50 protein-coding genes (1 of these 50 cut by a window edge) are annotated in these 57,671 nt (G+C 64.5%); 19 read left to right on the forward strand and 31 right to left on the reverse strand.

Features of this window, described 5'->3' with window-relative positions:
• Positions 1-140: 140 nt before the first annotated feature.
• Complete coding sequence (locus AC0L2J_RS25710) at positions 141-413, reverse strand: phosphopantetheine-binding protein (protein WP_473394927.1); 273 nt, start codon at positions 411-413, stop codon at positions 141-143.
• A gap of 357 nt (positions 414-770) precedes the next feature.
• Between AC0L2J_RS25710 and AC0L2J_RS25715 the strand changes: the two genes are divergently transcribed.
• The 4 genes from AC0L2J_RS25715 (at position 771) to AC0L2J_RS25730 (ending at position 6,971) form a co-directional block, all read left to right on the forward strand.
• The gene (locus AC0L2J_RS25715) at positions 771-1,988 is read left to right on the forward strand and encodes an acyl-CoA dehydrogenase family protein (protein WP_473249879.1); all 1,218 of its coding nucleotides are present in this window, start codon (positions 771-773) and stop codon (positions 1,986-1,988) included.
• 64 nt (positions 1,989-2,052) lie between these two features.
• A complete protein-coding gene (locus AC0L2J_RS25720; RefSeq protein WP_007615940.1) occupies positions 2,053-3,033 on the forward strand; it encodes an amino acid--[acyl-carrier-protein] ligase in 981 nt (326 codons plus the stop codon).
• Positions 3,034-3,070: 37 nt separating this feature from the next.
• On the forward strand, positions 3,071-3,946 hold the full coding sequence (locus tag AC0L2J_RS25725) for a GNAT family N-acetyltransferase (RefSeq protein WP_473394928.1): 876 nt from the start codon (positions 3,071-3,073) through the stop codon (positions 3,944-3,946).
• A gap of 157 nt (positions 3,947-4,103) precedes the next feature.
• Positions 4,104-6,971 (forward strand): PAS-domain containing protein, encoded by a 2,868-nt coding sequence (locus AC0L2J_RS25730; protein ID WP_473394929.1) that lies wholly within the window; start codon positions 4,104-4,106, stop codon positions 6,969-6,971.
• A gap of 21 nt (positions 6,972-6,992) precedes the next feature.
• On the opposite strand, the gene AC0L2J_RS25735 is transcribed toward AC0L2J_RS25730, so the two are convergent.
• The gene (locus tag AC0L2J_RS25735) at positions 6,993-8,690 is read right to left on the reverse strand and encodes a bifunctional diguanylate cyclase/phosphodiesterase (RefSeq protein ID WP_063996462.1); all 1,698 of its coding nucleotides are present in this window, start codon (positions 8,688-8,690) and stop codon (positions 6,993-6,995) included.
• A gap of 221 nt (positions 8,691-8,911) precedes the next feature.
• On the opposite strand from AC0L2J_RS25735, the gene AC0L2J_RS25740 reads away from it, so the two are divergent.
• Complete coding sequence (locus AC0L2J_RS25740; RefSeq protein WP_473394930.1) at positions 8,912-9,172, forward strand: hypothetical protein; 261 nt, start codon at positions 8,912-8,914, stop codon at positions 9,170-9,172.
• A gap of 1 nt (position 9,173) precedes the next feature.
• Here AC0L2J_RS25740 and AC0L2J_RS25745 read toward each other — a convergent pair whose 3' ends face one another.
• The 3 genes from AC0L2J_RS25745 to mtgA all read right to left on the reverse strand — a co-directional run bounded on the left by AC0L2J_RS25745 (position 9,174) and on the right by mtgA (position 10,991).
• Complete coding sequence (locus AC0L2J_RS25745; protein ID WP_473394931.1) at positions 9,174-9,821, reverse strand: hypothetical protein; 648 nt, start codon at positions 9,819-9,821, stop codon at positions 9,174-9,176.
• A gap of 143 nt (positions 9,822-9,964) precedes the next feature.
• Positions 9,965-10,147, reverse strand: a complete 183-nt coding sequence (gene rpmF / locus AC0L2J_RS25750) for a 50S ribosomal protein L32 (RefSeq protein ID WP_007598106.1) — start codon at positions 10,145-10,147, stop codon at positions 9,965-9,967.
• Between the two features lie 169 nt (positions 10,148-10,316).
• Positions 10,317-10,991: a monofunctional biosynthetic peptidoglycan transglycosylase gene (gene mtgA / locus AC0L2J_RS25755; protein WP_063996464.1), complete on the reverse strand. Its 675-nt coding sequence runs from the start codon at positions 10,989-10,991 to the stop codon at positions 10,317-10,319.
• A gap of 160 nt (positions 10,992-11,151) precedes the next feature.
• Between mtgA and AC0L2J_RS25760 the strand changes: the two genes are divergently transcribed.
• Together AC0L2J_RS25760 and AC0L2J_RS25765 are read left to right on the forward strand one after the other, a co-directional pair.
• Complete coding sequence (locus AC0L2J_RS25760; protein WP_007615948.1) at positions 11,152-12,075, forward strand: polyprenyl synthetase family protein; 924 nt, start codon at positions 11,152-11,154, stop codon at positions 12,073-12,075.
• A 7-nt stretch (positions 12,076-12,082) separates the two neighbouring features.
• The gene (locus tag AC0L2J_RS25765) at positions 12,083-12,775 is read left to right on the forward strand and encodes a DUF1345 domain-containing protein (RefSeq protein WP_473249877.1); all 693 of its coding nucleotides are present in this window, start codon (positions 12,083-12,085) and stop codon (positions 12,773-12,775) included.
• Positions 12,776-12,828: 53 nt separating this feature from the next.
• On the opposite strand, the gene AC0L2J_RS25770 is transcribed toward AC0L2J_RS25765, so the two are convergent.
• Positions 12,829-14,619 carry a caspase family protein gene (locus tag AC0L2J_RS25770; RefSeq protein ID WP_473249876.1) on the reverse strand — a complete coding sequence of 597 codons (1,791 nt, stop codon included), beginning with the start codon at positions 14,617-14,619 and terminating at the stop codon, positions 12,829-12,831.
• 180 nt (positions 14,620-14,799) lie between these two features.
• Positions 14,800-15,228: a GFA family protein gene (locus AC0L2J_RS25775; protein WP_473394932.1), complete on the reverse strand. Its 429-nt coding sequence runs from the start codon at positions 15,226-15,228 to the stop codon at positions 14,800-14,802.
• Positions 15,229-15,319: 91 nt separating this feature from the next.
• Between AC0L2J_RS25775 and AC0L2J_RS25780 the strand changes: the two genes are divergently transcribed.
• From AC0L2J_RS25780 to AC0L2J_RS25790, 3 genes are all read left to right on the forward strand, one after another.
• A complete protein-coding gene (locus AC0L2J_RS25780) occupies positions 15,320-15,694 on the forward strand; it encodes a nuclear transport factor 2 family protein (protein WP_473394933.1) in 375 nt (124 codons plus the stop codon).
• A gap of 192 nt (positions 15,695-15,886) precedes the next feature.
• Positions 15,887-16,756, forward strand: coding sequence for a class A beta-lactamase (bla, locus tag AC0L2J_RS25785; protein WP_473394934.1), 870 nt, complete (start codon positions 15,887-15,889; stop codon positions 16,754-16,756).
• Positions 16,757-16,804: 48 nt separating this feature from the next.
• Positions 16,805-18,412 carry a Na+/H+ antiporter gene (locus AC0L2J_RS25790; RefSeq protein WP_063996467.1) on the forward strand — a complete coding sequence of 536 codons (1,608 nt, stop codon included), beginning with the start codon at positions 16,805-16,807 and terminating at the stop codon, positions 18,410-18,412.
• A 26-nt stretch (positions 18,413-18,438) separates the two neighbouring features.
• On the opposite strand, the gene AC0L2J_RS25795 is transcribed toward AC0L2J_RS25790, so the two are convergent.
• From AC0L2J_RS25795 to AC0L2J_RS25820, 6 genes are all read right to left on the reverse strand, one after another.
• Positions 18,439-19,260 (reverse strand): N-acetylmuramoyl-L-alanine amidase, encoded by an 822-nt coding sequence (locus AC0L2J_RS25795; protein WP_473394935.1) that lies wholly within the window; start codon positions 19,258-19,260, stop codon positions 18,439-18,441.
• Between the two features lie 3 nt (positions 19,261-19,263).
• The gene (locus AC0L2J_RS25800) at positions 19,264-20,601 is read right to left on the reverse strand and encodes a Rieske 2Fe-2S domain-containing protein (protein WP_473394936.1); all 1,338 of its coding nucleotides are present in this window, start codon (positions 20,599-20,601) and stop codon (positions 19,264-19,266) included.
• A gap of 87 nt (positions 20,602-20,688) precedes the next feature.
• A complete protein-coding gene (locus AC0L2J_RS25805) occupies positions 20,689-21,585 on the reverse strand; it encodes a TauD/TfdA dioxygenase family protein (protein WP_473394937.1) in 897 nt (298 codons plus the stop codon).
• 142 nt (positions 21,586-21,727) lie between these two features.
• Positions 21,728-23,011, reverse strand: coding sequence for a flavodoxin-dependent (E)-4-hydroxy-3-methylbut-2-enyl-diphosphate synthase (gene ispG / locus AC0L2J_RS25810; RefSeq protein WP_007615960.1), 1,284 nt, complete (start codon positions 23,009-23,011; stop codon positions 21,728-21,730).
• 12 nt (positions 23,012-23,023) lie between these two features.
• Positions 23,024-23,977: a DMT family transporter gene (locus AC0L2J_RS25815; protein ID WP_473394938.1), complete on the reverse strand. Its 954-nt coding sequence runs from the start codon at positions 23,975-23,977 to the stop codon at positions 23,024-23,026.
• A 37-nt stretch (positions 23,978-24,014) separates the two neighbouring features.
• Entirely contained in the window at positions 24,015-24,509 is a 495-nt protein-coding gene (locus AC0L2J_RS25820) for a Fur family transcriptional regulator (RefSeq protein ID WP_007615963.1), read from the reverse strand.
• A gap of 157 nt (positions 24,510-24,666) precedes the next feature.
• Between AC0L2J_RS25820 and AC0L2J_RS25825 the strand changes: the two genes are divergently transcribed.
• From AC0L2J_RS25825 to AC0L2J_RS25835, 3 genes are read left to right on the forward strand one after another with little or no spacing between them, the layout of a single operon-like run.
• On the forward strand, positions 24,667-25,149 hold the full coding sequence (locus AC0L2J_RS25825) for a MarR family winged helix-turn-helix transcriptional regulator (protein ID WP_473394939.1): 483 nt from the start codon (positions 24,667-24,669) through the stop codon (positions 25,147-25,149).
• Complete coding sequence (locus tag AC0L2J_RS25830; RefSeq protein ID WP_063996471.1) at positions 25,142-26,317, forward strand: HlyD family secretion protein; 1,176 nt, start codon at positions 25,142-25,144, stop codon at positions 26,315-26,317. Before AC0L2J_RS25825 ends, AC0L2J_RS25830 begins: the two co-directional genes overlap by 8 nt.
• A gap of 4 nt (positions 26,318-26,321) precedes the next feature.
• Positions 26,322-27,878 (forward strand): MDR family MFS transporter, encoded by a 1,557-nt coding sequence (locus AC0L2J_RS25835; RefSeq protein ID WP_473394940.1) that lies wholly within the window; start codon positions 26,322-26,324, stop codon positions 27,876-27,878.
• A gap of 172 nt (positions 27,879-28,050) precedes the next feature.
• Here the strand turns inward: AC0L2J_RS25835 and AC0L2J_RS25840 are convergent, their stop codons facing one another.
• From AC0L2J_RS25840 to pcaF, 6 genes are all read right to left on the reverse strand, one after another.
• A complete protein-coding gene (locus tag AC0L2J_RS25840; protein WP_473394941.1) occupies positions 28,051-29,115 on the reverse strand; it encodes a phosphotransferase in 1,065 nt (354 codons plus the stop codon).
• 75 nt (positions 29,116-29,190) lie between these two features.
• Positions 29,191-30,882 (reverse strand): methyl-accepting chemotaxis protein, encoded by a 1,692-nt coding sequence (locus tag AC0L2J_RS25845; RefSeq protein WP_473394942.1) that lies wholly within the window; start codon positions 30,880-30,882, stop codon positions 29,191-29,193.
• 209 nt (positions 30,883-31,091) lie between these two features.
• Positions 31,092-31,682, reverse strand: a complete 591-nt coding sequence (gene pcaG / locus AC0L2J_RS25850; RefSeq protein WP_007598143.1) for a protocatechuate 3,4-dioxygenase subunit alpha — start codon at positions 31,680-31,682, stop codon at positions 31,092-31,094.
• A complete protein-coding gene (gene pcaH / locus AC0L2J_RS25855) occupies positions 31,683-32,384 on the reverse strand; it encodes a protocatechuate 3,4-dioxygenase subunit beta (RefSeq protein ID WP_473394943.1) in 702 nt (233 codons plus the stop codon).
• Between the two features lie 91 nt (positions 32,385-32,475).
• Positions 32,476-33,369 (reverse strand): dioxygenase family protein, encoded by an 894-nt coding sequence (locus AC0L2J_RS25860; RefSeq protein ID WP_473394944.1) that lies wholly within the window; start codon positions 33,367-33,369, stop codon positions 32,476-32,478.
• A 138-nt stretch (positions 33,370-33,507) separates the two neighbouring features.
• Entirely contained in the window at positions 33,508-34,716 is a 1,209-nt protein-coding gene (gene pcaF / locus AC0L2J_RS25865) for a 3-oxoadipyl-CoA thiolase (RefSeq protein WP_473249864.1), read from the reverse strand.
• Positions 34,717-34,932: 216 nt separating this feature from the next.
• Here pcaF and mutS point away from each other — a divergent pair, with 216 nt between their 5' ends.
• On the forward strand, positions 34,933-37,671 hold the full coding sequence (gene mutS / locus AC0L2J_RS25870) for a DNA mismatch repair protein MutS (RefSeq protein WP_473394945.1): 2,739 nt from the start codon (positions 34,933-34,935) through the stop codon (positions 37,669-37,671).
• A 52-nt stretch (positions 37,672-37,723) separates the two neighbouring features.
• Here the strand turns inward: mutS and AC0L2J_RS25875 are convergent, their stop codons facing one another.
• The 6 genes from AC0L2J_RS25875 to AC0L2J_RS25900 all read right to left on the reverse strand — a co-directional run bounded on the left by AC0L2J_RS25875 (position 37,724) and on the right by AC0L2J_RS25900 (position 44,170).
• Positions 37,724-39,400, reverse strand: a complete 1,677-nt coding sequence (locus tag AC0L2J_RS25875) for a methyl-accepting chemotaxis protein (protein ID WP_007615981.1) — start codon at positions 39,398-39,400, stop codon at positions 37,724-37,726.
• A gap of 360 nt (positions 39,401-39,760) precedes the next feature.
• Positions 39,761-40,564, reverse strand: a complete 804-nt coding sequence (locus tag AC0L2J_RS25880) for a hypothetical protein (RefSeq protein ID WP_473394946.1) — start codon at positions 40,562-40,564, stop codon at positions 39,761-39,763.
• A 195-nt stretch (positions 40,565-40,759) separates the two neighbouring features.
• The gene (locus tag AC0L2J_RS25885) at positions 40,760-41,269 is read right to left on the reverse strand and encodes an OsmC family protein (RefSeq protein ID WP_007615985.1); all 510 of its coding nucleotides are present in this window, start codon (positions 41,267-41,269) and stop codon (positions 40,760-40,762) included.
• 69 nt (positions 41,270-41,338) lie between these two features.
• Entirely contained in the window at positions 41,339-42,124 is a 786-nt protein-coding gene (locus AC0L2J_RS25890) for an ABC transporter ATP-binding protein (protein WP_007615986.1), read from the reverse strand.
• Positions 42,125-42,128: 4 nt separating this feature from the next.
• The gene (locus tag AC0L2J_RS25895) at positions 42,129-42,974 is read right to left on the reverse strand and encodes an ABC transporter permease (protein ID WP_473394950.1); all 846 of its coding nucleotides are present in this window, start codon (positions 42,972-42,974) and stop codon (positions 42,129-42,131) included.
• Positions 42,975-43,198: 224 nt separating this feature from the next.
• A complete protein-coding gene (locus AC0L2J_RS25900) occupies positions 43,199-44,170 on the reverse strand; it encodes an aliphatic sulfonate ABC transporter substrate-binding protein (RefSeq protein WP_473394947.1) in 972 nt (323 codons plus the stop codon).
• 188 nt (positions 44,171-44,358) lie between these two features.
• On the opposite strand from AC0L2J_RS25900, the gene AC0L2J_RS25905 reads away from it, so the two are divergent.
• Positions 44,359-47,148 (forward strand): [protein-PII] uridylyltransferase, encoded by a 2,790-nt coding sequence (locus tag AC0L2J_RS25905; protein WP_007615990.1) that lies wholly within the window; start codon positions 44,359-44,361, stop codon positions 47,146-47,148.
• A gap of 77 nt (positions 47,149-47,225) precedes the next feature.
• Here the strand turns inward: AC0L2J_RS25905 and AC0L2J_RS25910 are convergent, their stop codons facing one another.
• The gene (locus tag AC0L2J_RS25910) at positions 47,226-47,756 is read right to left on the reverse strand and encodes a methylated-DNA--[protein]-cysteine S-methyltransferase (RefSeq protein ID WP_007615991.1); all 531 of its coding nucleotides are present in this window, start codon (positions 47,754-47,756) and stop codon (positions 47,226-47,228) included.
• A gap of 9 nt (positions 47,757-47,765) precedes the next feature.
• On the opposite strand from AC0L2J_RS25910, the gene AC0L2J_RS25915 reads away from it, so the two are divergent.
• From AC0L2J_RS25915 to AC0L2J_RS25925, 3 genes are all read left to right on the forward strand, one after another.
• Entirely contained in the window at positions 47,766-48,209 is a 444-nt protein-coding gene (locus tag AC0L2J_RS25915) for a DUF1304 domain-containing protein (protein WP_473394948.1), read from the forward strand.
• A gap of 135 nt (positions 48,210-48,344) precedes the next feature.
• Positions 48,345-49,586, forward strand: a complete 1,242-nt coding sequence (locus AC0L2J_RS25920) for an ABC transporter substrate-binding protein (RefSeq protein ID WP_035975290.1) — start codon at positions 48,345-48,347, stop codon at positions 49,584-49,586.
• Positions 49,587-49,819: 233 nt separating this feature from the next.
• Positions 49,820-51,046 carry an ABC transporter substrate-binding protein gene (locus AC0L2J_RS25925; RefSeq protein ID WP_007615994.1) on the forward strand — a complete coding sequence of 409 codons (1,227 nt, stop codon included), beginning with the start codon at positions 49,820-49,822 and terminating at the stop codon, positions 51,044-51,046.
• 118 nt (positions 51,047-51,164) lie between these two features.
• On the opposite strand, the gene AC0L2J_RS25930 is transcribed toward AC0L2J_RS25925, so the two are convergent.
• Positions 51,165-51,590 (reverse strand): DUF1330 domain-containing protein, encoded by a 426-nt coding sequence (locus tag AC0L2J_RS25930; protein WP_007615995.1) that lies wholly within the window; start codon positions 51,588-51,590, stop codon positions 51,165-51,167.
• A gap of 166 nt (positions 51,591-51,756) precedes the next feature.
• Here AC0L2J_RS25930 and AC0L2J_RS25935 point away from each other — a divergent pair, with 166 nt between their 5' ends.
• Positions 51,757-53,970: a transglycosylase domain-containing protein gene (locus AC0L2J_RS25935; protein WP_473394949.1), complete on the forward strand. Its 2,214-nt coding sequence runs from the start codon at positions 51,757-51,759 to the stop codon at positions 53,968-53,970.
• Positions 53,971-54,222: 252 nt separating this feature from the next.
• On the opposite strand, the gene AC0L2J_RS25940 is transcribed toward AC0L2J_RS25935, so the two are convergent.
• The 4 genes from AC0L2J_RS25940 to AC0L2J_RS25955 form a co-directional block, all read right to left on the reverse strand.
• The gene (locus tag AC0L2J_RS25940) at positions 54,223-55,062 is read right to left on the reverse strand and encodes a M48 family metallopeptidase (protein WP_007615997.1); all 840 of its coding nucleotides are present in this window, start codon (positions 55,060-55,062) and stop codon (positions 54,223-54,225) included.
• A gap of 217 nt (positions 55,063-55,279) precedes the next feature.
• Complete coding sequence (locus tag AC0L2J_RS25945) at positions 55,280-56,608, reverse strand: polyhydroxyalkanoate depolymerase (RefSeq protein ID WP_007615999.1); 1,329 nt, start codon at positions 56,606-56,608, stop codon at positions 55,280-55,282.
• 121 nt (positions 56,609-56,729) lie between these two features.
• A complete protein-coding gene (locus tag AC0L2J_RS25950) occupies positions 56,730-57,548 on the reverse strand; it encodes an ABC transporter permease (protein ID WP_007616001.1) in 819 nt (272 codons plus the stop codon).
• 106 nt (positions 57,549-57,654) lie between these two features.
• Positions 57,655-57,671: the end of an ABC transporter ATP-binding protein gene (locus tag AC0L2J_RS25955; protein ID WP_007616003.1), read on the reverse strand. The gene runs 787 nt beyond the window's last position; the window shows 17 of its 804 coding nt (coding positions 788-804); the start codon falls outside the window, past its right edge; the stop codon is at positions 57,655-57,657.

The raw sequence follows: 57,671 nt of genomic DNA on the forward strand, positions 1-57,671 counted from the left end.
CCCCCCCCCCCCCCCCCCCCCCCCCCCCCCCCCCCCCCCCGCCCCCCCCCCCCGCGCCGCCCCCCCCCCCCCCGGCCGCCCCCCCGCCCCCCCCCCCCCCCCCCCCCCCCCCCCCCCCCCCCCCACGCCGGAAATCTCGATTATGCCGCGACCGCCGACTGCAGCTGGGTCGCGACCATGCGCTCCAGGGTCTCGACGGACTGGAAGTTCTCCGGTGTGATCTCGGACTGGGGAATCGTGAAGTCGAACTCGGCTTCGACGCCGAGCATCAGATTGACCATGTCCATCGAGGTCAGGCCGACGTCGACGAGCTTGGCCTGCGGCGTAATCTCGGCGGAGAGCGAGTTCTGGGCAAGGATGCCCTTCACCAGCTTGATGATGCGATTGCGCAATTCGGTATCGAAAGCCTGCATCGGTAAATTCCCATCTGTCGACATAGGTCGGACCGGTTGCCCGCTACGATGGGCACGGCGGGCCGATCCCGCAATGGACGCCACCATTACTTCGCGTTTCTTAGTAAACGATGACTCAGATTGTCTGGATTTCCGGCTTCTTACAGATCCCTAACGCGATCGCGGGAATCCGGACGATGCAAACAACCCGAACTTAACTGTTCGTTCGGAATTGGGCTTTGTTTACCCTCTATTTCATCGACGAATTTGAATTAAATCCGTAGCCTCATCTCATAAGCAAAGATGGTCGAAGGATCGCTCAAGCGGCATCGCGAATGATGCCGGCGATCCTGAACGGCAAACCGGAGGCGGACGAGTATGAACGTGCGTGAAGCAGTCCTCACTGTCGACGAGGCGCAGACGAGCTTTCTCGAGCAGGGTCCGTCCCTCGTCGAGCGCGCCGCCCGGACCGCCACCGTGGCGGCAGCCGACGCAGACGGGGTCGATCGCGATGCCCGCTTCCCGCACAAGGCTTTCGAGGTCGCGCGTGAGCAAAAGCTGCTCGGCGTCATGATCCCGGCCGAGTTCGGCGGCTTCGGTGCCTCGATCCATGACGTCACCGACGTCTGCTACACGCTCGGACGCGCCTGCGCCTCCACCGCGATGATCTACGCCATGCACACGACAAAAGTCGCCTGCATCGTCAGGCACGGCCACGGCATCCCCTGGATGGAAACCATGATGCGCCGGGTCGCGCGCGACCAGTGGCTGCTCGCCTCCTCCACCACCGAAGGCCAGAACGGCGGCAACATCCGCGCCAGCGCCGCCGCCGTCGACGTCGCCGGCGATACCGTCTCGCTGCTGCGCGACGCCACCGTGATCTCCTACGGTGCCGAGGCCGACGGCCTCGTCACCATCGCCCGCCGCGCCACCAACGCGTCTGCGTCCGACCAGGTGCTGCTGGCGCTCGCCAGGGACGATTATTCGCTGAAGCGGACGCTGGGCTGGGAAACGCTCGGCATGCGCGGCACCTGCTCGACCGGTTTCGAGCTGAAGGTCGACTGCCCGACCGACCGCGTCTTCCCGGAATCCTACGACAAGATCCACGCCCAGACCATGACGCCGTTCGCGCATCTGTGCTGGTCCTCGGCCTGGGCTGGTATCGCTGCAGCCGCAGTCACCCGCGCGCAGGCTTTCGTCCGCAAGGCGGCCCGCACCTCAGGCGGTCAGATGCCCCCGGCAGCCGCGCATTTCACCGCCGCCAAGATGTCGCTGGCCAAGCTGCGGGCGCTGATATCGGCCAATATCGACGCCTTTGCTCGCGCCGAGCACGACGAACGCGCGCTCGGCTCGCTCGACTTCCAGTCTTCGATCACGCTTCTGAAGGTGCAGGCCTCGGAGCTCGCGGTCGAGACCGTGATGCATGCGATGCGCACCGCTGGCCTTTCCGGCTACCGCAACGACGGTGAGTTTACCATGGGCCGCCACCTGCGCGACGTGCTGTCGTCGCCGATCATGATCAACAACGACCGCATTCTGGCCAATGCCGCAACATCGACCCTGATGAGCGGCGTGCCGACAAGCCTTCGGGACTGACGAGCTTTCGAGACCGACGTGCCTTCGTTCAATAAGAATAATTTCAGATAGCAGGAAGCCGAACATGAACATTGTTGTTCTCCCCAACTCGCCTGAGACCGCGCCGCAGATCGTGGATCCGCTGGATCATCTCGCCGAGAAGCTGTTCCATCCCATGGGCTCGGACGGCGTCTATGCCCGCACCGCGCTTTACGAGGGCATCGTCGAAAAGCTCGCCGCGCTGATCACGAGCCATCGCGAGGCCGGCACTGAAGTGATGCGCTTCCCGCCGGTGATGAGCCGGTCTCAGCTGGAAAAATCCGGCTACCTCAAGAGCTTTCCGAACCTACTCGGTTGCGTCTGCGGCCTGCACGGCACCGAGCGCGAGATCAACGCCGCGGTCAGCCGCTTCGATGCCGGCGGCGACTGGACCAGCTCGCTCTCGCCGGCAGACCTCGTGCTGTCGCCGGCGGCCTGCTATCCCGTCTATCCGATCGCGGCGAGCCGCGGCCAGTTGCCGAAGGGCGGCCTGCGCTTCGACGTCGCCGCCGACTGCTTCCGCCGTGAACCGTCAAAACATCTCGACCGGCTGCAATCGTTCCGGATGCGGGAATATGTCTGCATCGGCAGCCCCGATGACGTCGCCGATTTCCGCGAGCGCTGGATGGTGCGGGCGCAGGCGATTGCTACCGATCTCGGTCTCACCTTCCGCGTCGATTACGCGAGCGATCCGTTCTTCGGCCGCGTCGGTCAGATGAAGGCGGTCAGCCAGAAGCAGCAGCAGCTCAAGTTCGAACTGCTGATCCCGCTGCGCTCGGAAGAGCAGCCGACCGCCTGCATGAGCTTCAATTATCACCGCGAGCATTTCGGCACGACCTGGGACATCAAGGACGCCAATGGCGAGCCGGCCCACACCGGCTGCGTCGCTTTCGGCATGGACCGCCTGGCCGTCGCCATGTTCCACACCCACGGCACCGACCCTTCCGCCTGGCCCGCCAAGGTGCGGGAGATCATGGGCCTGCAGCCGCAGATCGCGGCCGATGCCCACGGCGAAGGCTGGCGCTAACGGAACGAGGCCGGTCATTTCCACGGGAAAGACGAGCGTGATCCATACCAAGGTCCGATGCCGCGAGATCACCGAGTCCGACGTCGATGCGGTCGCCGACTTGCTGACGCGCGGCTTCGTCGGCCGCTCGCGCAGCTACTGGATCCAGGGCCTGCGCCGGCAAGCCTTCCGGCCTGTACCGGATGGCTACCCGCGCTTCGGCTACATGCTCGACAATGACGGTACGCCGGTCGGTGTGCTGCTGCTGATCTACACGGCGCGGAGGGACGACGATGAGACCGCCATCCAGTGCAATTTGTCGAGCTGGTACGTCGATCCGGCCTACCGCAACTACGCCCCGCTCCTGACCAAGATCGCGCAGCGGCACAAGGACGTCACCTATCTCAACATCAGCCCGGCGCCATGGACCTGGCCGATCATCGAGACGCAGGGCTTTCGCGCCTATTGCAGGGGTATATTCTTCTCGGTGCCTGCGCTGGCGCGCGTCCCTCGCTGGAGCACGATCGAAGTCATCTCGCAGCACGCCAAGACGATCGACGGGCTTTCCGATGCCGAGACCGAGCTCTTGACGCGGCATGCGCGGTACAATTGCCTCAGCCTCGTCTGCCGCACGCCGAAGGGAGCGTTCCCCTTCATCCTGCAACCGGTGCGCATCCGCCGTGGCATCATTGCGCCGCCCGCGATGAAGCTGATCTACTGCCGCAACGCGGCCGAATACACCGAATGCGCGGGCCGCATCGGCCGGCTGCTGCTGCGGCTCGGCAAGATCGCGGTCGCCGTCGATTCCAACGGCCCGGTTCCCGGCCTCGTCGGCATCTACACCGAGCGTCGCGGCCGCAAATATTTCAAGGGCCCGCACCGGCCGCAGCTCGCCGATCTCACGGATACGGAACTCGTGCTGTACGGGCCGTAGGCCGCCTCGCACGCCCTCCACATTGGCAGCATCCCTGCATCGCCGGCCACCCTCCGTAAACTACGGCGCTTAAGGGAATTTTCCCGTCTCTTCGCTAGCCTCGGCGACTGAATTACCTTGCGTTAGGTCGATTGCCCGCCGAGGCCCCGCCGCCCCCATGACGTCGATCCGCGACAACGAGCTTGATGCACGCCGCGAGCAAGGCCCGAAGGCCCTGGTCGGGCTGAGCCAGCTTGCGCTCGACCACATGGAGCAAGGCGTCTGCGTCTACGATGCCGCCAACCGGATCGTGCTGGTCAATCAGCGCTATCTCAGCCTGTTCAACATGTCGGCCGAGAAGGTGCGGGTCGGCACGAGCTACCGTGACGTGCTCGCCCACAGCGTGGCACTCGGCAACATCCCCGCGGGGGAAGTCGACGCACTCTATGCCGCGCGCATGGCGCGGATCGCAGCCGGCCGGCCGTTCCGGACTCAACAGACGCTCGCGAGCGGCCTCGTCATGGCGCTCGAGCTGAAGCCGCTCCCCGGCGGCGGCTGGATGACGATCTGCGACGACATCAGCCGCCTCGCCCGGGTCGAGGCGGAGCTGCGCGTGCAGACCGAGCGCAGCCAGCACGCGCTCGCCAACATGTCGCACGGGTTGATCATGTACGACGCCGACAGCCGCGTCGTCGTCTGCAACGATCGCTTCCTGAAGCTCTACAATCTCGACCCGGACATCGTGAAGCCGGGCGTCTCGCATGGTACGGTCATCGAGCATTGGATGTCGCGCGGCAACCTGCCGGGCATGCCGGGTGAGGAATTCCACGACACCAGGCTGGAGGACGTGCGCACCAGGAAGACGAAAACCTTGCTGGTGATGCGCTATGACGGACGGATGGTGCAGGTGGTTTCCCGTTTTCTGCCCGACGGCGGCTGGGTGACGGTGCACGAAGACGTCACCGAGCGGCTGCAATACGAGGAGACGCTGAGGCAGCAGAATTTCATGCTCGATGCGGCGCTGGAAAACATGGCGCACGGGCTCGCCTTCTACGACAGCGACATGCGCCTGCGCGTCTGCAACACCACCTACCGGAAGATCTATCGGCTCTCGCCGGAGGAAGCCAAGCCAGGCACGCATCTCGGCGAACTGATCGAACGCTCGATGGCAAACGGCGCGTTCTCGTCCGAGTATAGTCCGCAACAACTCCTGGAAGCCGCCAGCGCAAGAATTGCGGACCGCAACTCCTCGCCGATGCGCCGGCGGATGTCGAACGACACTACGATCTCGGTGCGCTATTGCGCCCTGGCCGAGGGTGGCTTTGTGGCCACCTACGAGGACATCACCGAACGCGAGCACGCAGTCGAAGAGCTGAGCGAGCAGTATCGGCGCTTCGACGCGGCCCTGAACAACATGAGCCAGGGCCTGTGCATGCTCGATTCGGACTTGCGTGTCATCGTCTGCAATCGGCGCTATATCGAGATGTACGGACTGTCACCCGAATTGGTGAAGCCGGGTGTGTCGATGCGTGAGATCATGGAGCACAGCTGCGAGCTCGGCATCCATCCAAACACCACCGCCGCGCGGCTCTATGCCGACTATGTCGAGAGGCTGCGCGTGGGCGAGCACACGCTGCACCGCTATTTGAGCGACGGCCGCATCATAAAGCTCAATCACAAGCGGATGGAGCACGGCGGCTGGGTCGTCACCTATGAGGACGTCACCGAACGCCACAAGGCCCAGGCCCGCGTGGCGCACATGGCGCGGCACGATTCGCTCACCGACCTGCCCAATCGCACGCTATTCCGCGAAAAAATGGGCGAGGGGCTGAACCAGGTCGCGGTCGCCGGCGGCGCGATGGCCGTGCTGTGCTTCGACCTCGACAATTTCAAGACCGTCAACGACCGCCTCGGCCACGCGGCCGGCGACCGGCTGTTGCGCTGGGTCGCGGCGCGGCTGCAGGAGAATATCGGCGAGCACGACACCGTCGCGCGGCTCGGTGGCGACGAATTCGCGGTTCTCCAGCGCGGACCGCAGCCGCAATCGGCAGAAAGGCTCGCATGCCGCCTGGTCGGGATCATCGGTCACCCGCCGCCGCTGGAGAACCAGTCGATCCATGTCGGCGTCTCCGTCGGCATCGCAATCGCGCCCGATCACGGGCTCGATGCCGACGAGTTGATGAAATGCGCCGACCTCGCGCTTTACCAGGCCAAGGCCAAAGGGCGCGGCGCCTATCGGATGTTCGAGCCCGAAATGGAGGAAGAGGCTCGCAGCCGGCACGCGCTGGAGCGCGATCTGCGCGGCGCGCTGGAGGCCCGTGAATTCCACCTGGCGTTCCAGCCGCAGGTGCGGCTCGATACCACCGAACTTACCGGCTTCGAGGCGCTGCTGCGCTGGAAACATCCCTCGCGTGGACTCGTCTCGCCGACCGAATTCATTCCGATTGCGGAAGAGAACGGGCTGATCCTTCCGATCGGAGAATGGGTGCTGCGCACGGCCTGTGCGACCGCCGCGACCTGGCCCGATCTCACCGTCGCCGTGAACCTTTCGCCGGTGCAATTCCGCTCGCGCGGGCTGGTGACGATGGTGACGAGCGCGCTTGCGGAGGCCGGATTGCCGCCGCATCGGCTCGAACTCGAGCTCACCGAGACGGCACTGCTCGACGACAGCGAAGCGACGATCGAGATCCTGCACCAGCTCCGCGCGTTGGGGGTGCGCGTCAGCCTCGACGATTTCGGCGTCGGCTATTCTTCGCTGAGCTATTTGCGCAAGTTTCCGTTCGACCGCATCAAGATCGACCGCTCCTTCGTCGGCACGCTCGGCGAAAGCCCTGAGAGTATGGCGATCGTCCGCACCATCGCCAGCCTCGGCTCGGTGCTCAACGTCGAGACCACGGCAGAAGGCGTGGAGACGATTGAACAACTCGACTTCGTCCGCGAATGCGGCTGCACCGCCGTACAGGGATATTATTTCGGCAGGCCGTGCCCGGCCGCGGAGGTCGTGCGAGTTATCGAGGGCCTTAACGCAGTACTGCGGGTGGCGTAGGGATCCGGCTCAGATTGACCCCTAACCTGCTGCGGGCAACGCGCTGTCCGGCGGCGGCGCGCCCCAGGGGCGGTCGGCTGAGGCGAGCCCGATCAGGCGGCCCTGAATGTAGTCGCAGCCCCAGTCGCGCAGCATGTTCGCAGCTTCTTCGTCCTGCACCCATTCGGCCACCGTCTTGATGTCGAGGCGGCGGGCGAGGTCGATCAGGGTCTGCACGAAGGCCCGGTCGTCGGCGGAACGAGTGATGTTCTGCACGAACGCGCCGTCGATCTTGACGATGTCGACGCCGAGCTTGCGCAGATTGCGGAACGAGGTGTAGCCGGCACCGAAATCGTCGATGGCGATGCGGCTGCCGAAATTCTTCAGCCGCGTGACGAAGCCGCGCACGTCGTCGATGTCCTGGATCGCGACGGTTTCGGTGATCTCGACGATCAGCCGCTCGGCGACGCCGGGATGGGCCCGCATCAGCGATTCGATTCCGGCCCACCAATCCGGATCCATGGTGGTGTCCGGCGAGATGTTGAGGCTGAGGCAGATGTCGGGCGCGGCCGCGAGCTCGGCGACCACGAGCTCGAGCACGCGGTGATCGACCAGGCGGATCAGGCCGAGCCTTTCCGCGACCGGCACGATGTCGGGCGCGAGCAGCACCTGACCGTCGCCCTGGTCCATCCGCACCAGGCATTCGTGAAAAGCGCACTCGCGCGAGAGAGCAGCAACCACCGGCTCATAGGCCAGCTTGATGCGGCGCTCGTTCAGCGCGGTGACGATCTCGTCGGTGACGCGGATGTTGACGCGGCGCTGGGCGTCGCGCGCGGCATCCGGGCGCCAGGCGGCGAACGAGCCGACGCGACGTTGTTTCGCGGTGTCCAGGGTCTCATGGGCGCGATTGACGGCTTCATCGGTGTTGCGGGCATAGCGCGGCACGCTGACCGCGCCGATCGAGGCGGTGACCGACACCGGGCCGGATTTGGTCGGCACCACCTCATCGCGGATGCCGACGAGGAAGCGCTCGGCGGCGACGTTCATGTCGTCGACGGTGCAGTTCTTCAGGATCAGCCCGAACTTGTTGCCGGAGAAGCGGCCGAGCACGTCGCCACCGCGCAAGCGCGCGCGAATGCGCGTGGCGACGTCGAGGATCACGGCGTCGGCAACGTCGAAGCCGAAGGCCTCGTTGACACGCGCGAGATGATCGATGCCGACCAGCATGAAGGCCGCGGTCGAGCGGAAACGGGTCGTCTCCTCGATGGCCTCGGCCAGCGCGGCTATCAGATGCGAGCGATTGAGCTCGCCGGTCAGCGGATCGAGCCGGGCCAGCTTCGTCAGTTCCTCGTCGCGGGCGTGGCGTTCATTGTTGATGCGGACGGAGCCGATCGCACGCACCGGGCGGCCGTCGGGGCCGGCGAACCAGCGGCCGTTCTCCTCGATCCAGACCATGGGATCGGCGGCGCTCATGCGCACGCCGTACTCGACCCGGTAGGGCGTGCCGTCGGCGCCATGCACGGCTGAGGTCTGCGCCAGCGCGGCGGTTCGCTGTGATTGCGCGGGCTCGATCAGCCTGGCGAATTCGGCGCCGGTGGCCAGCCGTTCGGCGGGAATCCCGGGAAAGATGGCGCTGACCTGCTCACCCCAGACGATGACATCGCTGGCGATGTCCCAGGCGAACACGGCCTGGCCGAGGGCGGCCAGGATGTCGGAGGCTTGCGGCAATGCGGGGGTCAAAATCGCCTCGTTTCGGGACAGCGGGGAGTCCTGAGCCGGCACAGGATAAAGCCAGATTCGCCATTGACCCTAGGCAAAGTTGATAAACAATTTGGAAACCACGTTTCTTCGCGTGCAGGAACCAAACCGGCCCGCCCGGCATAGGCCTTGCGAGTACATGACACGCACCGGCGCCAGCGTCTCGAAACGCGACAATCCAGGCCGGGTCAACGGTGATTGCGATGTTGAGTACCGATCGATCGAACGCCTCGGACAACGGCATGGGCTCGGCCCTGGTGCCGCTGATGCCGATTCTGCAGTGGGTCCACAAGGCACCGCTGCCGCGCCCGGACCCCAGCTTCGTCGCCCAGCTCATTGCCAATGCCGAGCACCTTCCCCAGGCGAGCCGGCTGCGCCGCGTGTCTTCCGAGGATGCGCAGGTCGCCTATGGCGGCAAGCGCCCGCTTCCGAGCGTCACCGCGCGCACGCGGCAGGTGGCTTGAATCAGCGCGGCGCGTCGGGAGACGGCTGGGTGCCGTTGCCCGGCTGCAAATGCGGCGAGGGAATTTCCGGCGAGGGCGTACTCACAGGCTTCGGCGCCGGGTGATCCATCAGCACGGATTCGGCGACCGATTGTGCCGTAGGCGCCGGCGGCTCCGCCGGAGCTGGTTGCGGAGCGGACACTGGCTCGAACTTGGGCTCGAACGTCCCTTCATCCGCCGGCGTCTCGGCCTGGCGCTTGGCCTTGCGGCGCGCGGGCACCGTCGTTTCGGCGACATAAGCGACGCGGCGGCGGGTGCGCTGGGCGATGCCGCCGAGGAAATCGGCCATCGCGAGCAGCACCAGAAGGAAATAGGTGGAGTTGCCGAATTTGGGCCACATCACGAATTCGGCCGCAGCCGCGCCGAACACGATCAGCGACAGCAGATGATCCATCAGGAATTTCGCGCCGGGCCGCGCGCCTTTGACCACTTCGAGCAGCAGCAGCACGATACCTAGCGCGAGCATCACGTCGGCGAGCGTGACCGGCCAGGCCTCGCCCGTGATCATCGGCACCCTGAACAGCACGTCCGTAAAGGACACGCTCGGCATCAGGAAGGCGATGATGTTGTAGACCGCGAGCGGGATCAGGAGCAGCGGGAAACCGACCATCGGCGAAATGCCTTCTCGATCAAGATATCCAGACAGGACAATGCGGCGGCGAAGCATTGGCTCCGCCGCCGTCACTGTCATATCTCATGGGTTGGCCGAAATCAGGCAGGCCCGATCGTCCTGCCCACAGAAAGGTCCCGAACTCAGGACTCTTTCTTCTTCAGGACCTGACGGCCCTTGTACATGCCGGTCTTGAGGTCGAGATGGTGCGGACGACGGAGTTCGCCGGAATCCTTGTCTTCCACATAGGTCGGCTTCTTGATGGCGTCAGCCGAGCGGCGCATGCCACGGCGCGACGGCGAGGTTTTTCTTCTCGGAACGGCCATTTCAGTATCCTCTAGGGATTGGTGTCATCAGGGCATCGTCCGCTGAGGGACGGCTCAGCACCCGCAAACCGAGGCGAGCTGAATGCCGGTCAAGGCCGGGCTTATAGAGGAAGGCCTGCCTTAAATCTAGGGCTCCGGGGCCGGAAAATACGCCCGAAAAGGACCGAAATCAGCGATTCTCCCGCCAACAGGTCGAAAGTGAACTCGCCTGTGCTCGCGCCACATAGGTCCCCGCCAGCCGCCGGACACCCGGTCCCGGCGTCCTGGCGCTGCGTTTGACCGGATTCGGCAGAATCGAGGCCAGAAGCGCCGCCTCCCGGGGGGAGAGGTTCGCCGCCGATTTGCCGAAAGCATAGGCGCTGGCGGCCTCGGCCCCAAACTGGCCCTGTGGTCCCAGTTCGGCGATGTTGAGGTAAATCTCCAGGATCCGTGCCTTGGGCAGGACGAGATCGATCCACAGCGCCAACGGGAATTCCAGCGCCTTGCGGACGAAGTCCCGCCCCTGCCAGAGGAACAGGTTTTTCGCCACCTGCTGGGTGATGGTGGAAGCGCCCCGGAACGGGGTGCCGTCCTCCTTCGCATCGTCGATCGCCTCACGCAGCGCACCCCAGTCGATGCCGTGATGCTTGCAGAAATGGGCGTCCTCAGCCGCCACAACCGAGCGTGGCAGCGAGGGCGACATCGCCGCCAGATCGATCCATTCCCGCTGCATCGGCGCACCCCGAAGTGAGCGCCAGATCATCAGCGTCGAAACGGGATGGCCGGCACGGTAGAACGGCGCGACCACATAGGGCGCGAGAGCCGCGACCGCGAGCGCCAGGAGAAGGGTTTTGACGACGCGCAAATCAACCTTTCCGGCGCAGAACGAAACGCGGCCACGGGCCCGGCATTAAGTCTGTGATAATTCGGGCCTTTTCCAGCACTTTTTAGGCCTTCCAAACGATTGACTGAGGCGGGCGCATAAAGGATTGTCCCGCCGAATTTTAGTTCTGGAGTCCTTCTTGATGACCGGCACGTCCCCGTCCGATTTCGCCAAACGTCTGGACAAGACCGCTGATGACACCGAGGCCCTGCTCGGGCGCCTGCTGTCGGACGACATCCTGCCTGATGAGATCGCCCGGCCCAAGCGACTGATGGACGCAATGCGCTATTCGAGCCTCAACGGCGGCAAGCGCCTGCGGCCCTTCCTGGTGGTCGAGAGCGCGGCCGTGTTCGGCGTGCCGCGCGAAGCCGCGCTGCTCGCGGGTGCGGCGCTCGAATGCATCCACTGCTATTCGCTGATCCATGACGATCTGCCTGCGATGGACAATTCGGACCTGCGCCGCGGCCGCCCGACCCTGCACAAGAAGACCGACGACGCGACCGCGATCCTCGCCGGCGACGGCCTCCTGACACTCGCCTTCGACATCATCACCCGCGACGAGATTCATCGCGACGCCAATGTGAGGCTTTTGCTGACCCGCGCACTGGCGCGCTGCGCCGGCATCGGCGGCATGGTTGGTGGCCAGATTCTCGACCTCGCCGGCGAAGGCCGCTTTGGCGGCAACGAGCCGATCGACGTCGCCCGCATTCAGCAGATGAAGACCGGCGCGCTGCTGCGCTACGGCTGCATCGCCGGCGCTATCCTCGGCCAGGCCTCGCAAAAGGAATATCAGGCGCTGGACGATTATGGCCGCGCGCTCGGCGAAGCCTTCCAGATCGCCGACGACCTGCTCGACGTCGAAGGCGATGCCGCCGCGCTCGGAAAACCTGCCGGCGCCGATGCAGCGCTCGGCAAGACCACCTTCGTCACCCAGCTCGGCATCGAAGGCGCCAAGCAGCGCGTGCGCGACCTGCTCGCGCGCGCCGACAGCGCGGTCTCGATTTTCGGCGATCGCGCCGCCGTGCTGCAAGCGGCTGCGCGGTTCGTGGCCGAACGGAAGAGCTGATAGCTCGATGGCGGGCGGCAGCAAGGAAGACCCCGCCCTCGCCCGCTTTCGCAAGATGTCGCGGCCGATGCGGCTGATTTATGCGCGTCCGCGGACGTTCATATCGCTTGCCGTTGGTATTCTCGTCTGCCTGCTCATCCCGGGTTCGCACCGGCTGGTCACGCGGTTTCTGTTCGGCTGGGATGCGTTGATCGCCGTTTATCTGGTGCTGGTCTACGCGATGATGCTGTGCAACGATCACCAGCACATCCGCCGCGCCGCAGCGATGCAGGACGACGGTCGCTTCGTGATCCTGCTGGTGACGGCGATCGGCGCCTTCGCCAGCATCGCCGCGATCGTCTCCGAGCTTGGAACGCCGCATCGCGGCGTCCTGGAGCTGAGCATCGCAATCACCACCATCGTATTGTCATGGGCCGCCGTTCACACGATCTTCGCGCTGCATTACGCGCATGATTATTACCGGCACGCCACGCCGGGCGGCCTTCAATTTCCCAGCGGCGACAAGGAAGACCACGCGGATTATTGGGACTTCGTCTATTTCTCGTTCGTGATCGGCATGACCGCGCAGGTCTCCGACGTCGGCATCTCAGACAAGACGATCCGCCGCACGGCCACGGCGCACGGGATCGTGTCGTTCATCTACAACACGGCCTTGCTGGCCCTGACGGTGAACATCGCGGCGAGCGCGATTTCAACGTGATTCCCGACATTGTGGCGGCTCCGCCATGACGATGTCGGAAACCAGTGCCCTTGTCAGTTGCAGACCTCGGCATTGGCATCGACGTGAGGGCCGCCGCCGCCGCGATACACAAGGTGACAGCCGCGCCTGACCGGCCGGCAGAGGAGATCATTGCAAAAAATCTGACCGCTGCCGCCCGCGGCACCGTAGCCGCCCGCCCCGCCAGCAGCAGCGCCACTGGCCTGACGACGCTGCCGTGCGGGACGCTCGTCGCTGTCGTCGCGCTTGGCGGTCGCAGGTTTGGCCGGCTTGGCCGCACGCTGCTTTTCGCACTCATTGTCAGCGTTGACCGCATATCCTTCGCGGCAGACGATCTTGCTGCACTTGTCGCCGTCGGCTTTGAAACCATGCTCGCAAACCAGCGGGCAGACGCGTGAAGGCTTCGCCTTGACTGTATCGAGCGCGTCAGTGCTCGCCACCTTCACGTCGAGCTTGGTGCCGGCATAGCGGTTGAACTGCGACAGCGAGCGCTGCGAGGACGTATTCCAGTTGCCATCGGCGGCGCCGGAGAAGCAGCCGACCCGGCCGAGCTCGGTCTGCACCGAGCGGCTGAGATCGGCCGGCGCGGTGGCCGGCGTCAGCGACGCGACGTTGGTGCCGGCTGGGCTTGCCGTGCTGGCTGGCGCTGCACCCGGCGCCGCGGCGGCGAGATTGACCCGCTGCTGCTCGGCGGCGGCCGCCTGCTGCTGCGCCTGCTCCTTGGCCTTTTGCGCGGCAAGCTGTACCTGCTCGGCAGCCTTCGCATCGGCAGCTGCCTTGGCCTGCGTATCCTTCTGCGCGCCAAGTGCGGCAAGACGATCGCGCTCGGCCTCGGCCTGTTTCGCCTTCTCGGTGGCCGCCGCGTGAGCCTGCTCGGCGCCGATTTTTTCGAGCTGAAGCTTGGCGAGGCTCGCATAGAAGCCGTCGGAATGCTGGGCGAGGAACGCCTCCCATGCCGGCCTGTTGCCGACCTGGAGCGCGAGTTCGTAATCGCGGCGGATGTCGGCTTGCGGGTTCGGCGCGGGCGCTGCGGCAGCCGCAGCGGTCACCTTGACCGGCACCAGCGGCACGTCTTCGCCGCCGAGCGAGCCATAGACGAACGGCTCCTGCTTGTTACCTGTCGACTTGAGCACGTCGTCGCGCACGAAGCCGAAGGCGCGACGGACATCGAGGCCCGGCGTCGTCAGATGCTTGGACAACGCCACGGTAAAGGGGCTGTTCGCACCGTCGCCATCCTGCGCCGTGAAGCCGGCCTTGGCCGAATAGGCGATCAGCGTGTTGGGGCTGGTCGGCTCAACCTGGGCGAGACCACGGCCGATGCCGCGCGAGGCGACCGTGCGCTTCATGGTCTTGGCGAACGGATTGTCACGGCAGGCATCCAGGATCACCAGGCGAAGCTGCTTGGCCGGTTCGACCGCGACCAGGACGCGGTCGAGGGAGAGCGCCTCGTCAAAGACGTCGGTGTCACGCTCCAGCTTGGCGTCGACAGGGATCAGGTAGTTCGAGCCTTCGACCTCGATGCCGTGACCGGCATAATAGACCACGGCGATATCGGCATCGCGGGTCCCGTCGGCGAATTCGCGCAGCACGCGCCGGGTTTCCTGCGCCGTCAGGTCGTGCCGGGAATCGACGATATCGAACCCGGCCTCCTTCAGCGTCCTGGCCATCACCGAACCGTCATTGACCGGGTTCGTCAGCGACGGCGCATGCTGATAGGCGGAATTGGCGATCACCAACGCGGCGCGCTTTCCGGCGAAAGCGGGCCCGGTGCCGAATAGGAGCGCGACGGCGAGGAGAAGGGGGCAAAGTCTGAGCAATTTGCGCATGACACGACTTCCGGGTTCAGGGCCATTCGAGCCCCTTTGGGACGGCTTTAGCAGGGTCCGTCGCGGACGCTTGTGACGGAGGTCACGAAGGTGGCGCTGGCGGCAGGCCGAAAGGCCCCTTTTGTTTGTCGCGCCAGTCCGGTCGCGGTTCGCCGACAAACAGGCGCGCAGCAGGTTCCCTCAGGCATCCCCGATGTGGCCCCGATATTGAGGCAGATTGTCCGTAATCTCGTGCCAGGGCGCCTTCGAGCCCACGAAAATGTGGGCGTTCGGTCGGATCGAGGGGGCATCGACCAGGGTTCCCATGGCGACATGGACCCATTTTCCCTCGCGCACCCGGGAATAAAGCAGCGAGCCGCAGCGGGCGCAGTGGGCGTCATGGGTGGTGTCGTCACCGTAGATGGTGCGCTGGTTCTCGCCGCTGACGATGCGGAACTTGCTCTGCTCGATGCCGGCGAACGGCTTGAAGGCGGCGCCGGTGGTGCGGCGGCAATTCGAGCAGTGGCAGTTCATCGCATAGGAGAACGCGTCCGCCACTTCGTAGCGCACGGCGCGGCAGTAGCATTCGCCGATCAGGAAGGAAGTGTTCGAATTCTCTGATCCGGTCATCACCGCGTCCTAGCAAATGGTACGGACACCATAGCGCATTTTGATGTGTACGACTAAGTTCGCCCCGAGCCATCATTCAAAGGGATGACCCATGAGCCACAACCGTTCGAGCGTCGAAGCCGTCGTGCAATCTTACTTCGACGGACTTTACGAGGGCGACGCCGAAAAGCTCGGCGCCATCTTCCACCCCTCCGCCGATTTGCGCTGGGTCGAGAAGGGCGAGCTGCAGGTGCTGACCGTGCCGGACTGGCTCGACCGCGTGCGCAAGCGCCCCTCCGGCAAGGCCGAAGGCAAGCCGCGCGAGGATTTCATCGTCACGATCGACCGTTCGGACGACAAGACCGCCTTCATCAAGGTCCGGTGCCAACTGCCGCCGCGTTTTTTCACGGACTATCTGGTGGCGATGAAGCTCGCCGATGGCTGGCAGATCGTGTCGAAGTCTTATCGGTATGACCTGCGGGAGTGAGGGGGGCCTAATCTTCCGCTGCCCGAAATCGGGCACACTCGTCCCACATCCTCCGTCATTGCGAGCGAAGCGAAGCAATCCAGAGTCTTTCCGCGGAGGCAGACTGGATTTCTTCGCTGCGCTCGCAATGACGATGCGGATGGAGTGCATGCCGCATCTCTACCCCGCCCCCGTCTCGCCCAAGAGTCCCCCATGCTTCTTGACCGCCGTTCGCTGCTCGCCTCGCTGTGCTGGATTGCCGCTTCCCCTGCGCTCGCCGCAGACGCGCAGCCTGAGCTTGAAACCTATGAGCGCGAGAGTGGCGGCCGGATTGGGGTCTATGCCGAGAACCTCGCGACCGGCGCAAAGCTCGCCTGGCGCGCTGACGAACGGTTCGTCATGTGCTCGACATTCAAGGCTTCGCTCGCGGCTTGCGTGCTGGCGCGGGTCGATCGTGGCGAGGATGAGCTTGCGGCCATGATCCCGTACGGCAACGTCGACCTGCTGGAGTACGCACCGGTCGCCAGGCAAAACATTGCGGCCGGCGCAATGTCGGTCACCGAGATGTGCAAGGCGATCGTCGAGCTCAGCGACAACACCTGCGCCAATTTGTTGTTGGCACGGATCGGCGGTCCCGCCGCACTCACCGCGTTCTGGCGGTCGCTCGGCGACGCCACCTCGCGGCTTGATCACAACGAGCCCGAGCTGAACCGCTCACCGCCCGGCGATCCCCGCGACACCACGACGCCGGCGGCGATGGCAGGCAATCTGCGCCGGCTGCTCGCGGGCGAGGCGCTGTCGGCCACCTCGCACGCGCAGCTCACGGAGTGGCTGGTGGGCTGCAAGACCGGTGCGAACCGGCTGCGTGGCGGGCTCCCCGCAAGCTGGAAAATCGGCGACAAGACCGGCAACAACGGCAAGGACGCCTCGGGCGATATCGCGGTGGCCTGGCCCAAGCCCGATACGAAGCCCGATGCACCGATCCTGATCGCGGCCTATACGCAGGGCGGCACGCCGAGTGCGGCGCAGATCGAAACCGTGTTCGCACGCATCGGCCGCATGGTGGCCGAGCGGCTGGCGTAAGCCGCACACATTGACCTTACGACCGCTTCCGGGTGAAGACAGATCATCATGGAAGCAAAATTTCAGACCTTTCTCATCCTGCTCGCCGTGCTGGCAGGCACCGCGCTCGTCGCCCGCCGCTTCAACATCGCGCCTGCCATTCTGCTGATGCTCTCCGGCGTCGGCCTCGCCTTCGTGCCGGGCATGCCGCCGGTCGAGCTGCCGCCGGAACTGGTGCTGCTGATGGTGCTGCCGCCGCTGATCTACTCGGCGAGCGTCGCGATGAGCTGGCGCGAATTCAAAAAGAATCTTCGCCCGATCGTGCTGCTGGCGGTCGGCGCGGTGATCTTCACCACAGCACTCGTCGCAACCGCCACGCATTATTTCATCGGCCTGCCCTGGACCATCGGCTTCCTGCTCGGCGCCATCGTGGCGCCGCCCGATGTGGTGGCGCCGCTCGCGATCGCGCGCCGGCTGCATTTGCCGCGCAGGCTCATGGTCATCCTCGAAGGCGAAGGGCTCGCGAATGACGCCACCGCTCTGATCCTCTACCGCTTCGCGCTTGCCGCAATCATGGTCGGGCATTTCTCGCTGCCTCTGGCGGGCGGCGAATTCTTGCTCATCGTCGCCGGCGAGATCGCCTTCGGCATCGGTGTCGGCTGGCTCTCCCTGCGGTTCCGCAAATGGTCGGGGGACCCGCAGGTCGAGCTGACACTGTCGCTGATCACGCCCTACGTGTCCTACTGGCTGCCCGAGCATCTCGGCGGCTCCGGCGTGATCGCCACCGTCGCCTGTGGCCTCTATGTGAGCTGGAACGGCCCGCTGCTGATCTCGGCATCGACGCGGCTGCAGGGAATCTTCTTCTGGGACCTCGTGATCTATCTGATCGAGGGCTTGCTGTTCCTGCTCACGGGGTTCCAGATGCGCGCGCTCTACGAGAAGTCGAAGGCGTTCCCGCTCGACGACATCATGATCGCGACCGCCGTGGTGCTGGCGGTCGTCGTGATCGCACGCTTCGCCTGGCTCTATCCTGCGACCTATCTGCCACGAATGCTCAGCAAGTCGCTGCGTGCGCGCGATCCGTCCCCACCGTGGCAATGGCCGTTCGTGCTTGCGTTCACCGGCGTGCGCGGCGCGGTGTCGCTGGCGGCGGCACTGGCGCTGCCTTTCACGCTGCCGGGCGGCGAGGCCTTTCCGTTTCGCGACCTGATCCTGTTCGTCGCATTCGGCGTCATCTTCATCACACTGATCGGCGTCGGTCTCACGCTGCCCCCGGTCGTGCGTTGGCTCGGTGTCGCGGAAGCCGGTCGCAACGAGCATGCCGCCGAGCACGAGGCCGAGATCGCGGCACGGCGCCAGGCGCTCGATGCCGCCCTGAAGTCGCTCGATGCGCTGACCGAGGAGAAGGACGTGTCCGACGAGGTGATGCGGCTCCTGCGCGCCCGCCACGAGATCCGGGTCAACCAGCTGCCCGATTCGCTCGATCCCACCCACCACGACGTCTCCGCCGCCGGCACCGCCTTGACCCGCGATCTGATCGCCGCCGAGCGTAAATTCATCCACGAGCTGCTGCGCGACGGCCAGATCACCGACGAGACGCGCCGGAGAATCGAGCGGGATCTGGATTTGGAGGAGGCGAGCTTGGCGAACCGGGAGTACCGGGGAGCGCCGCTGTAGATTCCCGTCATTGCCAGCGGCGCCACCTACCGCCTCGCGCAAAACTCCCTCATCGCCACCGCCACGGCGCCCGCAATGATCTCCTGCCGCTCCGGCGAGTTCATCGTCATCTCCTCATCGCGGTTGATGATCGAGCCCGCCTCGAGCAACACGGCCGCGCTCCGCGTCTGCGACAGCACGACGAGGCCGTCATAGCGGTAGACGCCGACATCCTTGTCGAGCAATTGGCGCCGATAGCGGCCCATCACCGGCAGGGCATATTGGCCGGCATAATGCAGGTCCTGATCCTTCAGCTGTCGGCCGATCATCCGGGCCAGCATCAGGCTTGCGGCGAAGTGCGGATTTCGCTGCGACACGAACAGGGAGTGGCCCGAAAATCGGTCGCTGAAATAACTGTTCGCCCCGTCGAACTCCCACCTCTCGATCAGTTTGTCCGGCACCGAATCGTGATGGATCGACAGGAAGAGATCGGCCCGGGCATCGTTCGCAGTGCTGACGCGCTTGAACAGGCTCGGTCGCGCCTTGCCGTCGGTGACGAGCAGCCGGGTCGCGGCAAAGCCTTCGGCCTTGAGCTTCGCCGTGATCAGACTTGCGAGCCGGAAGTTGAAGCCGAACTCCGTGTCGTTGCGTGCGCTCAACGCGCCATAGGAGTCCGGGGTGTGCCCGACATCCACGATGATCCGGAATTTCGACATCTCACATTTGACCGGCGCGGGCGGCGGCTTGGGTTTCACGATTTTCCGCGCGATAGCAGTATGACCGGAGCCTGCAGGCGCCAGCGACCATAGCAAGATCGACGCGACCAGCGTCGAGACGAGACTTGCGATGATGCTGCGCGGCTGCCCCAAGCGCTACTCCGCTGCCGCGATTCGCGGCCGGCCGACAAAGCCCGTGACGTCACCGAAACGCTCCAGCATCACCGCGGAAAGGTCCTTGGCCTTGCTGGTGACGCAGGCACCCGAGCGCACGGCGTAGCGATCCTGATGCGCGGCCTGCGGCGGCGGCTCGCCCTGCTGAAGCGCCCGCGCCAGCTCCATCACGACTTTCCGGAAATGCATGATACCGAGATCGGTCGGACCGAGATGCTCGCGGGTACGGTCGGCGATCGGGCCCTGGCTATCCTGCACGGCCGCATCCTGTTCGGAGACCCCCTTGATGCCGGTGTAGCTCCTGGTCTTCTGCAGCTTACGGTCGATCAGATAGTCGTTGCCCTTGTGCCGCAGCGGCACGTAATTGCCGCCGACCTCCGCGATCACGCCATTGCCGCGGTCAAACGCGTCACGCTCGGCTTGCGTCAGCGGCCGCTCCGGATTCCAGGCATAGGTGTAGATCCAGCAATTGGTGTCGGTGACGGGCACGAAGGTCTGCCCAAAGATGCTCTCGCCCGGCATCGCGCTCGGGGCATAGGCGTGGAACGGCATGAGGAATTGGGCAATGCGCCAGTAGATGTTGTCGCCGCCGGTGAGCCGCCCACCGGCGATGGTGAGGCCCGCCGCGTGCGGCGCGATCTTGATCACGGGACGCGGATCCTCCGCGATCCAGCGCATGTGATCGCTCGACATCCGCGCGATCGGATTCACGAAATGCTTCTTGATGTCCAGAATCTCGTTCTCCTCCTTGTCGAAGGAGAGATGGGCGAAGGTGAAATGCGCGGTGTCGATCGAGCCTTCCAGCGCCTGCACCCAGTTGCAGTCCTGCCATTTCTTGCTGACATAGCGGTGCGAAGCCGGCAGCAGCGCCATTTCGAGATCGGGCAGTTCGGGCATCGCGTCAGCCGGGCCCATATAGGCCCAGATCATCTCGCCCCATTCGCGCACCGGATAGGATTTGATGCGGATGAGATCCTTGGCGTTGAGGTCGGGATAGGAGGTCGGCATGTCGACGCACCTTCCGTCGGTGTCGAACTTCCAGCCGTGATAGACGCAGCGGATGCCGCATTCCTCGTTGCGCCCGAGCCAAAGATTGGCGCCGCGATGCGGGCAGTACTGGTCGATGATTCCGACAACGCCGCGGGTATCGCGGAAGGCGAGCAGCTCCTCGCCGAGAACGACGATCTTCTTCGGCTCGCCGTCGGGTTCAGGGAGTTCTTCGGACAGCAGGACAGGAATCCAGAACCGGCGCAACAATTCGCCCATGCCGGTTCCGGGGCCCGACTCGGTCAGGAATTTGTTGTCCTCGGCGCGGAGCATGGAAAATCCTCCCGACCAGTTTTTGTTTTCCGCAAGCTTGGCGCGGACGCAGGAAGACGTCAACGCGGAACGCGGTGCGCAGGCGGGTTAAACCGGCCGCTCCCCCTTCACCGTCACGCGCGTGCCGGAGCGCGTGTGCGGCCAGTAGTCCCACATCGCGCGGTGCTGGGTGCAGCGGTTGTCCCAGAACGCGATGGCGTTCTCGGTCCAGCGGAAGCGGCATTGGAACAGCGGATTTTCCGCGTGTTGATACAGATAGGCCAGCATCGCATCGCTCTCGTCGCGCGGGATGCCGTTGATGTGGCGGGTGAAGCCGCGGTTGACGTAGAGCGCCTTCTTGCCGGTGACGGGATGCGTACGCACCACGGGATGCTCGGCACTCGGATAGGACGGACGGTCGGCGACGCCGTAATTGGCGTAGAGCCCGCGATAGATCGGCTCGCCGTCATGCAGCGCGGTCAGCCCGTCGAGATAAGCCTTCATCCGATCCGACAGCGCCTCGTAGGCCGCGTACATGTTGGCGAACAGCGTGTCGCCGCCGCGCGGCGGGCACTGCTTGATGTAGAGGATCGAGCCCATCGGCGGCTCGAGATCGCAGGACACGTCGGAATGCCAGCCCTCGCCGTTGGCGCGCGGCGAGTTCGCATCCGCATAGATCTTCATCAGCGCCGGGTCTTCATCCTCGTGCGGTGCGGCGGGATGGAAATGCAGCTCGCCGAACTTGCGGCCGAAGGCGAGATGCTGTTGTGGCGTGATGTGCTGGTCGCGGAAGAAGATGACGAGATTTTCGGCGAGCGCGCGATGGACCTCGTCCATCTGCCGGTTGGACCGGGCATCGTCCGAAACCAGCTTGCCGATATCGACGCCGGAGATTTCCGCGCCGATGATGGGGGTGAGCTTTTCGACCGCGATGGTCTCGTAAGGCGCGCCGTCGTCCGTCGTGTGGCGATAGCGCGGGCCCTGCTTGCCGGCGAGTGAGCTCATGGCGTGTCTCCCGATCGTTCTTGATTGGGAGCATCGTAGCCCGGATGGAGCGAAGCGCAATCCGGGTTGAGTTCGTCAGCTTGCGAGAACCCGGATTTCGCTTCGCTCCATCCGGGCTACACGCCGCAAAAGCGGAGCAATACTACTCCGCCGCGGTCACCGGCACCTTGGCGCCCTGGCCGTAGCGCTGCTCGATGTAGTCGATCACGAGCGCCTTGAAGTCGGCGGAGATGGTCGGGCCGCGCAAGGTGCGGAACTTCTTGCCGTCGACGAACACCGGAGCAGCCGGCGCCTCGCCCGTGCCCGGCAGCGAGATGCCGATATTGGCGTGCTTGGATTCGCCGGGGCCGTTGACGATGCACCCCATCACCGCGACGTTGAGCTCTTCCACGCCGGGATATTTCGTCTTCCAGGTCGGCATCTCGTCGCGGATGAAACCCTGGATCGAACTGGCCAGTTCCTGGAAGGTGGTCGAGGTCGTGCGGCCGCAGCCGGGGCATGCCGCAACCAGCGGCACGAAGGTGCGGAAGCCCATGGTCTGCAAGAGCTCCTGGCCGACCTGCACCTCACGGGTGCGGTCGCCGCCGGGCTCCGGCGTCAGCGAGATCCGGATGGTGTCGCCGATGCCCTGCTGCAACAGGATGCCGAGCGCCGCCGAGGACGCCACGATGCCCTTGGTGCCCATGCCGGCCTCGGTCAGGCCGAGATGAATCGCGTAATCGGAACGGCTGGCGAGATCCTGATAGACCGCGATCAGATCCTGCACGGCCGAGACCTTGGCCGAGAGGATGATGCGATTCTTGGGCATGCCGAGCTCTTCGGCGCGCGCGGCCGAGAGCAGCGCGGACTGCACCATGGCCTCGCGCGTCACCGCGCGCACGTCGCGCGGATCGGCGGACGCGGCGTTCTCGTCCATCAGCTTGGTCAGCAGCTCCTGGTCGAGCGAGCCCCAATTGGCGCCGATGCGCACCGGCTTGTTGTTCTTGTTGGCGATCTCGATGATGTCGGCGAACTGGGTGTCGCGCTTGTCCTTGAAGCCGACATTGCCGGGATTGATGCGATATTTGGCGAGCGCCTCGGCGCAGGCCGGATAGGCCGCGAGCAGCTTGTGGCCGATATAGTGAAAGTCGCCGATCAGCGGCGTGGTGATGCCGCGTTTAAGCAGCCCGTCGCGGATGTGCGGGACGGCGGCGGCGGCCTCCTCACGGTCCACGGTGATGCGGACCATTTCAGAGCCGGCGCGGGCGAGCGCTGCGACCTGGGCGATGGTGCCGTCGATATCGGCGGTGTCGGTGTTGGTCATCGACTGCACGACGATCGGGGCACCGCCGCCGACGGCGACGTCGCCGACCTTGACCTGGGTGGTCCGGTGCCGGGGCGCGGGGCCCGCAACGTCGGAATCGATGGTGTTTTCGAGCTTGTTCATGGCGTCCAAATATCAGGTTTTGGTGACGTTCAGCAATGCATCGCGCGGTGCCGCAGCGGATTGGCTGGGACGGTTAACCAGAAAAAGCCCAGCAATGACAAGGACGGCGGCAGCCCCGAATGTCAGGTTCAGCGTGTCGTGCATGATGAAATAGCTACCCACCACGCCAAACAAAGGGGTGATGAAGGTAAAAGCCGACAATTTGCTGGCCGAATAGGTCTTCACCAGCGCGAACCAAAGCGTGAACGTGGTTCCCACGACCCAGATCGCCTGGAAGGCAATCAGGCCCAGCGACAGCGGCGACGGGGTGTGGGGGATGGTCTCCCCGAACAGCCAGGCGGCCAGCCCCAGGATCGGGATCGAGGTCGCGACCTGATAGCCCAACGCCTTCTCGGGCGCGGCGAAGCGCAGCCGCGTTCCCTTGGCAACCAGCGTGGTCGCCGCCCACAGCGCGGCGCCGCCGACGATCATGAGGTCGCCGAGCAGGACATGCGAATCGACATTGGGCTGCGGCACGCCGATCGCGAGTGCGACACCGGCAAAGCTGATGGCGAGCCCCAGCCATTGCGTCCCGCCAAGCCGCTCGCCAAGAACCTGGTAGGAGCCGAGCGCGACGAAGAACGGCGCGGTGTAGAGGAACACGACCGCCCGCGATGCCGGCGTGAAGCGCAGGCCCTGGAAGATCAGAACGAACTCGATGCCGAACATCAGTCCCGCGATCACGCCGGGCTTCCAGGTGCCGTCGCGCTCAAAGAATTTAACGCCGCGCAAGCTGCCGATGATGAACAGCACCGGCAGCGCGCCCATCGAGCGGAACGTGGCCTGAAGCATCGGCGGAATGTCCGGCAGCACCAGCTTCACCGCGATCTGGTTGAATCCCCAGGTCAGGCACAGCATGAGCATCAGGGCGATAGCGCCGGCACTGAGGGGACGACCGGCGGACGGTATGGCTTGAGGTGAGGACATTTCTTCCCGAAAAACCGGCTTTTGCGCCGTTGTTGCTCTATGCAGCTTTCTGACAATGCGCACAAACGCCCGTGATTTCCACCACGGACAATTTGGGAGCGAAGCCTGAACTGCGCGCGGCGGCGTTGAGGTCCCTGGCGAAAGAAGCCGACGGAATCTCACCGACCAGGCCACAGCGCTCGCAGATCAGGAACGTCACCGCCGAGGTCGCGTCGTGGTCGTGAGCGGCGCAGGCGAGATAGGCGTTGCGGCTTTCGATGCGGTGCACGAGGCCGTTGGCCATCAGGAAATCGAGAGCACGATAGACCGTGATCGGCGCCGGCCGCGGCATCGATTTCGCCAGTTCGTCGATCACCTCATAGGCGCCGAGCGGCCGGTGGCTCGAGAGCAGCGCCCCCAGCACATGGCGGCGTATCGGCGTGAATTTCTGCGCGCGCTCTCCGCAAACGGCCTCGGCATGCGCCAGCGCATCCGCGGTGCAGCGGCCGTGATCGTGGTCGGGCGCGGGAAATGCCGGTTTTGCGAGGGTCATGCGACGGCCTTCTAGCATTTCGAAGGGGGAACCCAAAGCAGGACCGGTGATGTGGCCATCAGCCATGCTCGCCCTGCGGGACAGTGTCCCGCAAACCCACCATGAAAATAATCATAAGCTTGCTTATAATATCCTAAGCTTATTGGAGACAAAGCTCATGAGCCTAGGGCCCGTGGACCAGAATTTCCTGTTTACACTCGCCGAGGTCTATCGCCTGCTCCGGGTTTATGCCGACAAGGAAGCCTCGCGCTTCGGCATCACTCGCGCGCAATGGGCGGTGCTGGCCAAGGTCGAGCGCAGCGAAGGCATGAAGCAGTCGGAGCTCGCCGAGCTTCTCGAGGTGCAGCCGATCACGCTGACGCGCCTGATCGACAAACTCTGCGGAAGCGACTGGATCGAGCGACGCAACGATCCTTCGGATCGCCGCGTCAAGCGGTTGTACCTGAAGAAGGCCGGGCGGCAGTTGCTGGGGCGGATGAGCGGGCTGAAGTCCGAGCTCACGGCCAACGCGCTCGACGGCATCACGCCGGCGGACGCCCATCGCCTCCTCACCCAACTCGAAACAATCAAGGAAAACGTGCGGTCCGCGATCCAGACCAGCGGAGCGGAACAAGCGCGTAAGGAGCAACGCTATGGCTGATCAGGTTCTCAAGTTCCAGCCCGAGCAGAAAATCGACGGCGGCAAGCCCACCAAGAAAGCCGGCACCAATCCGCGCCGCCGCTTGGTGGCGGGCCTGCGCCGCTATCGCCGCGTGCTGCTCCTGGTCGTGCTGCCGGTCGTCGTCGCGGTTGCGGGCTTCACCTTTTATCTCAATGGCGGCCGTTACGTCGGCACCGACGATGCCTATGTCGGCGCGCAGAAGGTGCTGGTGACGCCCGATATCTCCGGCAAAATCCAGAAGGTCGTCGTCAAGGAGGGCCAGATCGTCAAGCACGGCGACGAGCTGTTCGAGATCGACCCCGCTCCGTTCCGTCATGCATTGGAAGAAGCCAAAGCGCAACTCGCCCAAGCCCGCGTCACCTATGACAATCTCGTTGCCAACATCAAGATCTACGGTGACATGCTCAATCTCGCCCAGCAGGGCATGGACCTGAAGCAGCGCGACGTCGAGCGCAAGCAGGCGCTGGTGAAGAACAATTACGGCTCGCAGCTCGATCTCGACAACGCGTCGAACGCACTGGTGACCGCCGGCGCGCAGGCGCAATACATCAAGCAGCAACTCTCCAACGCCAAGACCCAATTGCTCGGCAATCCCGAGTTGCCGCTGGAGCAATTCCCCGCCTACGCGCAAGCCAAAGCCAAGCTGGACGATGCCCAGCGCAACCTCGACCACACCGTGCTGCGCGCGCCCATGGATGGCGTGGCAACCCAGGTCGAGCAGATCCAGCTCGGCCGTTACGTCGCCGCCGGCACGCCGGTGTTCTCCATCATCGATGTCGCTCATCCCTGGGTCGACGCCAATCCGAAGGAGAGCGACCTCACCTACGTCACCGAGGGACAGCCGGTCACGCTCGAGGTCGACGCGTTCCCGAACCATACCTTCAAGGGCAAGATCGGCTCGCTCTCGCCCGGCACCGGCGCGCAATTCGCGATCCTGCCGCCGCAGAACGCCAGCGGCAATTTCGTCAAGGTGGTGCAGCGCGTGCCGATCCGCATCTATTTCGACGAGACCGACAAATCCGTGCGCAAGCTGAAGGCCGGCATGAGCGTCTACGCCACCATCGACACCGGCCACCAGCGCTCGCTCGCCGGCCTGCTCGGCCTGTCGGCCACCGCGAGCCAAGACAAAGACCAAGACAAGGACTGATCCGGTGTCCGGCCCGAATGCCCATTTGATGGTTCCCGGCCTGCGCCGGAACATGGTGACGATCTGCGCCATGACGGCAACCATCATGCAGGCGCTGGACACCACCATCGCCAACGTCGCCCTGCCCTACATGCAGGGCACGCTGTCGGCTTCGCAGGACCAGATCAACTGGGTGCTGACCTCCTACATCGTCGCCGCCGCGATCATGACGGCACCGGTGGGCTGGATCGCCAACCGCTTCGGCCGCAAGCGCATCTTCATCATCTGCTCGGCCGGCTTCACCATGGCATCGGTGCTGTGCGGGCTTGCGCAGGACATCAACCAGATGGTGCTGTTCCGCCTGCTGCAGGGCGTGTTCGGCGCCGCCCTGGTGCCGTTGTCGCAATCGGTGATGCTCGACTATTACACGCTCCAGGAACGCGCCAAGGCGATGTCGATCTGGGGCATGGGCGTGATGATGGGGCCGATCATGGGCCCATCGCTCGGCGCCTGGCTGACCGAGACTTATTCCTGGCACTGGGTGTTCTTCGTCAATCTGCCGTTCGGCGCCATCACCGTGATCGGGCTGATCGTCTTCATGGACGAGACCAGGAAGGATCTCAGCCTGAAATTCGACTGGTTCGGCTTCGCGGCGCTGGCGGTCGCGATCGGCTCGCTTCAGCTCGCGCTCGACCGCGGCGAGCAACTAGGCTGGCTCGAATCGGGCGAGATCCTTGCGGAGTTCATCGTCTCGGCCGTCGCCTTCTACTTCTTCATCGCACATTCCTTCACGACCTCGACACCGTTCATCCGCTTCGCGCTCTTCAGGGATCGCAACTTCGTCACCGGCTGCATGTTCATGGTCGTGATGGGCCTCGTGCTGTTCTCGACCATGGCGCTGGCCTCGCCCTACATGCAGAACGTGATCGGCTATCCCATCATTACCGCGGGCCTGCTGCTGGCGAGCCGCGGCTTCGGCACTTTCTTCGCCATGATGCTGGTCGGCCGCATGATGCGTTATGTCGAGGCCCGCACGCTGATCATCACGGGCCTGACGCTGACCGCGGGCTCGCTGTTCCAGATGACCGGCTGGACCGATCTGACCCAGGTGCCGGAGATCGTGACCGTCAGCGTCATCCAGGGCTTCGGCTTCGGCCTGGTCTTCGTGCCGCTATCGACGGTGGCGTTCCTGACCTTGTCGAACGAGCTGCGCACCGACGGCACCGCGATGCTGACCCTGATGCGCAACGTCGCGAGCTCGGTGGGCATTTCCGTCGTCATCGCCCAACTGACGCAGGGCACGCGGCGGACCTACGCGATCCTGTCCGAGCATATCAATCCGTTCAACCATGCGCTCCAGATGCCCAGCGTCAGCGGCATGATCAATCTCTCCACCGACGCCGGCCGCGCCATGGCCGATCGCATGGTCAGCGTGCAGGCGCAGATCATCGCCTTCGCGCACGACTACCAGCTGGTGATGTTCTTCATCCTCTGCACCATCCCGCTCGCCCTGCTGATCGGCTCGACCAAGGCCACCCTGCGCAAGCAGGCGGCCGGGCCGGAACATGCGGTGATGGAGTAGCGTGGGTCACAACTTCCGCCGTCGTCCTGGACAAGCGCAGCGCAGATCCAGGACCCATTAGCCCGGCGAGGAGTTTGGTGGTAACTCGTAGTTTCGAGCATCGCACCACAACCTTTCCCTGGGGTAATGGGTCCTGGCTTTCGCCAGGACGACGGCGAGCATGCGGCACCAACTACCCCAACAACTCCTCGCAGCCCAAATCCTCGACCGCCATCATCACGCGCTCCAGATTATTCCACCAGATCACCGGCGGGATGTTGGTGCTCCATTGCCGGACCGGCTTGGTGATGTGCCAGAGCACCGACCAGCGATAGTCCTGATCGAGCGCGCCACGCGTATAGCCGCTGACGCCGTGCGCGATCAGCGTGTCGTGGTAATGGTTGAGCAGAAGGCGTTCCAACGCCTGCCGGCGTTCCGGGTACCAGTGCAGCGCCACCATGTAGGCGAGGTCGTGGGTCGGCACGTTGATATCCCACAGGTCGAAGTCGAAGAGGCGGACAGTGTCGGACACGCCGGCACGCGGCAGCAGAAAATTCCAGATATGGGCATCGCCATGGGTGACGGTGAGGTGCCGGTGCGAATGGTAGCGCAGTGACATCCTGTCGGACTGATCGATGAAGCGGCGGTAGAGCGTGCGGCGCTCTTCACTGAGACGATCGCCGAGCTGATCAGCGAACCGGTCGTAATGGGATGCGAACGTTTCCATGTGCCCGGCTGTATCGTCGGTGCTCGCCCAGATCCCGACGGTCTCGCCGAGACCAGCATGGTCCCACCACGCCGCATGCCAGCGCGCGAGCGCGGCGACGATGGCCATCGCCTGACCGCGCGATGGCGGCAGCGGCCATTGGGTCGCGATCTCGTGGCTATCGGTGAGATCCTCCAGCAGGAGATGCCAGGAGAGGCTCTCCTCGTCGAAATTCCCGTCAAAGCAGCGCGGCACCAACTGCGCGGGCGTTCTGGGTGCGAGCTGTGTGTAGTAGGCCACCTCGTGGCGACCGGCATTCGCCAGCGGCTTGGCGAACGCGGCATGCGGCGTCTTGAGAATCAGAGACTGCGGCGAGCCGGCGGATTCCCCGACATAACGCAGGCCGAGTCGGGTGATATGCGACACGACCGTGTCGCGCTCATGCAGGACCTTGACCTCGCGCACGGCACCGGCGTCCAGTGCGCCGGCCTTGCGCAGCGCCGCGGTGAGATTTGCCGCGTCCGCCACCTCCGGCAATCGTATTTCTGTCATGAGCGCCCGACCCCCGTCGCGTTGCTCCATTCTGCACAACCGCGCTGCCGGCCGCCAGCGGCTTCAGCCGCCGGCTTAAGCCGCAGCGGTCGAGTCGCGCACGGTCCTGACCACGACCGACCGGAGTTGTTCGAGATTGGCTGCCATGCCGGCGATCGCCTGCCTGACCTCCGCGGCGCGCTCGTTCACGGAGGCGGCGTCGCGGCTGACATCACCGATCTTGGCCGAGACCTCCTTCGCTGCGGAAGTCGATTCGGAGATCGACCGCGTGATCTCGCGGGTCGCGGCATCCTGCTCTTCCATCGCCGCGGCAACCGTGGTGGCAACGCCGTCGATCTCGACGATGTGGCCTCCCATGGTTTCGACGGCGTCGACTGCGGCCTGGGTCGAGGCCTGGATCTCGGCAATCAGCCGCGCGATCTCCTCGGTGGATTTGGCGGTCTGGTCGGAGAGGGACTTCACTTCGGCGGCGACCACCGCAAAGCCACGGCCGGCCTCCCCGGCGCGCGCCGCCTCGATCGTGGCGTTGAGTGCCAGCAGATTGGTCTGGCCGGCGATGCCGCCGATGAGGTCGGAAACCTCGGCGATCTTCTTCACCGATCCGGCCAGCGTCTGGATGGTCGAGCGCGCCTGTTCCCGACCGGCGACCGCCGATTTTGTAACCGTGCTGGTCCGCGCGACCTGGGTTGCGATCTCGCGGATCGACGCACTGAGTTCTTCAGCCGCGGCCGACACGGTCTGCGAGCTGCCGAGGGCCTGGTTGGAGGCGGCTGCGACCGCCTGCGACTGTGTCGAGAGCGACCTTGCGATCTCGGACAGACTGGAGGCGGCACGCTCCACGCCTTGCGTCGCGGCGCTCGCGGTGTCGACCGAGCGGCCGGTCTCGCGCTCGACGATTTCGGCCATCTGGTGCAGCGCCCCGCGCTTGGCGAGCGTTGCCTCCTGCTCCTTCTGCAACTGCTCCTCGCGCAGGCGGGAATTCTCGACCGCGGACTGCTTGAACACCAGGAGCGCGCCCGCCATCGAGCCGACCTCGTCCTGCCGGTGCGCGAAAGGAATGTCGGCGGCGAGATCGCCGGTCGCGAGCTTTTGCATCGCGCTCGTCATGCGCACGATCGGGCGCACCACGCCGAGGGCGACGCCGAGCAGGCCCGCCGCAATGAAGGCGAGGACGGCGGCGGAGACGCCGAGGAGGATATAAAGCATGGAGCGGTCGCGGTCGGCGGCCAGCTTTTCCATGTCGGCATTCTGCTTGTTGGCGCTCTCGACGATGCTGTCGATGACGGTGCGATGCGCGGTGTAGGCCTCCTTGAGCTGCGCGTAGGCGCGCTCGGAGGCGACCGCGTCCTTGGCCTTGAGAGCGGGGAGGAGCTGGTCCGACAACAGCTTCCAGAACTTCTGCACCTCGGCGTCGGATTTCGACACCAGGGCCGTCTTCAGGTCGGGCGAGAGGCTGGAGGTGACCCAGAATGCCTTGCGCTCGTCGTAATCCTTGCGGAGCTGGACCAGGCGCTCGCCATGAGCCGCCAGCTGGTCGGGCTCGCGCATGGCAAGCGTGGCCTCGAGATAAGCCTCGATCACATATTCCGGCGGCGGCAGGATGTCGGCGATGAGATCGTTGCCGAGCTTGATGTCGGAATAGAGCGGACCGCCGACCTTGAGCTCTTTCAAGGCGTAAAGGCTGGTGGAGACCACCGCGGTGAAGCCGATGGCCAGAACGACGCCGAAAGCAATGATTGCGGAGGAAAGCGAAAGGCGAATTTTCATGAAACAATCCAATGGGGCCGCGCCGAATCCCACGGACCCTAAAGGACTACGGTAAACACGGGATTGCATCGCGCGGAAATTGCGCCCACGCGAACTCCGAACAAATACGGGAAACGGCGTCAGGTGAACGGTTTCGGGCAGCGAAGCTTGAGCCCGTCCTCCGCTGTCGTCCCGGATCGGCGCTCGCCTGTCCGGGACGGCGCTGAGGATCACACGTCGAAAAACACCGTTTCGTTGTCGCCCTGAAGCCGCAGGTCGAGCCGGTACACCGGCTTGCCGGCCTCGCGCACGGCCGTCAGCGTGGCGCGACGGTCGGCGGGCACCACCGCCAGCACGGGATCGGCGGCATTGCCGGCCTCGTCGCTGAAATAGATGCGGGTATAAAGATGCCGCAGCATGCCGCGACCAAACACCGCAAGCAGGATATGCGGTGCCTGCGGCTTGCCGTCGGGATCGGGCACCGCGCCCGGCTTGATGGTTTCAAAGGAATAATTGCCGTCCTTGTCGGTGCCGCAGCGGGCAAAGCCACGGAAGCTCGCATTCGGCAGCGCGCGCTTGTCCTGCGGATCGGCGAAGCGCCCCTGCGCATCTGCCTGCCAGATCTCCAGCATGGCATCGGGCACGGCGACGCCATCGCCGTCGAACACGCGGCCCTCGATTCGGACACGCTCGCCGGTGACGTCGGGCGTCAGGGTCGAATTGGTGAACGCATCGTTCCAGGCATACTCGCCGGTCGGCGTCAGGCCGTATTTGAAGAACGGGCCGACGGTCTGCGACGGCGTGATCCCATTGTCCTGCACTTAATGGTTCTCCATAGGGGTGGCGTTCTTGCCGCGCAGCACGATGTCAAAGCGGTAGCACAGCGCCCATTCGGGCTGGGTGTTGTCGAGATCGAACGACGACACCATCCGCGCGCGCGCCTTCTCGTCCGGCACCGAATTGAAGATCGGATCGAACGGGAATAGCGGATCGGCCGGGAAGTACATCTGCGTCACGAGACGCGTGACGAAGGAATGGCCGAACACCGAGAGATGGATGTGTGCGGGACGCCAGGCGTTGTGATGGTTGCCCCAGGGATAGGCGCCAGGCTTGATCGTGACAAAGCGATAGTAACCGGAGGCGTCGCTCACGGTGCGGCCGGCGCCCGTAAAGTTCGGATCGAGCGGCGCCGGATGCTGGTCGCGGACGTGAACATAACGGCCGCAGGAATTGGCCTGCCAGATCTCGACCAGCGAACTCGGCACGCCGCGGCCGTCCTCGTCGCGCACATGGCCGTGCACAATGATGCGTTCGCCGAGCGGCTCGCCGGTGTGTTGGGTGGTGAGGTCGTTGTCGCCCTCGCGCACGGTCTCGTGGCCGTAGACCGGACCGGTCAGCTCCGACAGCGTATGGCGCATCGGGATCAAGGGCTTGTTCGGCGCGCGCTTGATCGAACTCTTGTACTCGGGCGACAGCGGCAGCGGATGCGCCGTGTTGCTCTCGACGGGATAGATGAATGTCATTGGCGAACTCCTCCCCGGCCCTTTTCCGACCGGTCAACGTTTCCGCCAATCATTATAGGATATAACTAATTGGGGGAAGCGGCTTTGAGCCCTATTTGATCGGCGGACGCGGCAGGACGGCCTCGCCGGCTTCGAGCCGGTAGACATGGTCGAGCGAATACCAGGGCGTCGCGACGTCGCGCCCGGTTGGGTGTGGTGTGTCATGGCGCAGGAACTTGCCGAGCAGCGCCTTGGTCACGCCGAACTGCACGTCGCTATCGATATGCGGATCGGCGGGGTCGTAGACCTGCGAGATCAGCACCTTGAATCCGGGTCTGAAAACCAACGCATGCAGGTGCGCGGGGCGATAGGGATGCCGGCTCTGCGCCTCCAGGAGGCGGCCGACCACGCCGTCGGTCGGAATGGGATAGCCGACCATCATCACGGAGCGGAACGAGAAGGCTCCGTCCTGGTCGGTCGTAAACTTGCCGCGCAGGTTCATGTCGGCCTGCTCGGGGTCCTGGTTTTCATAGAGACCAACCGGCGACGCGTGCCAGACGTCGACCTCGGCGCCGGCGACAGCACGGCCGTCCTTGTCCACGACGCGGCCGTTGACGAACAGTGGCGCGCCAGGGGTCTCGGAGCGGACGATTGATCCGCCATTTTCCACCCGCGGCGAGTTCAACCGCCAGAACGGTCCGAGCAGCGACTGGTCGGTTTCCGTGTTGCCCTGATCGCCATTGTTCAGCAGGCACACCAGCGGCGAGACGCCGAGCGAGCCTGCCATCAGCACGACCTCGTTATGCGTGTCGGTCGAGAGCTTGCCGAGTTCGGCGATGACAGCCGTGGCGTCGCGGAATTCCTTCTCGGTCAGGCGAACGTCGCGAACGAAACCGTGCAGATGCTTGACCAGGGAGACCATGATCTGACGGAGCCGGGGATCGGATGTCCGCTGCATCACCGCCAATGCCGCGGCCGTGACGTCCTGCTCGCCCGCGATGATCATGGCGCTACTTTCTCCCTGTCATTCCGGGATGGTCCGAAGGACCAGACCTCAGGTGCGCCATTGCGCACTGGGGAATCTCGAGATCCCGGGTTCGGTGCAAGTGCACCGCCCCGGGATGCCCGAACGCTGCGCATCCGGTCAGTTCAGCTTCTCGATCGCGACAGCCACGCCCTGACCGACGCCGACGCACATGGTGGCGAGCGCCAGCTTGCCGCCGCGCTTTTCCATGCCGTGCACCGCGGTGAGCGCGAGGCGCGCGCCGCTCATGCCGAGGGGATGACCGAGCGCGATCGCACCGCCATGCGGATTGACGAAATCGGCATCGTCGGCAACGCCGAGCTGGCGCATGCAGGCGATACCCTGCGAGGCGAACGCTTCGTTGAGCTCGATCAGGTCGAAATCGCTGATCTTCTTGCCGAGACGCGCCATCAGCTTGCGGGTGGCCGGCACCGGGCCGATGCCCATGATGCGCGGCGGCACGCCGGCCGATGCGAGGCCGAGGATGCGCGCGCGGGGCGTCAGGCCGTGCTTCTTCACGGCGGCCTCGGACGCCAGGATCATCGCGGCGGCGCCGTCGTTGACGCCGGAGGCGTTGCCGGCGGTCACCGTGCCGGGATTGCGCACGATCGGCCTGAGCTTGGTCAGCGCTTCCAGCGTGGTCTCGGGGCGCGGATGCTCGTCCTTGTCGACGATGACAGGGCCGGCCTTGCCGCCCGGAATGGTGATCGGGGTGATTTCTTCGGCGAAATAGCCGGCCGCGATCGCGGCGCCCGCGCGCTGCTGCGAGCGGATCGCGAACGCGTCCTGATCGGCGCGGGAGACCTGGAATTCCTCGGCGACGTTCTCGCCGGTCTCGGGCATCGCGTCGACGCCATACTGCGCCTTCAGCAGCGGATTGATGAAGCGCCAGCCGATCGTGGTGTCGAAGATCTCAGCCGAGCGCGAGAACGCTTCCTGCGCCTTGCCCATCACGAAGGGCGCGCGCGTCATGGATTCGACGCCGCCGGCAATCGCAAGCTCGATCTCGCCGGAGCGGATGGCGCGGCCGGCCGCACCGACCGCATCGAGGCCGGAGGCACAGAGCCGGTTCAGGGTCTGGCCCGGAACCGAATCCGGCAGGCCCGCAAGCAGGAGCGCCATGCGTGCCACGTTGCGGTTGTCCTCGCCGGCCTGGTTGGCACAGCCGAAGAAGACCTCGTCGACCTCAGCCCAATCAAGATTGGGGTGCTTGGCCATCAGAGCCTTGATCGGGGCCGCCGCCAGGTCGTCGGCACGCACCTTGGCGAGCGAGCCGCCAAAACGGCCGATCGGGGTCCGCACGGCATCGCAGATAAAGACGTCACGCATCGTTGTTCTCCCTGAATGCCGCGATCCGGCCTAAATTCTTCAATGTCGACGGAGTTTTAGGAGGGCGCCCGCGGCAGGTCAATTGACCGATGCGCGCGTGTTCCGAGGGGTGCGCAGGCGAGTTGCGCATGCCGCGGTGCGGACAACGTGGAAAACCTCCCCTCCGCGGCCAAAGCGATAGGAGCGCGGGGTGAAATTTTGTAGGTTGCGCCGCCCATGACAATGCAACAGCCGATCCCTGTACCGCCCCCCGACGATACGCCCGCGCCGCAGGCGGAAGCTGCCGCGCGCGTGACCCCGATGATGGAACAGTACCTTGAAATCAGGGCGGCGCATCAGGGTCTCTTGCTGTTCTACCGGATGGGCGACTTTTACGAACTGTTCTTCGAGGACGCAGAGATCGCCTCCAGGACACTCGGCATCGTCCTGACCAAGCGCGGCAAACATCAGGGCGCCGATATCCCGATGTGCGGCGTGCCGGTCGAGCGCTCCGAGGATTATCTGCACCGGCTGATCACCGCCGGCCACCGGGTCGCGGTGTGCGAGCAGACCGAGGATCCCGCCGCCGCCAGGGCGCGCGGCAACAAGAGCGTCGTGCGCCGCGGCGTGGTGCGCCTGGTCACGCCGGGCACGCTGACCGAGGACACGCTGCTCGACGCGCGCGCCAACAATTACCTGCTGGCGCTCGCGCGCGCGCGCTCATCGGCGGGCGGTGACCGCTTCGGCCTCGCCTGGATCGACATCTCGACCGCCGAGTTCACGGTGACGGAATGTTCGGGCGGCGAACTCGCCGCGACGCTGGCGCGCATCAATCCGAACGAGGTGATCGTCACCGACGCGCTCTATAACGATAGCGAGCTCGGACAAACCCTGCGCGAGCTGCCGGCGGTGACGCCGCTAACCCGTGACGTCTTCGACGGCGCCACCGCCGAGAAGCGGCTGTGCGACTATTTTGCCGTCGCGACCATGGATGGACTGTCGCAGCTGACGCGGCTGGAAGCCACTGCCGCCGCCGCCGCCGTCACCTATGTTGACCGCACCCAAGTCGGCAAGCATCCGCCGCTGTCGCCGCCAGCGCGCGAAGCCTCGGGTGCGACCATGGCGATCGATCCGGCGACGCGCGCCAATCTCGAACTGACGCGGACGCTGGCCGGCGAACGCCGCGGCTCGCTGCTCGATGCGATCGACTGCACCGTGACCTCGGCCGGCTCGCGCCTGCTGGCGCAGCGGCTTGCCGCGCCGCTGACCGATGCGGCGGCGATTGCGCGGCGGCTCGATGCCGTCGGCAGCTTCGTTGCCGACTCCGCCGCGCGCGAGGACATCCGCAGCATCCTGCGTGGCGCCCCGGACATGTCGCGGGCGCTGGCTCGTATATCCGTCGGCCGCGGCGGTCCGCGCGACCTCGCCGGCCTGCGCGACGGCATCATCGCCGCCGACCAGTTGCTGACGCGGCTTGATGAACTCGACCAGCCGCCGCAGGAGATCGCCGTGGTGATGGCGGCGCTGCAAAGGCCATCGCGCGGGCTCGCGGCGGAATTCGCCAAGGCGCTCGACGATCAACTGCCGCTGATCAAGCGCGACGGCGGGTTCGTTCGCCAGGGCTATGAGCCTGCGCTGGACGAAACGCGAAACCTGCGCGACGCCTCGCGCCTGGTGGTCGCCTCGATGCAGGCACGCTACGCCGACAACACGGGTGTGAAGGGTCTCAAAATCCGGCACAACAACGTGCTCGGCTATTTCGTCGAGGTCACCGCGCAGCACGGCGACAAGCTGATGTCGGCGCCGCTGAACGCAACCTTCATCCACCGTCAGACGCTGGCCGGCCAGGTCCGCTTCACCACCTCGGAACTCGGGGAGATCGAAGCCAAGATCGCCAATGCCGGCGACCGCGCACTCGGGCTCGAGCTCGAAATTTTCGAGCGGCTCTGCGCCAAGGCGTTGGCAATCAGCGAGGAGCTGCGCGCCGCCGCCCACGCCTTTGCGCTGCTCGACGTCGCGACGTCGCTTGCCAAGCTGGCGATCGACGAGAACTATGTGCGGCCCGAGGTGGACTCGTCTCTTGGCTTTGCCATCGAGGCCGGCCGCCATCCGGTGGTCGAGCAGGCCTTGAAGCGTAATGGCCAGCCGTTCATCGCCAATGCCTGCGATCTCTCGCCGGGCCCTGCGCAAAAGTCCGGCCAGCTCTGGTTGCTGACCGGTCCGAACATGGCCGGTAAATCGACCTTCCTGCGACAGAACGCGCTGATTGCTCTTCTTGCTCAAATCGGAAGTTTCGTGCCGGCGACACGCGCGCGGATCGGCATCATCGACCGCCTGTTCTCGCGTGTCGGCGCCGCCGACGATCTCGCCCGCGGCCGTTCCACCTTCATGGTCGAGATGGTCGAGACCGCCGCGATCCTCAACCAGGCCGGCGAGCGCGCGCTCGTGATCCTCGATGAAATCGGCCGCGGCACCGCGACCTTCGACGGTCTCTCGATCGCCTGGGCCGCAATCGAGCACCTGCACGAGAGCAACCGCTGCCGCACGCTGTTCGCGACGCATTATCACGAGCTGACGGCGCTCTCCGCCAAACTGCCGCGGATGTTCAACGCGACCGTGCGGGTGAAGGAATGGCAGGGCAACGTCGTGTTCCTGCACGAGGTGTTGCCGGGTTCGGCCGATCGCTCCTACGGCATCCAGGTCGCCAAGCTCGCGGGCCTGCCGCCGGCCGTGATCACGCGCGCCAAATCGGTACTGGCGAAGCTGGAAGCCCAGGACCGCGGTCAGACCGCGCGCGCGCTCGCCGACGATCTGCCGCTGTTCGCAGTGCCCTCGCGCGCCGCCGCGGAAGCCGCTCCGCCGAGCGAGGCCGAACTGCTGATGGCCGCGGTGAAGGCGCTGCATCCGGACGAGATGTCGCCACGCGAAGCGCTCGATGCGCTGTATGCCTTGAAGGCCAAGCTGCCGAAGCAGTGAAGGTGCCGTAGGGTGGCTTACGCTGCGCTAATCCACCCTACGCCTCTGACCGTTACGCCCTCGCCGCGATCGCCGCCGCTTCTGCGGCGGCGCGCTGCATGCTGGTCGACATCTCGTTGGTCACCGTGCTCTGCTCTTCGATTGCCGCGGCCGTCGACGTCACATATTCGCTGACGTTGCTGATGGCCGTCTTGATCGAGCCGAGCGCGCTCACGACGTCGCCGGAGATGCCGTTGAGACTGCCGATCTCGGCACCAATCTTGTCGGTGGCCTGCTTGGCCTGATTGGCGAGGCTCTTCACTTCGGAAGCAACTACGGCGAAGCCGCGGCCGGCTTCGCCAGCGCGGGCGGATTCGATGGTGGCGTTGAGCGCCAGGAGATTGATCTGCCCGGTGATGTTGTTGATGAGCTCGACGATCCCGCTCATCGCCAGCGCCGCTTCAGTGAGGCGCTGGGCCTGGGCATCAGCGGACGCGACCTGCTCCACTGCGCTCATCGCCGTCTCGCGCGATTTGGTCATGGCCTCGGAAATCTCCCGCACCGAGGCGTTCAGTTCCTCCGAACCCGCGGCGACCGATTCCATCATGCCGCGGACACGCTCGTTGCCCATGCGGACCAGCACCTGCTTCGTGACGTCGGTCGCATATTTCACGACCTTGAACGGCTTGCCATTGAGATCCATGATCGGGTTGTAGGAGGCCTGGATATAGACCTCCCTGCCGCCCTTGCCGAGACGCTTGTATTCGGCCGCCTGGTACTGACCGCGGTTGAGCGCCGCCCAGAACTCGCGATAGCCATTGCCATCGCGCTCCGACGGCTCGACGAACATGCTGTGGTGCTTGCCCTTGATCTCGGCCAGCGAATAGCCGAGCGCGCCGAGGAAATTGGGGTTGGCGGTGATGATCGTACCGTCCATGTTGAACTCGATCACCGCCTGCGCCTTGTCGATCGCCGCGATCTGGCCCGCAAGGTCGGCATTCCTGAGCTTCTGTTCAGTGACGTCGGTCGCGAACTTCACCACCTTGGTGGGCCTGCCCTTCTCGTCGAAAACGGGATTGTATGATGCTTGGATCCAGACTTCCTTGGCTCCCTTGCCGATCCGCTTGTATTCGGCGACCTGATATTCGCCGCGGTTGAGCGCGGCCCAGAACTCGCGATAGGCCGGGCTTTCGCGTTCGACAGACGGAACGAACATGCTGTGATGTTTGCCCTGGATCTCGTTCATCGTGTATCCGAGCGTACGCAGGAAATTCTCGTTGGCGGTGAGGACCGTGCCATCCATCGCGAACTCGATGACCGCCTGTGAGCGGTTCGCGGCCGCAACCTGCCCTCCGAAGTCGAGGTTCTGAAGGCGGATTGACGCATCGGACCATTCCACGACAGTTCCGGCCCGGCTGCCGTCTTCGTTCTTCAGCGGTGTCGCGACGAGGTCGAATTTGTGGCCACCGACCTGGATCATCGCGCGATGCACCGCGCTGAGGCTCGCCAGCATCTGGCGCTGATGCTGGGGATTCTTATGAAACACATCGATGTTGGTTCCAACGAGCGTAGCCACGTTGAAGTGGGGCAGTTCTTTCTTGAGGTCGGGCTCAGCGGCGCGAAGCAGGTCTGTCACCGCGTCATTCATGTAGACGATGTTCAGGTCGTTGTCGGCCACCATCAGGTTGGCGCTCACGGCCTTGGCAGCCATCATAACCAATGCACCGCTGTTCGACTTGCGCTTGAACATGGTCTCTCCAAATTGGATCTGGTTGTGCTCGGTGCCATGGACCGATGGCCGAAAAAAAATGGCGTTGAATGCTAAACTGGACGCCAACGAGTCCAAGTATAGGACGCAAGCTGAAACAAACCGCTAACTAAGCTATCGATAAAAGGCATGCGCGAGTGATTGAAGAACGCTCGAAACAACCTGCACCGAAGCGACGGCGAATCGGCAGATGAATGATCGTTCAATGACTTAGCGCGGCAACGATGCCTGGCAAGGACGAAAAGTGCACTGCATGCTGCAATTGCTGCGGCGCGTCGGCTCACCACCGTAGTACTCCGGGTGACTTGCGGCTCGCCGCAAAAAGTCTGCGGGACGATACTGTCAGGCCTGGTTGCCTCTCAGCTTCCGCCGGCCCCTCCACCACAGCGTCAGATTCCAGGTCACGCAAGTGCCAAGCGCAAGAGAGAGTCCGGCGGCGGAGCCGAACCACGCCACCGCGACGTGCAACACGGCGATCGCCATTCCGAATCCGAGCAGGCCCCAGGCCGAATTGGCCAACACCGCGGCGGTCGGCGGACCGCCGATGCGCGGATGCAGGATCACCATGATGCTGGTGAACACCACTGGATACAGCGCGATGATGCCGCTGATCCGGGGACCGACCCAGTCCGAGGTCGAGACGACGATCGCGACGAGGGTCGCGACCAGTGCAGCCCGCATCGGCACGTCATACCAGCGCCGCGTCACCAGTGGCATCTTCACGTGGCGATAGCCCGCGAGCAGCGGAATGCAGATGCCGAACGCGATCAGATTGGCGGCGAGCCCGGCGGTGAGCGGCCAGTCGAACTGCTTGATGATCGATGCGAACACGATCCAGACCGCGACCGCGCTTCCGCAACTCACCAGAAGGCTGCGCCGCTGTGCCAGCACCACATAGGTGACGCACATGAAGATCGTCGCTGCATTGACCGGCAAGCTCGACAGCGCGCCCTGTGCGATGAAGGCGGCATCGTGGTCGAGCGCGAGGAAGACGTAGGATGGTCCGGCCGAAACCGGCAAGGTCGCGACCAGCGCGCCGATCACCGGCCCTGAGCGCTCGGTGATGATCGACGCCGTCACGACGAACGCCGCCGCAACCATCATGCGCAGAACGAGGATGAGAATGAAGTGGAGCTCGGGGGACATTTTTTCTTCGTCGTCCTGGACAAGCGAACGGAGTGAGCGCCGATCCAGGACCCATAACCACAGGCTTCGCTGTGTTAGACGGTCGTAGTCGCCAGTATCGCGACACAATCGGCGTCGGGGATAATGGATCCTGGCTCCAGTGCGCAGTTGCGCACAAGGCCAGGACGACACCGATTGTTGGACTGCGGTCGCGCCTTACATCCGCTGCATCGAGACCGAGACCTTCGGGCCGTTCTTGATGGTCTGATAGACCACGCAATAGCGCTCGGTGAGCTTGAGCAGCAGGTCGAGCTTGTCTTGCGGAGCATCGGTGTCGACGTCGAAGCGCAGACGGATCTCGGCGAAGCCGACCGGGGTCTCCTTGTCGACGCCGAGCGTGCCGCGGAAATCGAGATCGCCCTCGGCGTAGACGTTGCCGGTCTTCAGGGGCACCTCGATCGCGGTCGCGACCGATTTCAGCGTGACGCCGGCGCAGGCGACCAGCGCCTCGAGCAGCATGTCGCCGGAGCAGAGCTCGAGGCCGGAGCCGCCGGTCCCGGGATGCAGGCCGGCCATTGCGATGGCGCGGCCGGTCTCGACCTTGCAGGCGATGCCTTCGCTGTCGGTCGAGCCCTTGGCCTTCAACGTGATCATCGCGGTCTTGGGATCGGTCTTGTAGCGCTCCTTGATCGGGGCCTGCATCTGGCGCAGTGCTGCGGCGTCCATTTTGTCTCTCCCGGGAAAATCGTTTCTACGAAGTACCGGCTTGCGATGTACCGGCTCAGAGAGAAATTGTCACCACCACATGGCCTGACCGGGACCCTGGGTTGCGTCACGGTCGGGCACGCTGCGGTCGAGCGAACGGTCGAGTGACGTCAGCACACTTCGCTTGAAATTCTCGAACAGCGGCGAATTGCGGTCGCGTGGCCGGCCCAGATTGATCTCGATCTGGTCGAACAGCCGGCCCGGCCGCGGCCGCATCACCAGCACGCGGTCAGCCAGCACCACGGCCTCGTCTACGTCATGGGTGACGAGGATGAGCGTCGGCCGCGTGTCGGCCCAGAGATCGAGCAGATGATCCTGGAGGTCCCTGCGGGTGAAGGCGTCGAGCGCCGAGAACGGCTCGTCGAGCAAGAGCACCTCGGGCTGCGGCACCAGTGCGCGGGCGATCGCGACGCGCTGTGCCTGCCCGCCGGAGAGCTCGCGCGGCCAGGCCTGCGCTTTCTCGGCGAGCCCGACACGCTCCAGCGCACGCGCCACCTTCTCACGTCGCTCGGTCGCGGGCCCATCGGCAAGACCAAAGCCGATATTATCGGCGACGCTGAGCCAGGGCAGCAGGCGCGGCTCCTGGAAGATGATGCCGATCTTGGCATGCGGCGAGGCGATCGCCTCGTTGTCGAGCGTCACCGTGCCCGAGCTTGCGCGGTCGAGGCCCGCAATGGCGCGCAGCAGCGTGGACTTGCCGCAGCCCGAGCCGCCGATGATGGCGACGATCTCGCCTTGCCTGATCTCGGCGGAAAAGCGCGCCAGCGCCTGCACGCCGTTAGGATAGGTCTTGCTGACCCGGTCGAGCGCCAGCATCGCCTTATGCTCCCGTCGTACGCCCGAAGGCGTCCTGCCAGCGCAGGAAGGGCGCGGCCGCAATCTCGATCAACCAATCCGTAAGCTTGCCAAGGATCGCGAAGATCACGATGGCGGCGAGGATCTGCGCGGGCTTGCCGAGCTGTTGGCCATCGAGCAGGAGATAGCCGAGGCCTTCGGACGCGCCGATCAGCTCGGCTGCCACCACGAACATCCAGCCCAGACCAAGACCGACGCGCAAGGACACGACATAGGCCGGCAGCACCGCGGGCAGCAGGATACGGCGGATCATGGCAGGTCCGGAGAGACGGAAGGTGCGTCCGACCTCGACGATCTTGCGATCGACGATGAGGATCGCGCCCATCACGCCGAGATAGACCGGGAAGAACACGCCGACCGCGATCAGCGCGATCTTCGAGGTCTCGAAGATGCCGAGCCAGAGGATGAACAGCGGCACCCAGGCCAGCGATGGGATTGCGCGCAGCGCCTGCACGGTCGGATCGAGCAGCTGCCGCGCCAGCGACCAATAGCCGGATATGGCGCCGAGCAACGTGCCCGCGACCACGCCGAACGCGAAGCCGAGGCCGACACGCCACAGCGTTGCGGCGATGTGACGGAACAGTTCGCCGGAGCGGGCAAGGTCAGCGATGGTGGCGAACACGCGCGAGGGCGGCGGCACCAGCCGGCCGTTGGACCAGCCGAACCAGACCAGGAACTCCCAACCGAGCGCGAGGGTGAGCGGCAGCAACACACCCAGCAATGGACGCGCATAACGCGACAACCACGAAGGCGCAGCGGCGCTTTCGGCCGGTTCCGTGGTCTGTTGCAGGACTGGCGCGTCGGAGATCATGGCGGGTAGGAAGCGCGTCTTGTACGAGATTGCAAGAGCGCGCGGCATTCTCAGCCGTCGTCCCGAACAGCGCAGCGGAGCGCAGATCCGGGACCCATAACCACAGGGAGAAGTGGTTACGGGGACTCGGAGTTGCCCTTGGCCCCAAACTGCTTCCTGTGGTTATGGGTCCCGGGCTCGCTTCGCCCCCCGGGACGACACCGGAGTTTGCCGCGCGCCCGTGGTTAATTCGTCGGCAGCGGGACCTGATCGTCGATCAACGCATCCAGCGTCGCCTTCACATCGACCTTGGCGTCGACGACGCCGGCCTGTTGCAGGGCGAGGCCCGCGGCGAGGATCGATTCGCGCTGCGGTGCGCCGATGCGGCTGTGGGTAAGCTCGGTGCGCTCCTTGAGCTGCTTGTCGACGACAGGCTCAGGCAGCTTAGTCACGGCGATGAAGGTCTTCTTGAGCTCGTCGTAATTCGCCAGCGAATACTTTCGCGCTTCCTCGTAAACGGCGAGCACGCGGCGGGCGGCGTCCGGATGATCTTTCAAAAACTGCTCGCGCACATTGAGGATGCCCCAAGTGTTGGCGTCGGCCTTGCGGTAGAACAGTTTCGCGCCGTCCTCGACCTCGGCCTGCGCCATCATCGGATCGAGCCCGGCCCACGCATCGACGTCGCCGCGGATCAGCGCGGTCTTGCCGTCGGCGTGCTGGAGCAGCACCGGCGTGATGTCCTTTTCGGTGAGACCTGCGCCAAGCAGCGCGCGCACCAGGAAGATGTGCGGATCGGTGCCGCGCGTCACCGCGACGCGCTTGCCCTTGAGGCCGGCCACATGGGCGATCTTGGAATCCTTTGATGTCACCAACGCCGTCCATTCGGGACGCGAATAGACGTAGATCGACTTGATCGGGTTGCCGTTGATACGTGCAACCAGCGCCGCCGAGCCCGCGGTCGAGCCGAAGTCGATCGAGCCCGCATTGAGGAATTCGAGCGCCTTGTTGGAGCCGGCGGACTGCACCCAGGTGACGGTGACGCCGTCCTTGGCGAACTCCTTTTCCAGGAGCCCTTTCTGCTTCAGGACCATCGACACCGGATTATAGGTCGCCCAGTCGATACGGATTTCCTTGAGCGGATCCGCCGCCCGTGCCGCCGGGGACACGGCAAGAGCGACCGCTCCCGCAAAAAGTGTCCGTCGTGTAATTCTGGTCATGCCCGGCCTCCTCCAAAACTTCATTGTTTTTCAATGAGTTATATCTAGAGGTCAACGAGAAAATCCACCCCTCGAAAGCGCGCCGGCTGAGAACAGCTTTGCCCAAAGCCGCACGTTTCCAGCATGGAACGACTATTGCGAGAGAATGGCGGGTGACAGCGCCTGCCGCCTCTTATATCCGGTGAGACATGGACAGCGTCGCAACTGAGCACAAGGCCGAGGTGGACGATCGCTTCGACACCGCGCGGATCACCGCCGCGGTCGATGCGCTTGCCGAGAAGCACCAGGGACGCGAGGACGCGTTCCGCACGGCGATGGCGCAACTGCTCAAGGCCGAGCTGATCGCGTCGCGCGCCGCGGCACAGACGATCCTGCTGAAGGACCGTCACGGCCGGCGCTGCGCCGAGCGGCTGTGCCACGTACAGGACGAGATCATCCGCATCTTGTATTCGGCCGCGACCCGCCATCTCTACCGCTCGCCGATCCCGAGCGGCGCCGAGCGCATGGCCGTGGTGGCGACCGGCGGCTATGGCCGCGGCCTGATGGCTCCCGAGTCCGACATCGATCTGCTCTTCATCCTGCCCTACAAGCAGACCGCCTGGGGCGAGCAGGTCGCGGAGGCCATTCTCTATTGTCTGTGGGACATGGGGCTGAAGGTCGGTCACGCCACGCGCTCGGTCGACGAGTCGATCCGGCAGGCGCGAGGCGACATGACCATCCGCACCGCGATCCTGGAGACGCGCTTCCTCACCGGCGACCGGCCGCTCTATGACGAGCTGGTCGCCCGCTTCGACAAGGAGGTCGTGCAAGGCACTGCGTCCGAGTTCGTCACCGCGAAACTCGCCGAGCGTGAGGAGCGGCATCGCCGCGGCGGCCAATCGCGTTATCTGGTCGAACCCAACGTCAAGGACGGCAAGGGTGCCCTGCGCGACCTGCACACGCTGTTCTGGATCGCGAAGTACGTCTACCGCGTGAGCGACACCGACGAGCTGGTCGACCGCGGCGTCTTCGACGCGCAGGAATACCGTACCTTCCGCCGCTGCGCCGACTTCCTCTGGTCGGTGCGCTGCAACCTGCACTTCCACTCCGGCCGCGCCGAAGAGCGGCTCTCCTTCGACCTTCAGCGCGAGATCGCGGTCCGGCTCGGCTACACCTCGCATCCCGGCATGCAGGACGTCGAGCGCTTCATGAAGCACTACTTCCTGGTCGCCAAGGAAGTCGGCAACCTAACCGCCATTCTCTGCGCCAAGCTCGAGGACCAGCAGGCCAAGCCCGCGCCGGTGCTGAGCCGGATGATGGCGCGGCTGCGCCCCACCGCGGTGAAGCGGCGGGTTCCCGACAGCGACGACTTCATCGTCGACAACAACCGCATCAACGTCGCCGCACCCGACGTCTTCAAGCACGATCCGGTCAATTTGATCCGCATCTTCCGCCTGGCGCAGAAGAACAATCTCGCCTTCCACCCGGACGCGATGCGCGACGTGACGCGCTCGCTTGGCCTGATCAACGCGCAGATGCGCGAGAATCCCGAAGCCAACCGGCTGTTCATGGAGATCCTGACGTCCGACAACGCGGAAATCGTGCTGCGGCGGATGAACGAGACCGGCGTGCTCGGCCATTTCATCCGCGCCTTCGGCAAGATCGTCTCGATGATGCAGTTCAACATGTATCATCACTACACCGTCGACGAGCATTTGATCCGCTGCGTCGGCTTCCTCCAGGACATCGAGCGCGGCGGCATCGAGGAATTCGCGGTGGCGAGCGACCTGATGCGCAAGATCCGGCCGGAGCATCGCTCCGTGATCTACATTGCGACGCTGCTGCACGACGTCGCCAAGGGCCGGCCCGAGGATCACTCGATCGCCGGGGCCAAGGTGGCGCGACGGCTCTGCCCGCGGCTCGGCTTCAGTCCGGCCGATACCGAGCTCGTGGCCTGGCTGATCGAGGAGCATCTGACTATGTCCACGGTCGCACAGTCGCGCGATCTCTCCGACCGCAAGACCATCGAAAATTTCGCCGCCGTGGTGCAGTCGGTCGAGCAGATGAAGCTCTTGACGATCCTGACCACCGCCGACATCCGCGGCGTCGGTCCGGGCGTATGGAATGGCTGGAAAGCGCAGCTCTTGCGCTCCCTCTACTACGAGACCGAACCGGTGCTGACCGGCGGCTTCTCGGAGGTCGACCGCGGCAAGCGCCTCACGGCCGCATACGCCGAATTCCGTAACGCCTTCGCGGAATGGCCGGCGGAAGAGCTCGACGCCTATATCGGCCGGCACTATCCGGCCTATTGGCTCAAGGTCGAGCTGCCGCGCAAGATCCGCCACGCGCGCTTCGTCCGTGCCAGCGAGCAGGCCGGCCACAAGCTCGCGATCAATGTCGGCTTCGACGAGGTGCGCGGCGTCACCGAGCTGACCATCTTCGCCGCCGACCATCCCTGGCTGCTGTCGATCATCGCGGGCGCCTGTGCCTCGGCCGGCGCCAACATCGTCGATGCCCAGATCTACACCACGACCGACGGCCGCGCGCTCGACACGATCTCGATCTCCAGGGAATACGACCGCGACGAGGACGAGGGACGGCGCGCCACGCGGATCGGCGAGATGATCGAGGACGTGCTGGAAGGCAAGCTGCGTCTGCCCGAAGTGGTGGCGCGGCGCACCGTGCGCGGCAAGGCGCGGCCGTTCGTGATCGAGCCGGAAGTGACCATCAACAACCAATGGTCAGACCGCTACACGGTGATCGAAATGTCCGGCCTGGACCGGCCCGGGCTGCTCTACGAGCTGACCACCGCGATCTCGAAGCTCAACCTCAACATCGCCTCGGCCCATGTCGCGACCTTCGGCGAGCGCGCCCGCGACGTGTTCTACGTCACCGACCTCCTGGGCGCACAGATCAGCGCGCCGACGCGGCAATCCGCGATCAAGAGCGCGCTGACCCACGTGATGGCGGGCGACAAGGCGGTTCAGCCAGCGGCGTGAGGACGGCTGCGCGCCTCTCCTCTCGTCATTACGGGGCGCCGCGCAGCGGCGAACCCGGAATGACGACAGGCGGATATCTAGACCGCCACGCCTTCATGCCGCAGCAGCCAGCGCTTGCGCTCGAGGCCGCCGCCATACTTCACCAGAGAACCATCGGCGCCGATCAGGCGGTGGCACGGCAGTACCACGCTGATCGGATTGGAGCCGTTGGCATGGCCGACGGCGCGAATGGCCTTGGGCGTGTCGATCCTGGCGGCCAGCGCGCCATAGCTCATCGTGGTGCCGGCAGGGATTTGCGCCAACGCATTCCAGACCTTCTGCTGGAATGGCGTGCCGGCGATGCGCCAGGCGATGCCTGAGAGCTGGCCGAGATCGCCGTCGAAATAGTCCGACAGCGCAGTCCGCATGGCTGCTGGCGCGGGCTGGTCATTCAGCTCCACCACACCGTAGTGCAGCCGCAAGAGCTCGCGCATGCGGTGCTCGTAATCCTCCCAGTCGAGCGCGCGCAAGGCGCCCGCGGCGTCGGTGACCAGCAGCGCAATCCCGATCGGCGTCTCCAGCCGATCGAGGCCAAAGCTTACAGGTGGTTTGGTCAGTCGCGCGGGCATTGCGGCACCATGGCATCGAAACACGCCATCGCACTTGCCACGCCCGCCGTGCTAGCGTCCACCCGAAAGCTGACGCTGGGGGAGCTCAACTTGATCTGGATCGCGAATATTTTGGTGGCGCTGGTCGCCGCACTGCACGCTTACTTCCTGATCCTGGAGATGTTTCTCTGGGACAAGCCGCAGGGCCTGAAGGTTTTCCGCAACACGCCGGAGAAGGCAGCGATCACAAAGGTGCTGGCCGGCAACCAGGGGCTCTATAACGGCTTCCTGGCCGCAGGTCTGGTCTGGGGGCTGGTGCACGGCAATCCGGCCTTCGCGTTCCAGATCAAGGCGTTCTTCCTGCTCTGCGTGATCGTGGCGGGCGCTTATGGCGCAGCGACCGTCAGCACCCGCATCCTGATGGTGCAGGCGCTGCCGGCGGCGCTCGCGCTGTTGGTCTTGTTCGTGACCTGAGACGCCATAACGCGGCGCCGCGATCCTTGCGCGTCGCCTGCCGTTCCTCCACAATCTCCGACAGCGATGGCGACCGTTGGCAATCAACGGGAAAAGACCGTCGGCCGGAAATTCCGTCAGGAGGAACAACCCCCCATGAGCAATCGCAGAGCCTTCATCACTGCCACGGCGGCGCTCGCCTTCGCGTTCTCCGCCAACCAAGCCTTCGTCAGTGAAGCCCTCGCCCAGAAGAAATACGACACCGGCGCGAGCGACACCGAGATCAAGATCGGCCAGACCGTGCCGTTCTCCGGGCCCTATTCCGTCTACGCCAATATCGGAAAGACCCAGGCCGCCTACTTCAAGATGATCAACGATCAGGGCGGCATCAACGGCCGCAAGATCAATCTGATCCAGTATGACGATGCCTATTCGCCACCGAAGACGGTCGAGCAGGTGCGCAAGCTCGTCGAAGGCGACGAGGTGCTGTTCACCTTCCAGATCATCGGCACGGCCGCGAACGCCGCCGTACAAAAATATCTCAACGGCAAGAAGATCCCGCAGCTGCTGGCCTCGACGGGCGCCGCGCGCTTCAACGATCCGCAGAACTATCCCTGGACCATCGCCTATAATCCCAACTACGTGTCCGAGGGACGCATCTACGCCAAGTACATTCTCAAGGAGCATCCGAACGCCAAGATCGGCGTGCTCTACCAGAACGACGACATGGGCCGCGACTATCTCGCGGGCCTCAAGAGCGGTCTCGGCGACAAGGCCGCCGGCATGATCGTCGGCGAGGTGTCCTACGAGGTCACGGATCCGACGGTGGACTCGCAGGTGGTCAAACTGAAATCGTTGGGCGCCGATCTTTTCTATGATGCCTCGACACCCAAGTTCGCGGCGCAGGCGATCAAGAAAGTCGCCGAGCTCGGCTGGACGCCGGTGCACATTCTCGACATCAACGCGAGCCCGATCTCGGCGACGCTGAAGCCGGCCGGCCTCGACATCTCCAAGGGCATTATCTCGACCCAATACGGCAAGGAGCCCGGCGATCCCCAGTGGAAGGACGATCCGGGCGTGAAAGCCTTCTTCGCCTTCATGGACAAGTATTTCCCCGAAGGCGACAAGCTAAATACCGTCAACACCTACGCTTATTCAGTTGCCGAATTGCTGACGCAAGTGCTGAAACAGTGCGGTGACGACCTGTCGCGTGAGAACGTGATGAAGCAGGTCGCCAACATCAAGGACTTCACCCCGAGCTTCGCGCTGCCCGGCATCAAGATCAACACCGGGCCGAACGACTACCGCGTCAACAAGCAGATGCAGATGATGAAGTTCAACGGCGAACGCTGGGAGCTGTTCGGCCCGATCATGGAGGATGCGGGTCCAGCGGGTTAGTTACTGGGTAGGGTGGGTTAGCGCAACGTAACCCACCTCTTTGATTTCCGCGGAAAAAGAAGTGGTGGGTTACGCCCAGCGGACTGCGCTTTGCGCAGCCGCAGGGCTAACCCACCCTACGAACGCGCACCTTGCCCTGCGGTAATCGTTCCTCCACACTCGCCCGTAGCGATGGCATCGGACGCACAGTGCGCCCGGCAGACCGTCGGCAACAACAAACCGAGGAAATGCGAATGAGGAATGGAATTCTGCATCTGGCCACGGCAACGGCGCTGACCCTGGCGCTGTCGGTCTCGGCGGCCAATGCCCAGAAGAAATATGATCCGGGCGCCAGCGATACCGAGATCAAGGTCGGCCAGACGATGCCGTTTTCTGGACCGGCGTCGGCCTATTCGTCGATCGGCAAGACCCAGGCCGCCTATTTCAAGATGATCAACGACCAGGGCGGCGTCAACGGCCGCAAGATCAATCTGATCCAGTATGACGACGCCTACTCGCCGCCGAAAGCCGTGGAGCAGATTCGCAAGCTCGTCGAGAGCGACGAGGTCCTGCTGACCTTCCAGATCATCGGCACGCCGGTGAACGCAGCTGTGCAGAAATATCTCAATTCGAAGAAGGTGCCGCAACTGTTCGCGGCGACCGGAGCCTCGAGGTTCACGGATCCGAAGAACTTTCCGTGGACGATGGGCTTCAACCCCAACTACTTCGTCGAAGGCCGCATCTACGGACAGTACATCCTGAAGGAGCATCCGAACGCCAAGATCGGCGTGCTCTATCAGAACGACGACCTCGGCAAGGACTATCTGAACGGCATCAAGGCCGGCCTCGGCGACAAGGCTGCCAAGATGATCGTGACTGAAGCTTCCTACGAAGTCTCCGATCCGACTGTCGACTCGCAGATCCTCAAGATCAAGGATGCCGGCGCTGATTTGTTCTTCAGCGCCACCACGCCGAAGCAGGCGGCCCAGGCGATCAAGAAGATCGCCGAGATGGGCTGGCATCCCGTGCAGATCGTCGACATCAACGCCACCTCGGTCGGCGCGGTGCTGAAGCCGGCCGGCCTCGACGCCGCCAAGGGCCTGATCAGCGTCAATTACGGCAAGGAACCGCTCGATCCGACCTGGAAGGACGATGCCGGCCTCAAGAGGTATTTCGACTTCATGGCCAAGTATTATCCGGATGGCGATAAGGACTCGAACTTCAACACCTACGGCTACAGCACGGCGCAGCTGCTGGTCCATGTGCTGAAGCAGTGCGGCGACGACCTGACGCGCGAGAACGTGATGAAGCAGGCCGCGTCGCTGAAGGACGTGACCAGCGACACCGCGCTGCCCGGCATCAAGGCCAACACCTCACCGACCGACTACCGCGTCAACAAGCAGCTTCAGATGATGAAGTTCAACGGCGAACGCTGGGAGCTGTTCGGCCCAATCATTGAGGATGCGAGTCCGGCGGGTTAGTTCTGCACGGTCATTCCGGGCTGGCGCGCGAGCGCCAGACCCGGAATCTCGAGATTCTCAGGTGCGCAATTGCGCACCTGAGTTCGATGCTTTCGCATCGCCCCGGAATGACGTGGCTCTACTCCGGTATCTCGCCAAAGTTCTTCCCCACCGGCAGCACCGCATGCCGAATAAGCCGTGAATCCTCCACCGCGGCCTGCCTGTGCTTCACCGCTTCGCGATAGACGGGATCGCGGATCATCTCGACGAAGGCGGCGACGCTTGGGTATTCGGCGATGAAGCAATGGTCCCAGCGCTCAGTCTCGGGGCCGATCAGCATCAGCTCGAATTTGCCCTGCCAGACGATGCGGCCGCCGAGGCGTTCGAACACCGGCCCGCTCTCGCGGCCATAGGCCGCATAGGCTTCCGCGCCGCTTGCCTTGCGGCCGTCGGGATAGGCCGCCTCCTTGCGCAAGCGCACCAGGTTGAGCATGTGGATCGGACCGGGGCGGTCGTTGTCCCGGAACTGCGCGAAAATCTCCTTGGTCGGATCGATGTGGCCCATCTGAGTTCCCTGTTGTTTTATGCGGGCGATCCTAGCTCTGCCGTCCAGCCAGCGGAACTGCGGCCAGCGAATGCCGCACCTCCTAATCGCGCGTTAAGCTCTGGGTAACCGGGCCTTAAACAGCGACCGCTAGCGTGCGGCGGGGCGGGCTGACCGGGCGTTGCGTATGGGGTTGGGAAAGAAAAAGAGTGGGCGCAAGGAGCCGCTGTTCGGCTTGCCTGCAGCACTCGCCGATCTGCGCCTGACCCCGGCCGACCGCATTCCCGGCGGCGATGACAAGCCGAAGAAATCAACGAAATCATCTGCCAGGCGCAAGAGCGAGGATGCCGGCGACGAGCCGCCGCGCGAGCGGAAGGCGCCGGGCGGGCGCGGCAGTGCCAAGCGGCGATCGAAGTCGCGCATCGGCGCTGGTCTTGGTCGCCTGGTCTATTGGGGCGCGGTGCTGGGCCTGTGGGGGGCGATCGCGGTGATCGGCGTCGTGATCTGGGTCGGCGCTCATCTGCCGCCGATCCAGTCGCTGGAAATCCCCAAGCGGCCACCGACGATCCAGATCGTCGGCATCGACGGCAGCATGCTGGCGCAGCGCGGCGAGATGGCCGGCGCCAACGTCTCGCTGAAAGATTTGCCGCAATATCTGCCCAAGGCGTTCATCGCCATCGAGGATCGCCGCTTCTATTCGCATTTCGGCATCGATCCCGTCGGCATCCTGCGCGCGCTCGTCACCAACGTGCTCCATCGCGGCGTGTCGCAGGGCGGCTCGACGCTGACGCAGCAATTGGCGAAAAACCTGTTCCTGACCCAGGAGCGCACCATGGCGCGCAAGCTGCAGGAAGCGGAGCTCGCGATCTGGCTGGAGCGCAAGCATTCCAAGAACGAGATCCTGGAGCTCTATCTCAACCGCGTCTATTTCGGCTCCGGCGCCTATGGCGTCGAGGCAGCTGCGCAGCGCTATTTCGGCAAGTCGGCCAAGAACGTCACCGTCGCGGAGGCCGCGATGCTGGCCGGCCTCGTCAAATCGCCCTCGCGGCTCGCGCCGAACCGCAACCCCGAGGGCGCCGAAGCGCGCGCGAAAATCGTGCTCACGGCGATGGCGGATGCCAAATTCATCACCGAGGCGCAGGCGCAGGCCTCGATCGGCCAACCCTCCTACAATGTGAAGCCGGTCGGCGCCGGCACGATCAATTACGTCGCCGACTGGATCGGCGAGGTGCTGGACGATCTGGTCGGCCAGATCGACGAGAGCATCAAAGTCGAGACCACGATCGATCCGAAGCTCCAGAGCGTGGCGGAAGCCGCCATCATCGACGAGCTCGCGGCCAAGAGCGTGAAGTTCAATGTCAGCCAGGGCGCGCTGGTGGCGATGACGCCGGACGGCGCGGTTCGCGCCATGGTCGGCGGCCGGAACTATTCCGAGAGCCAGTACAACCGCGCGGTCACCGCCAGGCGCCAGCCGGGCTCCTCGTTCAAGCCGTTCGTGTACCTGACCGCGCTCGAGCAGGGGCTGACGCCCGACACGCTCCGCCAGGACGCGCCGATCGAGGTCAAGGGCTGGAAGCCTGAGAACTACACGCACGAATATTTCGGCGCGGTGACGCTGACCCAGGCGCTCGCGATGTCGCTCAACACGGTCGCCATCCGCCTCGGCCTCGAGGTCGGGCCGAAGAATGTGGTGCGCACCGCGCACCGGCTCGGCATCACCTCGAAGCTCGAGCCCAACGCCTCGATCGCGCTCGGCACCTCCGAAGTCTCGATGGTCGAGCTGGTCGGCGCCTATGCACCTTTCGCCAATGGCGGCTTCGCGGCGACGCCGCATGTCGTCACCCGGATCAGGACGCTCAGTGGCAAGCTGCTCTACATGCGCCAGGCGGACGAGCACAACCAGGTGGTCGACCCGCGCTATGTCGGCATGATGAACGCGATGATGCGGGAAACGCTGATCAGCGGCACCGCCAAGAAGGCGGAGATCCCGGGCTGGCCGGCGGCCGGCAAGACCGGCACCAGCCAGGACTACCGCGACGCCTGGTTCATCGGCTACACCGCCAACCTCGTCACCGGCGTGTGGCTCGGCAATGACGACAACTCGCCGACCAAGAAGGCGACCGGCGGCGGCTTGCCGGTCGAAGTCTGGTCGCGCTTCATGAAGACGGCGCACGAGGGCGTGCCGGTGGCAGCCTTGCCGAGCTCGCAAGGCAGCTGGGGCCTGTCGAATCTCGCGCAGGCGGCATCGCAGGTGTCGCCGCCGACAGCGGCAGCGCCCGCACCGGCACCTGTCAACAACGGCGGCTATCGCCCGCCCCCCACGCGCGCCAATGCGCGACCGGAAGCAGCGGCAGGACTCGATGGCTGGCTGATGGACCGGCTGTTCGGCGGAAATCGCTAGGTTCTGCTTGAGGTCGCGATGACCTCAAAACAAAAACTGCGAAAACAACCCCATGCACAGTAGCCGAGGATAGCGAAATCAACGGCTTGCGCGGGCAGCAAAGACGCTTGAAGCGCGCGCTGGGCTGTCATTCCTCGCGAAAGCGGGAAATCCAGTACGCCGCGGCTTCTCGATTAATCACTAAGGCCTCTGGAATACTGGATCGCCCGCTTTCGCGGGCGATGACAGCGTCACGTGAGGCATCAACGAGGCCTAATCCTCGACCCCGTAGCGGTGCAAATCGTTGCCGTACGTATCGAGCCACTTCTTGGCGCGCTCCATCGACGGGCAGACCTTGCCGCAGACGCGCCAGAATCGCGCCGAGTGGTTCATCTCGACGAGATGGGCGACCTCGTGCGCGGCGAGATAGTCGAGCACGTAGGGCGGCGCGAGGATCAGGCGCCAGGAGAACGACAGCGAGCCGGCCGAGGTGCAGGAGCCCCAGCGGCTGGATTGATCGCGGATCGAGAGCCGCTTGACCTTGACGCCGAGCTCGACGGCGTAGGATTCCGCCGCACGCTGAAGATCGCGACGCGCCTCGCGCTTGAGGAAGTCGCTGACGCGACGGTCGGCATGCTCGACGCCGCCGGCGACGCAGAGAATGCGTTCACCGCTATCGCGCACTTCCGTCCACACCGTACCGCGCGTGCCGGCGCGATGAACGATGCGATGAGAAACGCCGCGAAGCGGTATCACTGTGCCAGGCTGGAACGGCGCGGCCTTCGGCAAACGGCCGAGACGTGCCGCGATCCATGCGCCGTGGCGCTGCGCGAAGTCTTTTGCTTCGGCGAGCGTGCCGCGCGGCGGCATGGTGAGGATGGCTTCGCGATCGCTCGGATGAATTCTGAGCGTGTAACGACGCGCGCGGCGATGCCGGCGCAGCCGAATCGCAAAATATTGCGATCCATGGGTGATCAGGAGGGTCTTCGGCTCGTGGGGCCGCCGATAGAGGAGTGCGCGAGTGGCCATGTCTGTCAGTCCGGGGGGCAGGAGAGCGCCCGGATTCTGCCATAACCGCCGCCAGGGAAAGCGCTCGGCGCAAAAACAAATCATTTGCCCAATATACAGGGGTCTGGCGTCCGGGAGACCCTACAGACTGGGGTCGGAACCGGCTTTTTTCGCCCCCATCCGGCGCATGCGGCACCCCCAAGGGGTGAGGTTGGACTCACTCCTACAAAGCTACCTAAATACCGCGAATCTGGCGGGAACTCACCCCCGTCGGAGCCTCCGACAGGGCGTCGATTTTCAGCGGGAAAGCCGAAAAACGCGATTATTCGGCCGCGAGCGCCTGCAATGAGCTCGGATTCGCCGCCGAGACCATGAAGTCGTGGATGCGCGGCACGATTTCCGATTTGAAGCGCGAGCCATTGAACACGCCGTAATGTCCGACGCCCTTCTGGACGTAATGAACGCGGCGATGATCGGGAATCGAGCTGCACAATGTGTGCGTTGCTTCGGTCTGACCGATACCGGAGATGTCGTCGTTCTCGCCTTCGACCGTCATCAACGCGACGCGCGTGACCTTGGAGGGATCGACGCGTGTTCCACGATGGGTCATCTCGCCCTTTGGCAGCGAATGCTTCACGAACACGGTGTCGACGGTCTGCAGGTAATACTCGGCGGAGAGATCCATCACCGCGAGATATTCGTCGTAGAAGTCACGATGCTTGTCGACGAGATCGCCGTCGCCCTTCACCAGATTGGCGAACAGCTGCTTGTGGGCATCCATATGCCGGTCGAGATTCATGCTGATGAAGCCGTTGAGTTGCAGGAAGCCCGGATAGACGTCGCGCATCATGCCCGGATGCGGGAACGGCACCTTGGTGATGACGTGGTTGCGGAACCAGTCGATGCCGCGCTCCTGGGCAAGGTTGTTCACCGCAGTCGGATTGCGGCGGGTGTCGATCGGGCCACCCATCAGCGTCATTGAGGTCGGCACGAAGGGATCACGGCGCGCTTCCATGATCGAAACGGCGGCGACGACGGGAACCGAGGGCTGGCACACCGCCAGCACATGCGTGTTGCCGCCGAGGACGTGCAGCATCTCGATGACGTAGTCGATGTAGTCGTCGAGATCGAAACGGCCGTCGCTAAGCGGCACCATGCGGGCATCGGCCCAATCGGTGATGTAGACCTCATGCGCCGGCAGGAAAGCCTCGACCGTGCCGCGGAGCAGCGTCGCGTAATGGCCGGACATCGGCGCTACGATCAGCACGCGCGGTTGCGGGCTGCGTAGCGGACGGGTGAACTTGCGATCGAAGTAGAGCAGGCGGCAGAACGGCTTTTCCCAGACCGAGCGGACCTCGACGGGGACACGGATGCCGTTGACCTCGGTGTCGTTGAGGCCCCATTCCGGCTTGCCGTAACGGCGCGTGGTGCGTTCGAACAATTCGCAGGCCGCGGCAACCGACTTGCCGACCTCGGTGCGTGCCCATGGATTGAGGGGATTTTGAAACAGCAGCTTGGTCGCGTCCGTGATCGCACGCGCCGGATTGAGAGAGGCTTGCCCCATCTCGTACATCCAGTACATCGGCGTCGTCAGGACCGGACTGCCTTCGGCCACCAGGGGCGGCGCGCCGCCAAACTCACCAATCGGCATCGCTATATTCCTCTTCGCATCGCAGCATACTGCCGAATGCGTAATATTGCGTCAATGCATGGTTCCGTACATCTACGTGGCCCAGGTGCCAAAACCGGGCTGAATCCACGAGAAAGTGACGTTATTCGCCGCCTGACAGCAGCGAGCCCTGCATCCGGGCGCTGCGCAAAAGGGCAAGGAATGCCCCAAAAGATGCAACCAACAGCACCGCGTTGATGGCCAACGCGCTCAGCATCAGATCGGTCCTGAAGGTGTTTTCGATCAGCAGCGCGCGCATCCCTTCGAACACATAGGTCGGCGGCAGCGTCCAGGCGATATATTGCAACCAGACCGGCAGCACGCTGACGGGATAGTAGACGCAGGCGAGCGGCATGATTCCGAACATCAGGGTCCAGACGATGCTCTCGGCACCGAGGCCGTTTCGCAGCACCAGGCCGGAGACGAAGATGCCGACCGACCAGCTCGTGAAGATCAGATTGCAGAAGAACGCGATCAGCGGCACGCCGAGCGCATAAACGTTGAAGTGAAACAGGAACAGCGCGAGCAGCGTCATCGGGATGACGCCGATCGCGAGCCTGATCAGGCTCATGATCATCAGCGACAGCAGGAATTCGATCGGCTTCAACGGGCTCATCATGAGATTGCCGAGGTTGCGCGCCCACATCTCTTCCAGGAACGAGATCGAAAAGCCGAGCTGCCCGCGAAACAGGATGTCCCAGAGGATGACGGCGCCGATCAGCGTGCCGCCGGCACGCGCGAAGAAGTTCGCATTCTGCGCGATATAAAGCTGAAGAAAGCCCCAGGTGATGACCTGCAGCGCCGGCCAATACAGCAGCTCGAGCAGCCGCGGCCAGGACGAAAGCAAGAGGTACCAATAGCGCAGGATCATCGCGCCGATGCGATGGAGGGAGATGCCGCGGTGGAGGGAGGCCTCACTCATTCCGCTCTCCCGTAGCCCGGATGGAGCGAAGCGTAATCCGGGAATCGTGCCACAAGCGAAGGCCCCGGATTGCGCTGCGCTCCATCCGGGCTACGAATACAGTTTCTCATCGCACCGCCTCCT

The organism is Bradyrhizobium sp. MV1.5, from assembly GCF_055807615.1.

Bases quoted from the DNA above. Each gene is read 5' to 3' on its own strand.
- AC0L2J_RS25710 (WP_473394927.1), bottom strand. From the start codon at position 413: ATGCAGGCTTTCGATACCGAATTGCGCAATCGCATCATCAAGCTGGTG.
- AC0L2J_RS25715 (WP_473249879.1), top strand. From the start codon at position 771: ATGAACGTGCGTGAAGCAGTCCTCACTGTCGACGAGGCGCAGACGAGC.
- AC0L2J_RS25720 (WP_007615940.1), top strand. From the start codon at position 2,053: ATGAACATTGTTGTTCTCCCCAACTCGCCTGAGACCGCGCCGCAGATC.
- AC0L2J_RS25730 (WP_473394929.1), top strand. From the start codon at position 4,104: ATGACGTCGATCCGCGACAACGAGCTTGATGCACGCCGCGAGCAAGGC.
- AC0L2J_RS25740 (WP_473394930.1), top strand. From the start codon at position 8,912: ATGTTGAGTACCGATCGATCGAACGCCTCGGACAACGGCATGGGCTCG.
- AC0L2J_RS25745 (WP_473394931.1), bottom strand. From the start codon at position 9,821: ATGGTCGGTTTCCCGCTGCTCCTGATCCCGCTCGCGGTCTACAACATC.
- rpmF (WP_007598106.1), bottom strand. From the start codon at position 10,147: ATGGCCGTTCCGAGAAGAAAAACCTCGCCGTCGCGCCGTGGCATGCGC.
- AC0L2J_RS25760 (WP_007615948.1), top strand. From the start codon at position 11,152: ATGACCGGCACGTCCCCGTCCGATTTCGCCAAACGTCTGGACAAGACC.
- AC0L2J_RS25765 (WP_473249877.1), top strand. From the start codon at position 12,083: ATGGCGGGCGGCAGCAAGGAAGACCCCGCCCTCGCCCGCTTTCGCAAG.
- AC0L2J_RS25770 (WP_473249876.1), bottom strand. From the start codon at position 14,619: ATGCGCAAATTGCTCAGACTTTGCCCCCTTCTCCTCGCCGTCGCGCTC.
- AC0L2J_RS25775 (WP_473394932.1), bottom strand. From the start codon at position 15,228: ATGACCGGATCAGAGAATTCGAACACTTCCTTCCTGATCGGCGAATGC.
- AC0L2J_RS25780 (WP_473394933.1), top strand. From the start codon at position 15,320: ATGAGCCACAACCGTTCGAGCGTCGAAGCCGTCGTGCAATCTTACTTC.
- bla (WP_473394934.1), top strand. From the start codon at position 15,887: ATGCTTCTTGACCGCCGTTCGCTGCTCGCCTCGCTGTGCTGGATTGCC.
- AC0L2J_RS25790 (WP_063996467.1), top strand. From the start codon at position 16,805: ATGGAAGCAAAATTTCAGACCTTTCTCATCCTGCTCGCCGTGCTGGCA.
- AC0L2J_RS25800 (WP_473394936.1), bottom strand. From the start codon at position 20,601: ATGCTCCGCGCCGAGGACAACAAATTCCTGACCGAGTCGGGCCCCGGA.
- AC0L2J_RS25805 (WP_473394937.1), bottom strand. From the start codon at position 21,585: ATGAGCTCACTCGCCGGCAAGCAGGGCCCGCGCTATCGCCACACGACG.
- ispG (WP_007615960.1), bottom strand. From the start codon at position 23,011: ATGAACAAGCTCGAAAACACCATCGATTCCGACGTTGCGGGCCCCGCG.
- AC0L2J_RS25815 (WP_473394938.1), bottom strand. From the start codon at position 23,977: ATGTCCTCACCTCAAGCCATACCGTCCGCCGGTCGTCCCCTCAGTGCC.
- AC0L2J_RS25820 (WP_007615963.1), bottom strand. From the start codon at position 24,509: ATGACCCTCGCAAAACCGGCATTTCCCGCGCCCGACCACGATCACGGC.
- AC0L2J_RS25825 (WP_473394939.1), top strand. From the start codon at position 24,667: ATGAGCCTAGGGCCCGTGGACCAGAATTTCCTGTTTACACTCGCCGAG.
- AC0L2J_RS25830 (WP_063996471.1), top strand. From the start codon at position 25,142: ATGGCTGATCAGGTTCTCAAGTTCCAGCCCGAGCAGAAAATCGACGGC.
- AC0L2J_RS25840 (WP_473394941.1), bottom strand. From the start codon at position 29,115: ATGACAGAAATACGATTGCCGGAGGTGGCGGACGCGGCAAATCTCACC.
- AC0L2J_RS25845 (WP_473394942.1), bottom strand. From the start codon at position 30,882: ATGAAAATTCGCCTTTCGCTTTCCTCCGCAATCATTGCTTTCGGCGTC.
- pcaH (WP_473394943.1), bottom strand. From the start codon at position 32,384: ATGACATTCATCTATCCCGTCGAGAGCAACACGGCGCATCCGCTGCCG.
- AC0L2J_RS25860 (WP_473394944.1), bottom strand. From the start codon at position 33,369: ATGATCATCGCGGGCGAGCAGGACGTCACGGCCGCGGCATTGGCGGTG.
- pcaF (WP_473249864.1), bottom strand. From the start codon at position 34,716: ATGCGTGACGTCTTTATCTGCGATGCCGTGCGGACCCCGATCGGCCGT.
- mutS (WP_473394945.1), top strand. From the start codon at position 34,933: ATGACAATGCAACAGCCGATCCCTGTACCGCCCCCCGACGATACGCCC.
- AC0L2J_RS25875 (WP_007615981.1), bottom strand. From the start codon at position 39,400: ATGTTCAAGCGCAAGTCGAACAGCGGTGCATTGGTTATGATGGCTGCC.
- AC0L2J_RS25880 (WP_473394946.1), bottom strand. From the start codon at position 40,564: ATGTCCCCCGAGCTCCACTTCATTCTCATCCTCGTTCTGCGCATGATG.
- AC0L2J_RS25885 (WP_007615985.1), bottom strand. From the start codon at position 41,269: ATGGACGCCGCAGCACTGCGCCAGATGCAGGCCCCGATCAAGGAGCGC.
- AC0L2J_RS25890 (WP_007615986.1), bottom strand. From the start codon at position 42,124: ATGCTGGCGCTCGACCGGGTCAGCAAGACCTATCCTAACGGCGTGCAG.
- AC0L2J_RS25895 (WP_473394950.1), bottom strand. From the start codon at position 42,974: ATGATCTCCGACGCGCCAGTCCTGCAACAGACCACGGAACCGGCCGAA.
- AC0L2J_RS25900 (WP_473394947.1), bottom strand. From the start codon at position 44,170: ATGACCAGAATTACACGACGGACACTTTTTGCGGGAGCGGTCGCTCTT.
- AC0L2J_RS25905 (WP_007615990.1), top strand. From the start codon at position 44,359: ATGGACAGCGTCGCAACTGAGCACAAGGCCGAGGTGGACGATCGCTTC.
- AC0L2J_RS25910 (WP_007615991.1), bottom strand. From the start codon at position 47,756: ATGCCCGCGCGACTGACCAAACCACCTGTAAGCTTTGGCCTCGATCGG.
- AC0L2J_RS25915 (WP_473394948.1), top strand. From the start codon at position 47,766: ATGGCATCGAAACACGCCATCGCACTTGCCACGCCCGCCGTGCTAGCG.
- AC0L2J_RS25920 (WP_035975290.1), top strand. From the start codon at position 48,345: ATGAGCAATCGCAGAGCCTTCATCACTGCCACGGCGGCGCTCGCCTTC.
- AC0L2J_RS25925 (WP_007615994.1), top strand. From the start codon at position 49,820: ATGAGGAATGGAATTCTGCATCTGGCCACGGCAACGGCGCTGACCCTG.
- AC0L2J_RS25930 (WP_007615995.1), bottom strand. From the start codon at position 51,590: ATGGGCCACATCGATCCGACCAAGGAGATTTTCGCGCAGTTCCGGGAC.
- AC0L2J_RS25935 (WP_473394949.1), top strand. From the start codon at position 51,757: ATGGGGTTGGGAAAGAAAAAGAGTGGGCGCAAGGAGCCGCTGTTCGGC.
- AC0L2J_RS25940 (WP_007615997.1), bottom strand. From the start codon at position 55,062: ATGATTTGTTTTTGCGCCGAGCGCTTTCCCTGGCGGCGGTTATGGCAG.
- AC0L2J_RS25945 (WP_007615999.1), bottom strand. From the start codon at position 56,608: ATGCCGATTGGTGAGTTTGGCGGCGCGCCGCCCCTGGTGGCCGAAGGC.
- AC0L2J_RS25950 (WP_007616001.1), bottom strand. From the start codon at position 57,548: ATGAGTGAGGCCTCCCTCCACCGCGGCATCTCCCTCCATCGCATCGGC.